Below are 57671 nucleotides of genomic sequence, written 5' to 3' on the forward strand. Positions count from 1 at the left end.
CGGACCTCGCCAGTACGGCGCACCTCATGAACCGGATCGGTGACCAGTTGGCCAGCCAGCTCAGCCTCGTCTCGCTCAACGGGACCCGGCGCCCCCCCCCCCCCCCCCCCCCCCCCCCGCGGGGGGGGGGGGCCCCCCCCCCCCCCCCCCCCCCCCCCCACCGCCTTGTCCGCATACGTTCGTCCCGCTGCGGGCCGCCGGGTGAACGGCGGCTCCCCAAACGGGAGATCGGGGGTGCACACGTGCGCATCGGACTGCTTACGGAGGGTGGCTATCCGTATGTGAGCGGTGATGCCAGGCTCTGGTGCGACCGACTCGTGCGTGGGCTGGAGCGACACGAGTTCGACGTCTACGCGCTCAGCCGTAGCGAGCACCAGGAGGACGAGGGCTGGGTGCCGCTGCCGCCGCAGGTCAGCCGCGTTCGGACGGCACCGCTGTGGACGGTCGAGGACGATGGTGTGGTCTACGGCCGCCGGGCGCGACGGCGCTTCGCAGAGGCGTACGGCGAACTGGTGTCGGTGGTCTGCTCGGCGGGGTCGCCCGAGGCGCGGGAAGCCTCCCAAGGCGGCTCCGGCGTTGAGGCGGACCGTTTCGGCAGCGCGCTCTACGGGCTTGCCGAGCTGGCCCGCGCAGAGGGCGGGCTGGTGGGCGCCCTGCGCTCGGAAGCCGCCGTCCGCACGCTGGAGCGCGCCTGTCGAGCGCCGGGCGCACTCGGCGCCGCGCGCGAGGCTCGCGTACCGGATCTGCTGACCGTCGTCGCACACCTCGAACGCGCGCTGCGCCCCCTCTCACTCGACTGGTACGAGGGTGACGGGCTCGGCTCGGTCGACCTCTGCCATGCCGCGGCCGGCGGCTCGGCTGCCCTGCCCGGTCTGCTGGCCGGTCGATTCCACGGGGTGCCGCTCCTGGTCACCGAATACGGCGTGCCCCTGCGCGCCCACTATCTCGGGGCCTCCGGCCGGACGCCGGTGCGCGCCCTGCTCGCGGCCTTCCACCGGCGACTGACCGCCGAGGTCTACCGGGGGGCCACCTGTCTCACCCCCGGCAACACTCACGCCCGACGCTGGCAGGAGCGCTGCGGCGCCGACCGCGCGAAGATCCGCACGGTCTATCCCGGTATGGAGGCGTCCCGCTTCGCCGAGGTGGGGGAGTCGCCGGAGAGCGCCGATCCGCACACGCTGGTGTGGGTCGGCCGCATCGAGCCGGCCAAGGACCTGATCACCCTGCTGCACGCCTTCGCCGAGATCCGGAGAGCGGAGCCGAAGGCCCGGCTCAGAATCGTCGGAGCGGCCGCGGGCGCCGAGGGGGCCGCGTACCTCGGTCACTGCAGGGCGCTGGCCACCCAGCTCTTCCCCCTCAAGGCCGACGGCGTCCATGCCGTCGGTGGTGATCCCGTCTCCTTCGAGGGGGTTGGCGACCCCGCTGTGCCCGACCTGGCGGAGGCATACGCCTCCGGCGCCGTAGTGGTCCTGTCGAGTGTCGTCGAGGGGTTCCCCATCAGCCTCGTCGAGGCCATGTTCTGCGGACGTCCCACGGTGTCCACGGACGCCGGCGCGGTCGTCGAGGTCATCGGCGGTACGGGACTCGTCGTGCCGCCCCGCAACCCGAAGGCGCTCGCGGAGGCGTGCGTGGCGCTCCTGCGTGAACCCGACCGCCGAGCGCGCCTCGGCGCGGCAGCCCGCGCCCGCGCCCTCGAACTGTTCACGGTCGAGCAGAACATCGCGGCATTTCATGACATCTACCTGGACGTCGTCTCCCACGCCCCGGCCCGCCAGACCGTCCTCGGTGAAACCGGGGAGCCCCTGCCCTTCGCCCCGGCGGCGGAGGCGCACGTTCCCGGCCGGTGGACCGAGCCCCGGGCGGTGACCGGCGTGGCAGGCGTGGCGGGTGTCGCGGGGGCGGCGGGCCTCGGCGGAGTCGTCGCCGGCCGTCCCCGCTGGGCGGTCGACACCCCCGTCCACGCCACGGAAACGCCTCCGGCAGCCACCGGCGAGCCGGTTCCCGCGGGGGAGGGAGCGCGATGAGCGAGCTGCGGTTGGACGGCCTCGAGACAGGGGGTGGGCCGGACGAGTACCGGGTGTCGAGTCCGTCGGAGCCGGGGGCACCGGCGCGGGCCGAGACGCCACCGGGGGCGCGGGCGTTCTCGCCCACGGACTCACCGGTCGTCCTCGACGTGGCACACCCCGAAGCCATGGCCGAAGCCGAGGCGGTGCCAGGACTCCCGGCACCGCCGCCCAAGCCCCAGGACGATCTCGTCACTCCGGAGGACGAAGACCGCATCGTCCCCGAGCCCGAGCCCGAGACCGAGCCCGCCTCGCGCCGCGGGGCAGTGGACCCCGTGAAGGCCCTGATGCAGCGCCACCGGGAGCTGTGCGAACGCGCCGTGGACCCGCTGGAGATCGCCGCCGGGCTTGAGGCGCACGGTGTCACCGACCGCACGGCCGCCCGCTTTCGGCACCGGGACGTCTTCTCGCTCGCGGAGGAGATGTATGCGCGCGTGCCCCGGAACGCTGAGACACCCCCGGAGCGCGAACCGATGCCCGACCCGCCCGGCCCGGGCGGCGGCTGGGCGGTGTTCGCCCTCCTCCCGGGCGCCCTGTGCGCGGCGGCCGTGGCCGGCGTACGGCTCACCCACGGTCAACCCCGCCTGGCGGTCGCAGCCGTCGGCGCCTTCACGGTCGCGCTCGGTCTGCGCGTCGCCCTCCGGCGCGGCCCGCTCCGGGTCCCGGTCGGTTCGACCGGCCGCGGTGGCACATGGGTCTGCTGGCTGATCGCGTACGCCCTCCTCGGGGACGGTCTGCTGGCCGCCGGTCTCGCCGGAGGCCCCCACGGACCGTGGCCCCTGGCCACCGCACCCCTCCTGGCACTCGCCCTGAGCTGCGCTCCCGCGCTGTGGTGCGCCCACCTCCTCTCCGTACGCGCCCGCCGCAAACTCGTCGCAAGCCGTGGCCTCGCCGACTTCGCCGACTCCGTTAAGCCCCTGCTTCTCGGAGTGCTCGCCCTGTACCTGATCGCCCTGGTCGTCCTGCTCGCCCTGTGCGGCCCGGTCCTGGGCGAACCGGCCGTCCACACGGGGGCGGTCGCCCTGGGCGCACTGCTACTGCTCGCCCGCCTCCTGACCGCGCACGGTTCCCCGCAGGCCCCGGCCGTCGTCCTGTGCACAGCGGCGCTGACCGAGGCATGCGCGTTGACCGCGGTCTTCGCGAGCCGCCTCCCCGGCTGCTCCGCCCTGGCCGTCCCCGTCCGGACGGTCACCGAGTCCTGGGGACCCGGCGCGGTGCCCGCCCTGGCCTGCGGCATCGCCGCACTCATCCTCCTCGTCCACGCCACCCGCGCCCTCACCCGGGCCTCGGCCCACGCCCGCCCCCCGGGGGCGCCCTGACCCCCACATCGCCCGGTCTTCGACACGGCGGGCACAGACCGCCGGCCGAAGACGAACCCCACGGTGCGCGGGACTCCCGTCGCGCGCACCCCCTCCCGCGGGGCCGACACCGCGGGCCCACCTCATCACCCACGGCATCACCCCCTAAGGAGAACGCCAGATGATCACCTCCCGAACCGGAGAATCCGCCCCGGGAGCCGCCCGATGAGGGTCCTGCTGATCGGAGCCAACGGATACCTCGGCCGATTCGTCGCCGAACGTCTCCTCGCCGACCCGGCCGTCCAGCTCACCGCGCTCGGGCGCGGGGACGACGCCGACGTACGGTTCGACCTCGCCACCGGAAGCCCCGGCGCGCTCACCCGCTTCCTGGACGCGGTCCACCCCGGAGTCGTCATCAACTGCGCCGGAGCCACCCGCGGCGGCGCCCGCGAACTCACCCGGCACAACACCGTCGCCGTCGCCACCGTCTGCGAGGCCCTCCGCCGCAGCGGCTGCGGAGCCCGCCTGGTGCAGATCGGCTGCGGCGCCGAGTACGGCCCCAGCCAGCCCGGCTCCTCCACTGCCGAGGACGCCGTGCCCCGCCCCGGGGGCCCGTACGGCGTGAGCAAACTCGCCGCCACCGAACTCGTCCTCGGCTCCGGACTGGACGCCGTGGTCCTCCGGGTGTTCTCACCCGCCGGGCCCGGCACCCCGGCCGGCTCGCCGCTCGGCCGCCTCGCCGAGGCCATGCGGCGCGCCATGCAGTCCGGCGACGGCGAACTCAAACTCGGCGGGCTCGGCGTCCAGCGCGACTTCGTCGACGTACGGGATGTCGCCCGGGCCGTCCACGCCGCCTCGCTCTCCGCCGCCCAGGGCGTGATCAACATCGGGTCCGGCCGGGCCGTGCGCCTCCGCGACGCCGCCGCCGTCCTCGCCCGCGTCGCCGGGTACGGCGGTGCCCTGCACGAACTCGACACCCCGCCCGGCCCCCTCCGCCCGACCGTCGGCCACCCCCGGCCCGAACCGGACCACACCCCACAGGTGGCCTACCCCTACCCGGACGGCTGCGGCAGCTGGCAGCAGGCCGATGTCCGCACCGCCCGCGACCGGCTCGGCTGGCGGCCCCGTATCAACCTCGAGGAGTCCCTCGCCGACATCTGGATGGAGGCGGCATGCCGTATCTGACCTCCGCCGCGTCCGGCACCGCCAGCACCGGCTTGAGCGCCGGCCTCGGCATCCCCGGCTATGCGCACCCGCTTGTCGCTCCGCTGGAATGGACCCGACTCACCCGCCCCGGAACTCCTCTCCACTGGGTCGTCCTGAACGTCTCCGACGGCCCCGGCACCCGCCCCGACCCGCTCTGCCTGGAAGCCGCGGGCCGGCTGCGCAACGCCGACGTCCGCGTCCTCGGCCACCTCGACGTGGCCCACGGCGCGCGCCCATACGCGGAGATCGTCGCCGACGCCCATCGCCACCTCGACTGGTATCAGGTCGACGGCTACCTCCTGGACCGCTGCCCCACCGAGCGCAGTGCCCTCCCCGAGATCAGCCGCACCGTCCTCACTCTCCGGGCGCTCCTCGGCGGAGGCCACATAGTCCTCGGCCACGGCGCTCATCCGCATCCCGGCTATGCCGGGAGCGCCGACCAACTGGTGACCTTCTCCGGGCCCTGGAGCGACTACCGCTGGTCGCAGGTGGCCGAATGGACCGCCGACCACCCTCCCGAGCGCTTCTGCCACCTCGTCCACGGCGTGCCCCGCGCCCACCTCGACGAGGCACTGCGCGTCGCCCGCTGGCAGGGCGCCGCCACGATCTACTTCACCGACCGCACGGACCGCGGCGGGCGAGCCGACCCCTGGGCGGCACTGCCCGGCTACTGGGACGAAATCGTCTCGCGGGTTGGAACGGGTGTCTCGGAATGAAAATGGGCGTGGCAGTGTTACGGGGAGAACAACCGTAGTGATTGACCGATCAACGGAGTCCCCGTGTCGCTGCCACCCCTGGTCGAGCCCGCTTCCGAGCTCACCGTAGATGAGGTCCGCAGGTACTCCCGCCACCTGATCATCCCCGACGTCGGGATGGACGGGCAGAAGCGGCTGAAGAACGCCAAGGTGCTCTGTGTGGGCGCCGGCGGCCTGGGCTCGCCGGCGCTGATGTACCTGGCCGCGGCGGGCGTCGGGACGCTCGGCATCGTGGAGTTCGACGAGGTCGACGAGTCGAACCTGCAGCGTCAGATCATCCACAGCCAGGCCGACATCGGCCGCTCCAAGGCGGAGTCCGCGCGCGACTCCGTCCTCGGCATCAACCCGTACGTGAACGTGATCCTTCACGAGGAGCGGCTCGAGGCCGACAACGTGATGGACATCTTCAGCCAGTACGACCTGATCGTCGACGGCACGGACAACTTCGCGACCCGCTACCTGGTCAACGACGCCTGCGTCCTGCTGAACAAGCCGTACGTCTGGGGTTCCATCTACCGCTTCGACGGCCAGGCCTCCGTCTTCTGGTCCGAGCACGGTCCCTGCTACCGCTGCCTCTACCCGGAGCCCCCGCCGCCGGGCATGGTCCCCTCCTGCGCCGAGGGCGGCGTCCTCGGCGTGCTGTGCGCGTCCATCGGCTCCATCCAGGTCACCGAGGCCATCAAGGTCCTCACCGGCACCGGTGAGCCGCTCGTCGGCCGACTGATGATCTACGACGCCCTCGAGATGCAGTACCGCCAGGTCAAGGTCCGCAAGGACCCGAACTGCGCGGTATGCGGCGAGAACCCCACCGTCACCGAGCTCATCGACTACGAAGCCTTCTGCGGCGTCGTCTCCGAGGAGGCCCAGGAGGCGGCCGCGGGCTCGACGATCACTCCCAAGCAGCTCAAGGAGTGGATCGACGACGGCGAGAACATCGACATCATCGACGTCCGCGAGGTCAACGAGTACGAGATCGTCTCGATCCCCGGTGCCCGGCTGATCCCGAAGAACGAGTTCCTCATGGGCTCCGCCCTGGAGAGCCTCCCGCAGGACAAGAAGATCGTCCTGCACTGCAAGACGGGTGTCCGCAGTGCGGAAGTCCTCGCCGTCCTCAAGTCGGCCGGCTTCTCCGACGCCGTCCACGTGGGCGGCGGTGTGATCGGCTGGGTCAACCAGATCGAGCCGGACAAGCCGGTCTACTAGTCCCGTCCCCGCCCTCGGCGGACCGACGCCTTCCACGGAGGGGCCTGGCACCACGGGTGCCGGGCCTTCTCCCACGGGCGCCGCGGTCACGTGCAGACCTTGCCGTCCTTCGGCACCGTCCCCGCCAGCAGATAGGCGTTCACGGTCGAGTCGACACAGCTGCTGCCGCTGCCGTACGCCCCATGGCCCTCGCCCTTCCAAGTGAGCACCACACCGACGTCCTCGCCCAGCTCCCGCGCCATCTTCTCGGCGCCCTCGTACGGCGTCGCCGGGTCCCCGGTGTTGCCCACCACGAGAACGGGATCGGCCCCCGGCGCGCTCACCTCCGGTGAGTCCGTCAGGCCGGGCACCGGCCAGTCGTGGCACCAGCCCGCGGTGTCCCAGCCCAGGAACTCGCCGAACACGGGCGAGATCCTCCGGAACTCGGGCAGCAGCTTCTTCGTCTCCTGCGGTGTCGGCCGCTGCTTCTGGTCCAAGCACGATATGACGCGTTGCGAGTGGGTCGTCGTGCCGTAGCGGCCCGAGGGGTCGCGCTCGTTGTAACCGTCGGCGAGGGCCAGCAGCTCCGTGCCGTCGCCGTCCTCGGCCGCTTCGAGAGCGCTCGTCAGGCCGGGCCACGCCTGCTCGCTGTACAGCGGCAGGACGATGCCGGTGATCGCCAGTGTCTGGGTGAGCTCCCGCCCGGACGCCGTCGGCAGAGGCTCCGCGTCGATCCGGTCCAGCAGGTCCGCGATCTTCCGCGTGCCCTGCTCCGGGTTCTGGCCCGTCGACGAGAGGTAGTTGTCGAGCGCGCGCTGGAAGCCCAGTGTCTGGTTCTTCGCGTGACCCACCGTGTCGGCGGTCGGATCGACGACCGCGTCGAGCACGAGGCGGCCGACGTTCTCGGGGAACAGGTGGGCGTAGACACCGCCGAGTTCGGTGCCGTAGGAGATGCCGAAGTAGTGCATCCTCCGGTCGCCCACCGCCCGGCGGATGAGGTCCATGTCACGGGCCGTGTCCGCGGTCGAGACATGGGACAGGAGCTTGCCCGCGGCCCGCTCGCAGCCCGTACCGAAGTCGGCGGCGTCCTCGAAGAAGGCCTTCTCCTCGGTGGTGTCGTCCGGCGTGGCGTCCACCGACTCGGCCGCCTGGATCTCCTTGTCGCTGCGGCAGCGCACCCCTTCGCTCCCGGCGACGCCGCGCGGGTCCCAGCTCACCAGGTCGTACCGCTTGTGCAACTCGCTCGTGACGCCGGCGTACGAGGGCATCATGGAGACGCCCGAGCCACCCGGTCCGCCGAAGTTGAACAGGAGCGAGCCGAGGCGTTCGCTCCTGGCGCCGGTCGCCTCGCTGCGGATCAGCGCGAGTCCGATCGTCTCTCCCTCCGGCTTCGACCAGTCCAGCGGGACCCGCAGCGTCGCGCACCGCCACTCGTCACCCGGCGCCGGACCCTCCGACGTCGCCTCGCAACGCCCCCAGTCGAGCTTCTGCGAGGGGAGTGCGGATGGGGGCGGAGCGCTTTCGCTCCTCCCTCCGTCCGTGCCTCCACTGCAGCCGGCGACCAGCAGCGCCGCCGAGGCCAGAGCCGCTCCCCGTAGCCATCGAGCCATGAGCACATCCCCCTTACGACACCATCAGCCGGATGTCGTGAATGGCAGTCATGCCATGGTATGCGGACTGCCCCCTCCGCGTCGGAGCCTGTGGATAACGCTCTGACCTGTGGTTTCAGGTGCAGACCGTGCCGGCTCTCGGGACCTTGCCCGCGAGCAGGTAGCCGTCAACGGCCGCCTTCACGCAGGCGTTGCCGCTGCCGTACGCACCGTGCCCCTGCCCCCTGTACGTCAGCTCGACACCGACCCCCGCCCCGAGCGCCTCCACCATGCGCCGCGCGCCCTCGTAGGGCGTCGCGGGATCGCCCGTGTTGCCGATCACGAGGATCGGCGCCGAGCCCGGCGCGCTCACGTCGGGATGGTCGGCCGCCCCGGCCACGGCCCAGTCGGTACAGGTGAGCATGGACCAGGCGAGCCACTCGCCGAAGACGGGGGAGGCGGCCCGGAACTCGTCCTGCTTCGCCTCCACGTCCCTGGTGGTGTACCGCGGTTTGTCGTCGGCGCAGTTGATGGCGATGTTCGCCGCGGCCAGGTTGCTGTATTCGCCGTTCTCGCTGCGCCCGTTCATCGAGTCGGCCAGCCGCATCAGCGGCTGCCCATCCCCGTCGTATGCCTGTTCGAGTCCATCGGTGAGGAGGGCCCAGAGGTCCTGGGAGTAGAGGGCCTGCGCGATCCCGGTGGTCGCGGCGGACTCCGTCAGGTCGCGGGGGAAGACGCCGGGGATCGGCTCGCGGTCGAGGTCTTCGAGGAGCGCCATGATGCGGTTCTCGACGTCCTGCGCGGTGTCGCCGACCGGGCACTCCTCCGCCTTCGACACACAGTCCTCGGCGAAGTTGTCGAGTGCCAGCTGGAAACCCCTGGCCTGGCCGAGCGTGCCTTGCTCCGGTGTCTGTGTCGGGTCGACGACCGCGTCGAACACGGCCCGGCCCACCCTCTCGGGGAACAGGTGGGCGTAGACGCCGCCGAGTTCGGTGCCGTAGGAGATGCCGAAGTAGTGCAGCTTGTCGTCGCCGAGGACCCGGCGCATCAGGTCCAGGTCACGTGCGGCGTCCGGGGTGCCGACGTGCGGAAGGGTCTTGCCGGAGTGGTCCTCGCAGGACGCGTTGAACGTCTTCGTGCTGTCCAGCAGTTCCTTCCGCTCGGACGCGTCGTCCGGTGTCTGGTCCTGTTGGAAGTACTCGTCGAGTTCCTCGTCGTCCTCGCACTCGACGCCCGCGCTGCGGCCCACTCCGCGCGGGTCGAAGCTGACCAGGTCGTAGCGCGTGCGCAGATCGGCGAAGTCCTCGGCGAAGGCGGGCAGGGACTTGACGCCCGAGCCCCCGGGACCGCCGAAGTTGAAGACGAGCGATCCGATCCGCCGCTTCCCGCCGCCACTCGACCGCACCCGGATCAGGGCGATGTCGATCGTGTCGCCCTTGGGATCGTCCCAGTCGAGGGGCGCTTTCATGGTCGCGCACTGCCAGGGGTCGCCGTCCGGCAGGGGTGAGGGGGCGGGCCCGCCGCCCTCCGACGCCGATGGTTCCGGGCAGTCCTTCCAGTCAGGTTTCTGCGTCGTCAGATCGTCGTCCCTGCCCTTGGCCTCGTCGCCGCAGCCCGCCGTGGACAAGGACAGCAGGACGGCGAGGGCGGTCAGGGCGACGGCGCGCAGCCGGAACGACGTGGGCATGCCTTCATCCTGAAGCCGCCCCGAGCGGCACGCTCGGGGCGCGGGCCGTGCGGGTGAGACGGGAAAGCCGCCTCCACGCGCGGGTGGAGGCGGCTTTCCCGTCTAGAGCGCGCCCTTGCGCGTCAACTGGTTGAAGGCCAGCCATCCGGGCAGCACGGGCAGCCACAGCGTCAGGAGCCGGAACAGCAGGACGGCGGGCGCCGCGACCTCCTTGGGCAGACCGACGGCGATGAGACCGACCGTCAAGGTGGCCTCCACCGCGCCCACACCGCCGGGAGTCGGTGCCGCGGAGCCCAGAGCGTTGCCCGCGAGGAAGACGACCGCGACGCTGGCGATGCTGATCGAGGCGTTCTCGTCGCCGAAGGCGCGGATCGAGGCGTCCAGGCACATCACGAAGCAGCCGGTGAGGAGCAGCATGCCGCCGATGCCGGTGATCAGCTTCTGCGGCCGCTGCAGCACATCGAGCATGCGCGGTACGACTCCGGCGAAGAGCGATCGCACGCGCGTGACGACGAACTTCCGCAGGAACGGGATCGACGTCACCACCAGGACGAGCACCGCGACCGTCAGCAGGCCGGCGATGACCGTGCGGGACGGCGACAGGGACGGCGTCTTCTCGGTTCCGGTGAGATAGCCGAAGGCGAGCAGCATGAGGATGTGACAGCCCAGCCCGAACAACTGGGAGGCGCCCACGCTGGCTACGGCGAGACCGGGCCGTACCCCCGCCCGCTGCAGGAAGCGCGTGTTGAGCGCCACGCCGCCCACCGCCGCCGGCGCGACGATCTTCACGAACGACCCGGCTACCTGCGCCGCCACCGTCCGGAGGAACGGCACCCGTTCCGGCACGAAGCCCAGCAGGCTCATCGCCGCCGCCACATAGCTCAGCGCGGAGAAGCACACCGCCGCGGCCACCCAGCCCCACTCGGCGTTCTTGATGAGCGGCCCGAACTCGATGTGGGTCAGCTGCGTCAACAGGAAGTACGCGCCGATGGCGCCCGCGATGAAACTGATCAGGGTGCGCGGCCGGACCCGTTCCAGCCGGGCCGGTTCGACGGGAGCCTGAGGCCGGATGAGCAGCACCTGATGGCGGATCTGGGTGAGCAGGTCCTCCTCGCGGGCCTCCTCCAGGGCCTCGTCGATCGCCCGCTTCTCCGCCCGCTGCTCGGCTCGTACCGCCTTCTTGTCGGTCTTGCCCGGCTCGGCGGCGGCCTCCCGGTGCTCCTCCGCGCGGGCCTGCTTGGCCAGCTGGGAGGCCTCCAGGACCGCCTCGCGCTCGCGCTCCGCCCGCTCCCTGGCCAGCCTGCGCAGGGTCGCGCGCGTGGAGCGTGAGAGTGCGATGGGTTGCAGCATCGGCAGACAGGCGGCCACCGCGTCGGGGCCGAGGACGCTCACCGCCGACGCCACCGCCCGCTCGGCGCCCACCCGCAGCCCCAGCGTGGTCAGCAGTTGGGAGACGTCCATGCGGAGCACCAGATCGCCGGCCGCGATCTCACCGACGCGCAGATCCGTCAGGATCACCATGCCGGAACGATCCACCAGGATCGCGTCACCCACGAGCCTGCGGTGCGCGATGCGCCGCGACTGCAGGGCCTTCACCTGGGCCCAGGTGTCGTGCAGCAGTTCGTCGGTGACCTCGTCGTCCGACAGGGAGTCCAGGGTGCGCCCGCCGGTGTGCTCGTAGACGAGCATCACGGCGTCCGGCCCCAGCTCGGAGGTCGCGATCAGCTTGGGGGCGTTGGCGCCGGCCGCGATGGCCGCGTAGGCGAGGAGTGCCTCCTGCTCCAGGGCCTGACGCAGGGACTGCAGACTGCGGCGCGTCGTGATGCCGCGCAGGGTGAGCCGCCGCCAGACGCGGTAGAAGAAGCCCTGTGCCTGCTGCTCCCGGTCGACGACGGTGACGTCGAGGGGTGGGCCGTCCTCCAGCGTCACGAAGTACCGGCGGCCCCGGTCGCCGCCTTCCGCGGTGTCCGAGGCCTCCTCGCGGGCGGCGCTCACCGGCTTGAAGCCGACCCGCCTGAGGCCCGCCATCAGGGTCCTGCCGGTGGGGCGCACATTCGGCGAGCCGACTGCGTAGAGCGTCCCGTAGGCGACCGTCCAGCCGATCAGTACCGTCAGGATGATCGAGAACGGCGTCGTGTAGCCGGCGACCAGCATGGAGAACGTGTCCAGCAGCAGCACGATCCACAGCACCGCGCGCCAGCGGGGTCTGCGGGACATGCCCACGGCTGTCATGTATGCGATGACCGGCGCGAGATAGCCGTGCACGGGGTCGGTGAGGGCGTGGATGTCACCGGGGGAGGGCTGGGTGAGCGCCTCCTGGATCGAGTCGGGGGCGGTGCGGGCGACCCACAGGTCCGTCGCCAGCGTCACCCCGTGCGCGAGGACCGCCGCGAGCACGCCGTCCGCGATGCGCAGCCCGTCCCGCTTGATCAGCCGCTCGATCGCGAAGGCGACCGGTACCAGCAGGATCGCGATGCTCGATCCGAGGCCCGCGAGCTTGATCACCAGGTCGGGTGCCTGCCCCGTCCCCTTGTTGATGTCCTGTTCGAGCCCGGCCGTGGTGCCGTGCGCGAACGCCGCGATCGCCAGCAGGACGATGATGCCGAGGATGCCGACCGACAGCCGCATGAGGTCCGAAGGACGGTGCACGCGCGCGGGGAGCAGCGGTTCGTCGCCCTCGACCGCTTCGGTATGCCCCTCGTCCGGGGCCTCGGTGGCCGGCCCGCCGTCCGGCGACGTGCCCTCGTGCCGGTCGTCGTGCGTCTCGGGGGAGGGCGATGTGTCCGAGGGTGCGGCGTTCGCCGGGTCCTTCCGTTCGCCGGTTCCGGCGCCTTGGCCGTCCCCGTCGGCGGTGTCCGGGCGCGACGAGGCGTCAGAGGTGCCCGCCGCGTCATCGGGGTGCACGCTCTGCTGCTTCATCGTCTCTTCTTGGTCTCGTATCACCAGTCACCGCCCGCACGATGGTGGCATGCCCGGCGGGCACACAGGGGCATCAGGGTGCAATGCGGGGGCGCACAGTCTGCCCGAAGACCGCCCTCGGAGCGAGGGACGCACGCGTCGGCCACCACGTCCCATTGTCGGTGGGGTGGTGCAGGATGGGCAGGATGAGCGAGGAGAGCCTTCCGGTGGACGCCCTGCCGGAGTACGCGGAGCGGGTCCTCGAGGCCGCCGAGCTGATCCCGCCCGGGCGGGTCATGACGTACGGGGATGTCGCCGAGTGGCTGGGGGAGGGCGGCCCGCGCCAGGTGGGCCGTGTGATGGCCCTCTACGGAGGCCCCGTCCCGTGGTGGCGGGTGGTCCGCGCGGACGGCCGGCTGCTCCCCGGCCACGAACTGAGAGCGCTGCGTCACTACCGCACGGAGGGGACGCCCCTGCGCGAGGCGAGCCGCGCCGCCGAAGGCCATGTGCCGCGTGTCGATATGAAACGGGCGCGGTGGGACGGCGGCGAACGCGCGGAAGATCACACCTGACGGCACTCCGCTACCGGCGGCCTTCGAGGCGGCCCCGTACGGGGGAAGCGGGGCACGTCGGTGACATGCCGTACGTTCGTGGGGCGAGGGACGCATGTGCCGCGTGGGCCGGGAGGGAACAAGGGGAAGCTCTGCTTCCGCACCACCCGTCGGCGTAGCGTCGGCTGCACGTGTCCCCCTCACCCCGCGGCCACCGCTCTCCACGAGCAGGGGCAGGGCAACCAGCACACCCACCAGGACCGGCGAACCACGTGAGCTCCTCTTCCTCCACCAGACGCCTGCCGCACACCCAGGTGCGGCGGGGGAGCCGTGGCGCTTACCGACTGGTGCGTACCCCACCGGTCCGATCGAATCCCCCTCATCTGGACGCCGAGCAGCGCGCCGTGGTTGACCACGAGACGGGCCCAATGCTCGTTCTCGCAGGTCCGGGCACCGGCAAGACGACCACGCTCGTCGAGTCCGTGGCGGCCCGCATCGCCCGCGGCGCCGACCCCGAGCGCGTCCTCGTGCTGACCTTCAGCCGCAAGGCGGCCGTCGAGTTGCGTGACCGCATGGCGCTGCGCATGGGCGCCGCGCGCGCCCCCCGGGCCACCACCTTCCACTCGTTCTGCTACGCGCTGGTCCGCGCCCATCAGGACAGCGACCTGTTCGCCGAGCCGCTGCGGCTGCTGTCCGGTCCCGAGCAGGACGTCGCCGTCCGAGAGCTGCTCGCCGGCCAGCCCGACCTGGAGCGCCTCGGTCTCGCGCATGTGCGCTGGCCGGACGAACTGCGTGCCTGCCTCACCACGCGCGGGTTCGCCGACGAGGTCCGCGCGGTCCTCGCCCGCAGCCGCGAACTGGGCCTGGCCCCCGCCGACCTGCGGGCGTTCGCCGACCGCATCGGCCGCCCCGACTGGCGCGCGGCCTCCGCCTTCCTCGCCGAGTACCTCGACGTCCTCGACCTGCAAGGGGTGCTCGACTACGCGGAACTGGTCCACCGAGCGGTCCTCCTCGCCGGCCGTCCCGGTGTCGCCGAGCACCTGGCGGGGCAGTACGACGCGGTTTACGTCGACGAGTACCAGGACACCGATCCGGCGCAGGTGCGGCTCTTGAGGTCCCTCGCGGGCGGTGGCCGCACGCTGGTGGCCTTCGGTGACCCCGACCAGTCGATCTACACGTTCCGGGGCGCCGACGTGAACGGCATCCTGGAGTTCCCGGCCGCGTTCCCGCGCGTGGACGGCCGCCAGGCCCCGGTCGCCGTCCTCGGGACCTCCCGCCGCTCGGGGGCCGCCCTGCTCGCGGCCACCCGACTGCTCACCCAGCGCATGCCGCTCACCCGCCTCCCGGCGGAGAAGGTACGGGCCCACCGTGAACTCCGACCCGAACGGGAGGGCGGCCGAGTCGAGGTCTACACGTACCCGACCCCGGGCACGGAACTGGACAACATCGCGGACGTCCTGCGCCGGGCCCATCTCGAGGACGGTGTCCCCTGGGGCGAGATGGCCGTCCTGGTTCGTGCGGGCGCCCGCACCATTCCCTCGATGCGGCGCGCCCTCACGGCCGCGGGGGTCCCCCTGGAGATCGACGGCGACGACCTGCCACTCCGCCACGAACCGGCCGTCCAGCCCCTCCTGACGGCCCTGCGGGCGGTCGCCCGGGCGGAGCTGGGGGAGACCGGCTCGACGGCCGCGGTGGAGCCGGTGGAGCCGGCGGTGCCCGAAGGGGCCGAGAGGCCGGAGGAGACCGGCACAGGCGGGACGCCGGACGGAGACGAGGGGGCCCGGGAAGCCGCTGCGCCGGAGGCGCCGGAAGGAGACGAGGGGGCCCTGGAAGCCGCCGCGCCGGAGGCGCCGGAAGCGGCGGGACGAGCCGATGAGCCGGAAGCGGCAGGGAGCCCGGGGGACGTGCCGGAGCCCGACGCGGGTGCGGTGACGGCGGCTGCCCGCGAGCCGTACGGCGGCACCGGGTCGCCCCCGTGCTGGCTGGACACCGAGACCGCGCTCACTCTCCTCGCCTCCCCCCTCGCGGGTATGGACACCGCCGATCTGCGGAGGCTGGGCCGTGCCCTGCGCGAGGAGGAACGGGCCGGCGGCAACCCCGTGCCGCCTCCCTCGGACGAACTGCTGGCCCGGGCCCTGGCCGAACCGGAGCGGCTGGTCGCGCACGACCCGGCGTACGCGCGGGGCGCGCAACGCCTCGGCGCGCTGCTGCGGAAGGCGCGGGAACGCCTCGCCGGCGGCGGTACGGCCGAGGAGGCGCTGTGGGACCTGTGGGACGGCACGCCGTGGCCCAGGCGTCTGGAGCGGGCCGCGCGGCGCGGCGGCGCCGCCGGACGCAACGCCGACCGGGACCTCGACGCCGTGTGCGCGCTCTTCGCCACCGCGGCACGCGCGGAGGAACGCAGCGGAGGCCTCGGCGCCCTCAACTTCCTGGCGGAGATCGAGGCCGAGGACATCGCCGCAGACACGCTCACCGGAAGGGCGGTGCGCCCCGACGCCGTACGCCTGATGACCGCGCACCGCTCCAAGGGCCTGCAATGGCGCCTGGTCGTCGTCGCGGGTGTCCAGGAAGGGCTCTGGCCGGACCTGCGGCGCCGGGGCTCGCTCCTGGAGGCGGACCGCATCGGCCGTGACGGTCTCGCCGAACCGCTCACCCCGGGAGCGCTGCTCGCCGAGGAGCGGCGACTGTTCTACGTGGCCGCCACACGCGCGCGTGAACGCCTCGTCGTCACCGCCGTGAAGGCCCCCGCCGACGACGGCGACCAGCCCTCCCGCTTTCTTACCGAGCTCGGCGTCGAACCCAAGGACGTCACCGGACGCCCCCGCCGCCCGCTCTCCGTGGCCGCCCTGGTGGCCGAACTGCGCGCCACGACGGTCGACCCGCGGGTGTCGGACGCACTGCGGGAGGCCGCGGCCCGGCGACTGGCCCGGCTGGCCGCCCTGAGCGACGAGGACGGCCGTCCCCTCGTGCCGTCGGCACACCCGTACCGCTGGTGGGGCATGTTCGAGCCCACCGAGAGCAAGGTCCCGCTCAGGAACCGCGACGAGCCCGTCGTGCTGTCCGGCAGTGCCCTCGGCCAACTCGCCAACACCTGCGCCCTGCAGTGGTTCCTGGGCCGCGAGGTGAAGGCCGACGCGCCCGCGACCGCCGCCCAGGGCTTCGGCAACGTCGTGCACGTCCTCGCGGACGAGGTCGCCTCCGGACGCACCCCCGCAGACCTCGACGTCCTCATGGAGCGCCTCGACTCCGTGTGGAACGCGCTCGCCTTCGACGCGCCCTGGAAGTCGGAACAGGAGAAGCAGCACGCGCGCGTGGCACTCGAACGCTTCCTGATGTGGCACGTCGACTCGAACGGGCTCCGCGCCGGACGCACCCCGGTGGCCAGCGAGCACGACTTCGACGTGACCCTCGAAGCGGGCGACTACGAGGTGCGCGTCCGAGGCTCCATGGACCGCGTCGAGACCGACGCCGAAGGCCGCGCCTACGTGGTCGACTTCAAGACCGGCAAACAGGCGCCGACCGCCGCCGAGGTCGAACGCCACCCCCAGCTCGCCGTCTACCAGCTCGCGGTCCGCGAGGGAGCCGTCGACGAGCCCTTCGGCGGCGCACGGCCCGAACCGGGCGGCGCCGAACTCGTCCAGCTGCGGCAGGGCGCCGCCCGGAAGAACGGCGGAGAGACCCTCCCCAAGGTGCAGGCACAGGGACCCCTGGAGGGTGACTGGATCGGCGGACTCCTCGCCAACGCCGCGGGGAAGGTCCTCGACGAGCGCTTCTCCCCGACCGCAGGACAACACTGTGCACACTGCGCTTTCCGGGCGTCCTGCAGCGCCCGCCCGGAGGGCCGCCACGTCGTCGAGTGACCGCGTGACCGACAGCACCACCCGCGCTGACCAGCGCTTATCCCCACCCGGACGGCGATCCGGCATCCGCTGTCAGTGTCCGACGCTAGCCTCTCTGGGGTGTCAGCCCCTATCAGTGATCCCGAGCAGCTCAAGGAGCTCCTGGGGATCCCGTTCACCCCGGAGCAGACGGCCTGCATCATCGCGCCGCCCGCCCCGCAGGTGATCGTGGCCGGAGCCGGCTCGGGCAAGACCACGGTCATGGCCGCGCGCGTGGTCTGGCTGGTCGGCACCGGACAGGTCGCCCCCGAACAGGTGCTCGGTCTGACCTTCACCAACAAGGCGGCCGGCGAACTCGCCGAGCGAGTGCGCAAAGCCCTGGTCAGGGCCGGCATCACCGACCCGGACGGGATCGACCCCGACAACCCCCCGGGCGAGCCCGTCATCTCCACGTACCACGCCTTCGCCGGCCGCCTCCTCACCGACCACGGACTGCGCATCGGCCTGGAGCCCACCGCCCGGCTCCTCGCCGACGCCACCCGGTACCAGCTCGCCGCACGTGTGCTCCGCGAGTCCCCGGGCCCGTACCCGGCGCTCACCCGCTCCTTCCCGGACCTCGTCAGCGACCTCCTCGCGCTCGACTCCGAACTGGCCGAACACCTCGTACGCCCCGACGAACTGCGCGCGTACGACGCCGAGCTGCTGCGCGACCTGGAGAGCGCCAAGCTCTCCAACGCGGAGCTCCGCAAGGTCCCCGAAGCGGCCGCCGCCCGACGTGAACTCGCGGAGCTGGTCGGCCGCTACCGAGCGGCCAAGCGCGAGCGGGACCTCCTCGACTTCGGCGACCAGATCGCCCTGTCGGCGCGCCTCGCCCGGCTGCCCGAGGTCGGCCGCCTCCTGCGGGACGAGTTCCGGGTGGTCCTGCTCGACGAGTACCAGGACACCTCCGTCGCCCAACGCGTCCTGCTCGCCGGCCTGTTCGGCGGCGGCACCGGCCACCCCGTGACCGCCGTCGGCGACCCCTGCCAGGCCATCTACGGCTGGCGCGGCGCCTCCGTCGCCAACCTCGACGACTTCCCCGAGCACTTCGCCCACCCCGACGGCCGCCCCGCCACCCGGCAGGCGCTCAGCGAGAACCGCCGCAGCGGCGGCCGCCTCCTCGACCTCGCCAACGGCCTCGCCGAGCCCCTGCGCGCCATGCACGCGGGCGTGGAGGCACTCAGGCCCGCCCCCGGAGCCGAGCGCGACGGCATGGTCCGCTGCGCCCTGCTGCCGACCCACGCCGAGGAACTCGACTGGATCGCCGACTCGATCGCCCACCTCGTGCGCACCGGCAAGGAGCCGGGCGAGATCGCGGTCCTGTGCCGTACGGCCACCGACTTCGCCGACATCCAGGGCGCGCTCGTCGCCCGCGACATCCCCGTCGAGGTCGTCGGTCTCTCCGGGCTGCTCCACCTCCCCGAGGTGGCCGACCTCGTCGCCGTCTGCGAGGTCCTCCAGGACCCCGGCGCCAACGCCTCCCTGGTGCGCCTGCTCACCGGCCCGCGCTGGCGCATCGGCCCCCGCGACCTCGCCCTCCTGGGACGCCGGGCCAGGCGTCTCGTGTCGCACGCGCGCGCGGGCGCCGACGACGATCCGGACCGCCGGCTCGCCGCCGCCGTCGAGGGCGTCGACCCGGCCGAGGTGATCTCGCTGGCCGACGCGCTCGACACATTCCTGGAGCTGCCGCTCGAAACCGACGGCGAGGACGACGGGCTGCCCTTCTCCCCGGACGCGCGCGTGCGCTTCGCCCGCCTCGCCGCCGAACTGCGCGACCTGCGCCGCTCGCTCGCCGACCCGCTCATGGACGTCCTGCACCGGGTGCTCGCCGTCACCGGCCTCGAAGTCGAACTCTCCGCCTCGCCGAACGCCCTGGCCGCCCGTCGCCGCGAGACGCTCTCCAACTTCCTCGACATCGCCGCCTCCTTCGCCGCCAACAGCGAGGGCGAGGCCACCCTGCTCGCCTTCCTCGGCTTCCTGCGCACGGCCGCCCAGTACGAGAAGGGCCTCGACAACGCCCTCCCGGGCGGCGAGAACACCGTCAAGGTGCTCACCGCCCACAAGTCCAAGGGCCTGGAGTGGGACGTCGTCGCCGTGCCCGGCCTCGTCACCGGTACCTTCCCCAGCACCCAGGGACGCGAGAAGTGGACCGCCCAGGGCAGGGTCCTGCCGCACGAACTGCGCGGCGACGCCGACACCCTTCCCGACGTCGAGGCATGGGACTCGCGAGGCCTGAAGGCCTTCCACGAGGCGATGAAGGACCACCAGCGCACCGAGGAACTCCGCCTCGGCTACGTGACGTTCACCCGCCCCCGCTCCCTGCTCCTCGGCTCGGGCCACTGGTGGGGCCCCTCCCAGAAACGCCCGCGCGGCCCCTCCGACTTCCTTGAAGCCCTGTACGACCACTGCGCCGCCGGGTTCGGCGAGATCGAGGTCTGGGCCGACGAACCAGAGGACGGCACCGAGAACCCCGCCCTGCACGAGGCATCCGCCGACCACGCCTGGCCGCTCCCCCTGGACGACACCGCCCTGGCCCGCCGCCGCGCGGCCGCCGAGACCGTACTGGCCCACCTGGAACGCGCCGCCCACCACGAGGACACCCCCCCGGGCAGCCTCGACGACCCGCACCCCTTCGAGGACCCGGACTGGCCTCCGCCCCCGGAGGACGACCACCCGGACGACCACCCGGACGACCTCCACGGCGACCTCCCCGACGAGGACGCCGCCGACTGGGATTCCTGGACGACGGACCGCCCGGCGCAGACGTCGCCGCCCGTCCACGGCGCACGCAGGCCAACGGTGCCGCACGCCCGCAGTCACCCTGCCGAGGACGCCCTCACCCCCGAAGAGGTCCGCACCATCGCCTCCTGGGACCGCGATCTGGACGCACTCACCGGAGAGCTCCTGCGCGCCCGCGCCAAGGTCACCGACGTCCCCCTGCCGACATCGCTGACCGCCTCGCAGCTGCTGCGCCTGGCCGCCGACCCCGATGGCTTCGCGCAGGAACTCGCACGCCCCATGCCGCGCCCCCCGCAGCCCGCCGCGCGCCGCGGCACCCGCTTCCACGCCTGGATCGAGGCCCGCTTCGAAGAACTGCGGCTGCCCATGCTGGAGCCCGAGGACCTGCCGGGCAGCGAAGCCGAGATCGCCGACGAACGGGATCTGGAGGCACTGAAAGAAGCCTTCGAACGCACTCCGTACGCAAACCGCACGCCGTACCGCGTGGAGGCGCCCTTCCAGCTGGGGATAGCCGGACGCGTCGTCCGCGGCCGCATCGACGCCGTCTACCGGGAGACCGCCCACGACGGGACGACGACATACGAGATCGTCGACTGGAAGACCAGTCGCGCCCGCACCGCCGACCCCCTCCAGCTCGCGATCTACCGCCTCGCCTGGGCCGAGCGACAGGGCGTGCCCCCGGAGTCCGTGGGGGCCGCGTTCCTTTACGTACGCACGGGTGACGTCGTGCGACCGGAGAACCTGCCCGACCGGCGGGCGCTGGAACGGCTGCTCCTGCAGGAGCCGGACTCCGGGGGCCCACCGTGGCCGGAAGAGGCTTCGGAGCCGTTCGGGGACGAACCGCCGGACGAGTACGCCGGTGCGGGCCGATAGTCTCGTGAGCATGAGCGAGACCCCGGACAGCGCCGTCCGTACGTACATCGAGAACCACCGTGCCGCCTTCCTCGACGACCTCGTGGAATGGCTGCGCATCCCGTCGGTGTCGGCGCAGCCCGAGCACGCGACGGACGTACGCCGCAGCGCCGACTGGCTGGCCGACAAGCTCCGGGAGACCGGCTTCCCCGTCGCCGAGATCTGGGAGACACCGGGCGCCCCCGCCGTCTTCGCCGAATGGCCCTCCGAGGACGCCGACGCCCCCACCGTCCTCGTCTACGGCCACCACGACGTGCAGCCCGCCGCCCGCGAGGACGGCTGGGACACCGAGCCGTTCGAGCCCGTGATCCGGGGAAACCGCCTCCACGCGCGCGGGGCGGCCGACGACAAGGGCCAGGTGTTCTTCCACACACTCGGCGTCCGCGCCCACCTCGCCGCCACCGGCCGCAGCACCCCCGCCGTCCACCTGAAGATGCTCATCGAGGGCGAGGAGGAGTCCGGCTCCCCGCACTTCCGGGCCCTCGTCGAGGAACATGCCGAGCGGCTCGCCGCCGACGCGGTGGTCGTCTCCGACACCGGAATGTGGTCCGAGGACACCCCCACCGTGTGCACCGGCATGCGCGGCCTCGCCGAGTGCGAGATCCGGCTGTACGGCCCCGACCAGGACATCCACTCCGGTTCCTTCGGCGGCGCCGTACCGAACCCGGCCACCGAGGTCGCCCGCCTGGTCGCCGCCCTGCACGACGAGCACGCGCGCGTGGCGATCCCCGGCTTCTACGACGGCATCGTCGAACTCACCGACCGCGAACGCGAACTCTTCGCCGAACTGCCCTTCGACGAGGAGCGATGGCTGCGCACGGCCAGGTCGACGGCGACGCACGGAGAGGCCGGGCACACCACCCTGGAGCGCCTCTGGGCCCGCCCGACCGCCGAGGTCAACGGCATCGGCGGAGGCTATCAGGGCGCCGGCAGCAAGACGATCATCCCGTCCTCGGCGATGGTGAAGCTGTCCTTCCGGCTGGTCGCGGGCCAGGACCCGGACCACATCGCGAAGGCCGTCACCGCCTGGGCCGCCGAACGCATCCCCGCCGGCATCCGCCACGAGATCACCTTCAGCGGGGCCACCCGCCCCTGCCTCACCCCTCTGGACCACCCCGCCCTGCAGTCCCTGGTGCGCGCCATGGGCCGCGCCTTCCAGCAGCCCGTCCGCCACACCCGCGAGGGCGGCTCCGGCCCCGCCGCCGACCTCCAGGAAGTCCTCGGCGCACCCGTGCTCTTCCTGGGCATCTCCGTCCCCTCGGACGGCTGGCACGCCCCCGACGAGAAGGTCGAACTGGACCTGCTGCTGAAGGGCGTCGAGACCAGCGCGTACCTCTGGAGCGAGCTGGCCGGGAACTCCCGCGAGGCACACTGAAGAAAACCCCCACACCCAGCGCATCCGCCCGCCGTACGCCCCGCCCGAACCGCCCGCCCGAACCCGACCGTTCCACCGGGGGAGTTGGAAGCACCCGTGACGACCTGGACCGACCACACCGCCGATCGACCCATCGCGCTCACCGCCCCCAGCGGCATCGACCGGGCGGCCCACCACCGCCTCGACGAGGCCTGGCTCGCGGCGGCCTGGAGCCACCCCACCACCCGCTGCTTCGTGGTCTCCGGCGGTCAGGTCCTCATCGACGAGACGCCGGACGGCACCACCGAGCTCGTCATGACCCCGTCCTTCGAGGCACCGCTCACCGAGGCGCACCGCTACTTCCTGGGCACCGACGCCGACGGTGTGAGCTACTTCGCACTGCAGAAGGACTCGCTCCCCGGGCGCATGGACCAGTCGGCCCGCCCGGCCGGCCTGCGCGAGGCGGGCATGCTGCTGTCGCCCCGCGACACCGGCCTCATGGTGCACGCGGTCGGCCTGGAGAACTGGCAGCGCACCCACCGCTTCTGCTCCCGCTGCGGCGAGCGCACGGTCATCGCGGCGGCCGGTCACATCCGCCGCTGCCCCGCCTGCGGCGCCGAGCACTACCCGCGGACCGACCCCGCGGTGATCATGGGCGTCACGGACGACGAGGACCGCCTCCTCCTCGGCCGTCAGGTCCACTGGCCCGAGGGCCGCTTCTCCACCCTCGCGGGCTTCGTGGAGCCCGGCGAGTCGATCGAGCAGGCCGTGCGCCGAGAGGTCCACGAGGAGGTCGGCATCACCGTCGGCCAGGTCGAGTACATCGCCAGCCAGCCATGGCCCTTCCCGTCCAGCCTCATGCTCGGCTTCATGGCCCGCGCCACCTCCACCGACGTCGACGTGGACGGCGACGAGATCCACGAGGCGCGCTGGTTCTCCCGGGAAGAGCTGCGGGCCGCGTTCGAGTCCGGGGAGGTGCTGGCTCCCTACGGCATCTCGATCGCGGCCCGGCTGATCGAACTCTGGTACGGCAAGCCCCTGCCGACCCGGGGCCACACCGGCTAGTGCGGTGACCCGGCGGGGGCGCGCGCGACTACGCGCCTATCTTCTGCTTGACCTGCGCCAGCGAGGGGTTGGTGAGGGTCGAGCCGTCGGGGAAGAGGACGGTGGGAACGGTCTGGTTCCCGCCGTTCGCCTTCTCCACGAACGCCGCGGACTCCGGGTCCTGCTCGATGTTGATCTCGGTGTACGTGATGCCCTCGCGGTCCATCTGGCTCTTCAGCCGGCGGCAGTAGCCGCACCACGTGGTGCTGTACATCGTCACAGTGCCCGCCATGTCCCTGGCGCTCCTTCACGGTATGAGGGGTGCTCGTAGCAGTGAGTGGAACGTACGCCACGAGCCCGCCATTCCCCAGGGCAGGGTGGCGTCCGCCACCACGTCCCACGCCCCGTCCGCCACCACGCCCGGCGTCCGGCGCCGGACGCCACGGGGATGACTGCCGCATTGGTACGACTGCGAGTGCCTGCCTGTGGACAACCGGCTCAGCCGTCTCCGGCGACCTGGCAGCATGGCCGTGTGACAGCAGCAACGCACTCCACCCTCTTCCCGCGTGTCCCCGACTCGGCCGACGCGGTGCTCGAAGGGCTCGACCCCGAGCAGCGCGCGGTGGCCACCGCCCTGCACGGGCCGGTGTGCGTCCTGGCGGGAGCCGGCACGGGCAAGACCCGCGCCATCACCCACCGCATCGCCTACGGCGTGCGGGCGGGGATACTCCAGCCCGCCAGCGTGCTCGCCGTCACCTTCACCAGTCGTGCCGCCGGGGAGATGCGCGGCCGCCTCCGTCAGCTCGGCGCCGCCGGGGTTCAGGCGCGCACCTTCCACTCCGCGGCCCTGCGCCAGCTCCAGTACTTCTGGCCGAAGGCCGTCGGCGGCGGGATGCCCAGGATCGTCGACCGCAAGATCCCCCTCGTCGCGGACGCGGCGGCCGCCTGCCGCATCCGTCTCGATCGCAACGAACTACGGGACGCCGCCGCCGAGATCGAGTGGTCCAAGGTCACCCAGACCGTCCCCGCCGACTACGCCGCCGCAGCCGCCAAGCACGGCCGGGACACGCCCCGCGACCCGGCCGAGATCGCCCAGATCTACGCCACCTACGAGGACCTCAAGCGCGAGCGCGCCGTCATCGACTTCGAGGACGTCCTGCTGCTCACGGTCGGCATCCTCCAGGACCGGCACGACATCGCCGAGCAGGTCCGTTCCCAGTACCAGCATTTCGTGGTCGACGAGTACCAGGACGTCAGCCCCCTCCAGCAACGCCTCCTGGAACTGTGGCTCGGCGACCGGGACGACCTCTGCGTCGTCGGGGACGCCAGCCAGACGATCTACTCGTTCACGGGCGCAACACCCGACCATCTGCTCGACTTCCGCCTCCGCCACCCCGGGGCCACCGTCGTCAAGCTCGTCCGCGACTACCGCTCCACACCACAGGTCGTCCACCTCGCCAACGGCCTCCTCTCCCAGGCCCGCGGCCGCGCCGCCGACCACCGCCTGGAGCTGATCTCCCAACGCCCGCCGGGCCCCGAACCCCGCTACACCGAGTACGCGGACGAGCCCGCCGAGGCGGAGGGCGCCGCCCGCCGCATCCGCGATCTCATCGGCTCCGGGGTCCCGGCGAGCGAGATCGCCATCCTGTTCCGCACGAACTCCCAGTCCGAGACCTACGAACAGGCTCTGGCGGACGCCGGCGTGCCCTACCAGTTGCGCGGTGCCGAGCGGTTCTTCGACCGCCCGGAGGTGCGCAAGGCGGGGTCCGCGCTGAGAGCCGCGGCCCGCTTCGGCGGCAACGACAGCCTCCTGGAGGACGCCGTCGACCTTCCCTCACAGGTCCGGGCCGTGCTGTCCGGCGAGGGCTGGACCGGCGAACCACCGGCGGGCTCCGGAGCGGTCCGGGAACGCTGGGAGTCACTGGCCGCCCTGGTGAACCTGGCGCAGGACTTCGCCGCCGCCAGGCCCGACGCCACCCTCGGCGACCTGGTGGCGGAACTGGACGAACGGGCCAATGCCCAGCACGCTCCGACCGTCCAGGGCGTCACCCTCGCCTCCCTGCACTCCGCGAAGGGCCTGGAATGGGACGCCGTGTTCCTGGTCGGTGTCGCCGAGGGCATGATGCCGATCACCTACGCCAGAACGGACGAGCAGATCGAGGAGGAGAGACGACTCCTCTATGTCGGCGTCACCCGCGCCCGGCAGCAGCTCTCCGTCTCCTGGGCCCTGTCCCGTTCGCCCGGCGGCCGCCCCAACCGGCGCCCCAGCCGGTTCCTCGACGGCCTGCGCCCCGGCTCGACCCCCACCGGGGGCCGCACCGGCGCCAGCGCCTCCGGAGGGGTCGAGCAGGGATCGCCGGGCCACCGAACCGGCGCCTCCGCGTTCGGCGGCGGGAGCGGACCGGTCGCGCGCCGTACCAGCCGGACCCCGGCCCGTTGCCGGGTCTGCGGCCGCAGCCTGCGCGAGGCGGGCGAGATGAAGCTGATGCGTTGCGAGGACTGCCCCTCCGACATGGACGAGGGCCTCTATGAGCGGCTCCGGGAGTGGCGGGCCGTCCAGGCCCGGCGGAGCGGGCAGCCCGACTTCTGCGTCTTCACCGACCGGACCCTGATGGCCATCGCGGAAGCGGGGCCGAGCACTCCGGTGGAACTGGGTCGCATCCCGGGTGTCATCGCCCGTAAGCTCCAGCGGTACGGCGCCGAGGTTCTCGACATCTGCGCAGGTCGGGAGCCCCTGGGTGAGGTCGAGAGTGACTGATACGAACTCGTCGAAAAAATAGTTTGCGCATGCCCCGGCAATCCCCATAGGTTCTTAGGCACGGGAACAGCGGCCTTCTCCAAGGCCCTGGTTTCGTGGTGTACTTCATATCCGTTGGATCGGTTCACGCCGGTCCCGTAGACGCCGAGAGGAGGCGAGTCCAGTGATCAGCATCAACACCAGCTTCATCAGCCCGGTCAAAATGACCGATCGCTCGGCCGTCTCCACGTGCATGCTCGGCGTCTCGAACCTGGGCACCGGTCTGTCCGCCATCCGTGGCGGCCGTCCGGCGTCCTCCGTGTCTCCTGCGGGCCTTCCTGTCCGCGAGCGCACTGAGCGACCGACCAAGGCACTGGAAGCAGCAGTAGAGGCACAGGCGCAGGCCTATGCCTTTGCGGCGGCCGGTGCCGGATTCCGGAAGCAGACGACGCAGCACCACCTGATGTGGGCCTTCCGTGGGCCTGAACCCTGGAGTGATCCAGCCTGATCGTCGATCAGGCCGGCGCCTTCAGGGCCGCGGAACCCCATCCGGGATCCGCGGCCCTTCTGTTTGTCCCCGATCGGGGGCTGCAGGACGAAGGGGCCTCGGGACAAGAAAAGAACCCGGTACCAGCCGCCACCCGGCCCACCCGGCCCACCCGGCCGGAACGACCAGACGAGGAAGACGAACCGTGCAACTCGAAGCGCACGCCCCGTCCGTACCGCCTTCCGAAACGATCCCCCCGCCCCGCCTCACGGAGGACTCCACCTTGACCCCGCTCACCGCGCTCACCGCGCTCGACGACGCCATCGAGAACCTGGGTGTACCCGTCCCCTGCCGCTCCTACGACCCGGAGGTCTTCTTCGCCGAGTCGCCGGCCGATGTCGAGTACGCCAAGTCTCTCTGCCGCACCTGCCCGCTGATGGAGGCCTGCCTCGCCGGCGCCAAGGAGCGGCGTGAGCCCTGGGGCGTCTGGGGTGGGGAGCTCTTCGTCCAGGGCGTCGTCGTTGCCCGCAAGCGGCCTCGTGGTCGCCCGCGCAAGAACCCGGTCACGGCATGAACATCACCGGAACGATCGACCGCCCCCTCACGCACGACCCCAAGAAGCAGGCCCCGATGAAGCCGTCCACGAGCGAGCCCGCAGGCTCCGCGATCCCAGACTTCACCACCACCGGCGCGAACGCCTCGCGTCAGAACAGGACCCGAGAAATGCATCTCATGCCAGAAGCCCTGGCTCGTGCGCATATGCACGAGCGCATGCACCATGCCGAGGAGGAGCGCCGGGCCATGCGCCTGGCGGTCGCCCGGCGGATGCAGCGCCGGGCGGAGCGCGCGTCGATGCGTGCCCGCCGTGCGCTCGCCATGGCGGTCATGCAGTAGCCGCCACGCGGTCACCGGCGTGAACCGGCCGAGACAGGCACGTCATCACCATCTCTGACGGTGGTTCCCCGCGGGGGCAGGTCCGAACGGACCGGCCCCCGCGCTGCGTTGCAGGCGTGGATCTGCCTGGCACGGAGTTATCGTCGCCCGGTGACGAGTCTTTCCGGGGGCAACGACGACAGCGGCTCCGCCTCAGGACACCAAACCCTCGTGTGCGCCCGCTGCGGGGCCGCCACCAAGGCTCCCCAGCCTCTGTGGACCTGTTCCGTGGAGAACGGCCGACGGCGCTACTTCTGCGAGACCTGCGCCCGGGAGAACCTCCGCGCGATCGAGGGCCGCTTGGACTCGGCCTGGTGGTGAGGCGGACGCAGCGGGGCCGGCCGGGCCAGGGATCGCAGCGTCGCCTCTGCCGCGGTGCGTCCCGCGGTGTCGGCGGAGCCGTGTCCTGACCTGCTCCGGAATGCTCCGCCGGGCCGCGGTGGCCGGCCGACGGCAGGCTCACGCCCCCGTGGCCGACTCGGGCTCCTCTTCCGTCGTGAAGCCCGGCAGCCACTCCTCCAGCTCGTCGCGCATACGGACCGTCGCGCCCAGCTGGCACAGCACGCCGATGGTGCTCAGGGTCACCCGGTGGATGAGCAGGTAGGACGGGGGAAGATTGAGCTGCTTGCCCAGCTGGTGGGCGGGGGAGCGGGGGTCGGCTATACGGGCGGCCTGGCTGCGCATCCAGCCTCGGGCGAAGGTGAACTCGTCGGCACGGGCCGGTTCGATGATGGGAAGCAGATAGTCGAGGACCGCGTCCGGGTCCAGGTCGATCGACTCCTTGACGAACCCCTCCGTGCACAGCATTTCGTAAACGGCCTCGGCGTCGCCCTCGATGGTCAGGCGCAGGGCGTCTCCGATCGGTGAGGGCAGGCCGCCCGGCAGTCGGTCCACCGTGCCGAAGTCGAGGACCCCGAGGCGCCAGCCGGCCTTCTCGTCCGGCAGGAGACGGAAGTTCCCGGGGTGGGGGTCGGCGTGCAGAAGACCGGTACGGGCGGGGCCCGAGAAGAGGAAGCGCGTCAGCAGCTGGCCCGCCCGGTCGCGCTGCTCCTGGGAGCCGTCGGTGATCACTTCCGAGAGGGGCGTGCCGTCCATCCACTCGGTCACGAGGACCTGGTCGCACTGGTGCACCACGGCCGGGACCACGACGTCCGGGTCGTCGGCGAACTCCTCCGCGTGCGCCTGCTGGGCCTGTGCCTCCAGGCCGTAGTCCAGCTCCTCGGAGACCCGGTCCCGCAGCTCGGTGATCAGGGGTTTGACGTCCATCCCGGGGATCAGCGGGCCCAGCAGTCGGGCGAACCGGCTGAGCTGCCCGAGGTCGGAGAGGAGGGCCTCACCGGCACCCGGATACTGCACCTTGACCGCGACCGCACGCCCGTCGTGCCACACCGCGCGGTGGACCTGGCCGATCGACGCCGCCGCCGCAGGCTTCTCCTCGAATTCGAGGAACAGCTCCTGCCAGTGCTCACCGATGCGCTCCCGCAGCACGGAGTGCACCGTGCTGGTCGGCATCGGCGGAGCCGCGTCCTGGAGCTTGGTCAGCGCGGCGCGGTACGGGCCCGCGACTTCCTCGGGGAGCGCCGACTCGAAGACGGACAGAGCCTGCCCGAACTTCATGGCGCCGCCCTTGAGCTCGCCCAGTACCTTGAACAGCTGCTCCGCGGTGCGTTGCTGGAGCTCACGGCCCACGAGCTCCGCCGACTCGCCGACGATCCGCTTGCCGAGGCCCCAGGTGGCCCGACCCGCGATGCCGAGCGGGAGCGCGGCGAGCTTGGCGGTCCGGGTGACCGCCTTCCGGGGAAGATCAGACATGCGCCCTCCAAGTCCCAGCAGGCCGTGCCGCGTACGCCATGCGGGACAACCTCGTTGACCGCTGATGCCTCGCCATTGTCTCGCGCCGTTCCCCGTCTTTTGGGGTGTGTTCCCCGTTACCTTTCTCGCTCGGGCCATTCTGCGCCGCCCCGCAGGGGCAATCGGGATGCGCCCACACCGGACGCGCGTGCCAGTCGAGCCCCGGTAGAGAGGACTCCCAGCGGGCACCCGCGCTGGACGGCGTCTGCCCGTCGAGGAAGGAGAGGGCGTGTCCCGCGGCCAGCGCCGCGACCGTCGTGGCAAGCGCCATGTCGCAGGCCTCGATCTGGCGTGGGCGACCGGAGCGCCACTGCGCGACCAGACGCGGCCAGGTCTCGTCGCGGTCCGTACGCCCGAGTTCCAGGCAGCCCGCGCAGCCCGTCTCACCGGGCAGGACCAGGGGGCCCACGACACCCGTGCCCTCCACGACGCCGGTGTGGAGATGGGGTGTCCCGGAGGCGATGAGCGGTTCCGTGACGGGGGGCCTGGGGGCCTGCACGTCGACGGGGTCGCGTGGGGCGAGGATCACCAGGGAGTGGCCGGGCTCGTCGCGGAGGCGGTGCGCCGGCGTGTCCTCGGCCGGGACCGCAGTGGACCGGGGTCCGCCGCGGCGCCGTGGCGGCCGGTCGGGGGCCGCGTGCCGAGCGGCCCGACGCGCCGCGACATCCCTGCGCTCGCCGATCGACTCGACCGGCAGACCGCCCGGCGCCACATCCCATGGCTCGACCCGACCGACGTCCCGCACATCGACCTCGCCGACGCCCGCCGCCGACAACAGGGAGGCGAGCACCGCGCCCACCCGGCCCGCGCCTCGCACCTGCACTCTCAGTGAGCGACGCGCGGCCAGGCGCCGCATGGCGTCGCCCGGTGCGGGGGTGACCAGAGAGAGCGTGGCGGCGTCGGGCCGCAGCCGGTCGAGGGCCGCGGGCTTGCCTCGCAGGGTGTCCGCGGCGGGACCGCCGCCCGTGGCGTCGTCCAGCAGGCCGGATGCGGCCAGCCGGTCGATCAGCCCGTCCACATGCCCCTCGGGCAGACCCATGGAGCGTCCCTCTTCGCGCAGGAGCGGCAGCCCCCGTGTGCCGTCGAGGAGGTCGAGGAAGCTGCCCGTCGCCGAGTCCATCGGCCCCAGGACCATGGCGTGCGCCGGTGCGAGGCCGAACTGCACGGTATTGAGATCCCGCCAACCGCGCCGGAGCGCGGGCTTCACCATCGGATGCATGATCGGCCCCCGTAGCCAGAAGAAGATCCCCGAGTGTCGACGGGGCGAGTGCCTGGTCCGCCGACGAGTGCCAGCATGCACGGACCGCGACGATGCGTGTCGAGAGTTGTCCACAGGCGACGGCATTCGTCGTACAAATCAGGCGCTCGGAGTGCGGATCGCCATCGAACCGTCCCGGAGGCGGGACTTCCCCCGTGTGCAGCGGGTAACGTCGGGGCGTGCCCGCCGACCCACTGCACCGCGCCGGAAAGCCACAGCGCAGCACGACGAGCCAGCCGCCAAGCGGCTCGGGGGCGAGCGCGATCGAGGTCCGCAGGAGCGCGCGACGGCGCAGAACGGTCTCCGCGTACCGAGAGGGCGATCGCACCGTCGTACTGATCCCCGCCCGGATGTCCGAGGCGGAGGAGCAACGCTGGGTGACCGTCATGCTCGACAAGCTGGCCGCGCAGGAAAGCAAACGGCTCCTCGGCGACACCGAGCTGGCCGAGCGCGCCGCCCGCCTGTCGGACCAGTACTTCGGCGGGCGTGCCCGGCCCGCCTCCGTCCGCTGGGTCACCAACCAGAACACCCGCTGGGGCTCCTGCACCCCCGCCGAGGGCAGCATCCGGCTGTCGCACCGCCTGCAGGGCATGCCCGAATACGTCGTCGACTACGTCCTTCTCCACGAACTCGCACATCTGCTCGTACCCGGTCACGGGCCGCGCTTCTGGCGGCTGCTCGACGCCTACCCGCGCACGGAACGTGCTCGCGGGTACCTCGAAGGGGTGGTCGCCGCCGACCGGCTGCCGCACCTCTCCGCGGCCGACGAGGAGTGACTCCGTCTCGGGACGACCCGGGGCGGACCTGCGGTCCCGCGTCCGGAACGCCCTCGCGCGGAGAGCGGCCCCACCCCCTGGACAACCGCTGACCTGCCCGAGCCCCCGGAAACGCCACCGCACGCGCGCATGGCGATGGGCCCTGCACGCGCGCGTGGGCGTTGCACCGGCAGGGTGGCTGGAAGACGCGCTTTTGTACCGGCTCTGTACCAGCCTCGTACGGCCTCGGGCTTTGCGGTTAGCCTGGCGCGACGCACTCGCAGGCGCACTCACTTTCGGGATGGGGGACGGTCGTTACGCATGGCCAGGGAATTCCAACGCGGCCACAAGGCCAAGATCAGTGACCTCACCGCGGGTACAGATCTGTACGTAGGCGTACAGATCTCCGCCCCCGGACTGACCTTCGACATCAGTTGCTTCGGTCTGGACGCCGACGAACGTCTCTCGGACGACCGTTACTTCGTCTTCTTCAACCAGCCGAAGAGCCCCGAGGAAGCCATCCAGCTCCTGGGCGCCCAGTCGGGTGACACGGAATCCTTCCGGGTCACGCTCGACAAGATCCCGCCACAGATCCAGAAGCTGTCGTTCACGGCGACGATCGACGGCAACGGCCAGATGTCGCAGATCTCCCCCGGATACATCCGCATCGTCGCGGGCGGCGAGGAGGTGGCCCGGTACCCGTTCGACGGCTCGGAGTTCTCCACCGAGCGCGCCGTGATGCTGGGTGACTTCTACCTGAAGGACGTCTGGCGGTTCGCGGCCGTCGGCCAGGGCTTCGACGGCGGCCTCGACGCGCTGCTGAAGAACTTCGGCGGCGAGGTCGCCGAGGAGGAGCCGCCCGCCGGGCCCCAGCAGCCGGACGTGGCCCCCGGCTTCGCCCCGCCCGCGTTCGGCGCCCCCGCCGCACCGGCCCCCTCCCAGGGATACGCACCTCCGTCGCCCTCCCCCGCCGTGCACGCCGCCCCGACCATCGCCGCGCCGCTCCACACGCCGCCCGGCGGCACCGTCCCGCCCCCGGCGGCACCGCCGAGTGCGCCCTTCACCCCTCCGGGCACTCCGTCCCAGGGCGGGCCCTTCACCCCGCCCGGCGCCCCGCCCCAAGCCGGGCCCTTCACTCCTCCGGGCGCTCCGCCGCAGGGCGGGCCCTTCACGCCGCCGCCCGGCGCGGCACCGCAGGGCGGCCCGTTCACGCCTCCGGGCGCCCCCGGGGCCTTTCCGGGCCAGGGGCAGCCGTTCGGCGGCGGATCACAGCTCGCCCCCGTGCCCCCGGATGCCGGACTCCGTGTCGTACTGACCAAGTACTCCGAGGCGCCCGTCGGTGACCGCTGGACCGAGCAGAACCCGCAGATGGTGCGGGCCACCCTCACCAAGGGCGCCAACATCCTGGCCAAGCAGGGCAGCATGGTCGCCTACCAGGGCGACATCGACTTCGCCCACAAGGGTTCCGGCCTGCTCGGCAAGCTGACGGGGCAGCTCACCGGACAGGGCATGGCCCTTATGCGCTGTTCCGGCGACGGCGAGGTGTTCCTCGCCGACGAGGGCAGCAGGCTCTTCGTCATCCGCCTCCAGAACGAGCAGCTCTACACCAGCGCGCGCGGCGTCCTTGCCTTCGACGAGGCCCTCGACACCGAGATCCGCCGTATCGAGGGCGCCGGTCTCCCCGGCGGCGGACTGTTCAGCATGCTCTTCTCCGGCACCGGAGCGGTGGTCGTCAAGACGCGCGGCGTCCCCGTGGTCCTGCCCGTCGGCCCGGCCACCTACGTCGACGGCAACGCCGTCATCGCCTGGTCCGCCGGTGCGCAGGCCGTCACCACGACCTCGCTGAGGCTGCGCCGCTCCGGGTACGCCCGGCAGACCCAGGAGGCGATCAACCTCCAGTTCCGCGGTGCCCCCGGCAACTTCGTCGTCGTCCAGCCCTTCGAGGTGTGAGGCAGAGCATGGACCTCCAGACACTCAACGCGCACCGCTCCGCGTCCACCGGCGTCCGGATGAGCGTGCACAGCTCCAAGACGCTCAAGGTCACCATGGTCACCGGTCAGGACCTCCTGGCCAAGGCCGGCTCGATGATCGCGTACGACGGCTTCGTGCAGTTCGACGCGGCACCCGCCTCGCTGCGCCGCAGCGCCGAGGAGATGGTCACCGGAGAGGGCGGCAAGCTGATGCTCTGCCGTGGCGACGGGGACCTCTACCTCGCCGACTACGGCGGTGACGTGCTCATCGTCCACCTGAACAACGAGGCGCTGTCCGTCAACGGCCCCACCCTGCTGGCCTGCGACGCCTCCCTCCAGCTGACCATCGAACCGGTCAAGGGCCTCGCCAAGCTCTCCGGCTCCGGCCTCACCAACCTGGTCATCCGGGGCACCGGGTGGGTCGCCCTGGTCAGCCGGGGCGTGCCGATCTCCCTCGACTGCGCCGAACGGGAGACGTACGTCGACCCGGACGCGCTGATCGCCTGGACCGACGGCCTCGACATGAAGGCCCGCCGCACCATCAAGGCCGGCGCGCTCATCGGTCGGGGCAGCGGGGAAGCCTTCCAGATCGGGTTCAAGGGGCAGGGCTTCGTGGTCGTCCAGCCCAGCGAGGACACCGGTGACCGTTTCAAGGTCCGTGGCTGACCGGGGCCGAGAGGAGAACAGCACACCATGCACAGCACACTCTTCGCGCACATCCCGGTGGAGCACACCGAGCGCTACACGCTGCAGAACCCGCAGCTGCTCAAGACGGACGTCACCATCGGCAGCAGCCCCGTCCTGGCCCGCCAGGGCGCCATGGTCGCCTTCGAGGGGCAGGTCGACTTCGACAGCCAGTACCGCAACCGCAACTGGCGCAACGCCGAGCGGATGACCGGTGAGCGCCTGGAACTCATGCGCTGCAAGGGCAACGGGATCGTGTATCTCGCCAACTTCGCGCAGTACCTGCACATCATGGACGTCGGCCGCGGCATCACCGTGGACTCCTCCGCCGTCCTGGCGTTCGACGGCTCCCTGAACGTCGGCATCGTCGCCGTGGACAGCGCCGTCGAGGTCGCGTCGGCGGGGGCGTACAACCTGGAGCTGTCGGGCGGCGGCAAGGTCGTCCTGATGACCTCGGGTGAGCCGCTGGCGCTCGAAGTGACCCCCGAGAAGAACATCTGTGTCGACTCGGACGCCGTCATCGCCTGGTCCACCTCGCTGCGCACCCAGCTCCAGGCGCCGACCTCGACGTCCGCCGTGTGGCGCCGTCGGGGCTCCACCGGCGAGGGCTGGGAGATGCACTTCTCCGGCAGCGGGCACGTCCTGGTGCAGCCGAGCGAGCTGCTGCCGCCACAGCACGTCCGTACGTCCGGGGTGCTCGGGCAGTTCGGCATGGGTGCGGGCGGACTGAGCGGCAACAACCTCGGGGGCAGTCGCAACTGACCCGCGTCGGCAGCGGAGACATGCGTAAGGGGCGACCGCCTGGCGGTCGCCCCTTACGGCTTGCTTCCCCCGGCGGGGGCCTTCCCGGAGCCCGGCGACTCCACTCCGCCGGTCGGCCGACACCACACGCAAGAGCGACGCGCACCATGCCCTCGCCTGTTGAGGACCAAGCCGTGCGCCCTGTGCACGGTCAGACGCCCGCCTCCGTGCGGGCAGAGCCGCGCCCGCCTCCCGTGCGGTCAGAGCGGTCGCGCCCGCCTCCCGTCCGGTCAGAGCCGTGCCTGCCCTTACGGTCAGAGCCGTGCGCGCGTCGCCTCCAGCAGTCGTACCACCGACTCGTCCGCCACGTCCGCCACCTCGGCGTAGGGAAACCAGCGCACGTCGAGGGACTCTTCGCTGACCAGGTGCTCGGCGTCCGGGGGCGCCAGTACCGCGTACTGGACGTCGTAGTGCCAGTGGCAGGGCGGCGGGATCGGGTGACGGTCCAGACGCACCGGTCCGCCCGGAAGCAGGGTCAGGCCGGTGACGCCGGACTCCTCCGTCGCCTCGCGCAGGGCGGCGGCCGCGAGGGTGGTGTCCTCGGGCTCGCAGTGGCCCCCCATCTGGAGCCACCTGCGCAGCTTCCTGTGGAGCGTGAGGAGGACCCGTCCGTGCTCGGGGTCGATCACCAGGCCGCTCGCCGTGATGTGCCCGGCGCCGCAGGCCTTCCAGATGCCGTCCGGGTGCTCGGCCAGATGGTCGAGGTAGGCCCGGCGCAGCTCCGGCTGGTCCTCGTAGCCCTTCAGTACGAGGACCGCGTCGTCGTGCAGGCTCACTCGGCGTCGTCGTCCTTCTTCTTCGTGTCCGGCCGCTCATCGGACTTCTTCAGGTCCGGCTTCTCAGCCGAACCGGAACCGGAACCGGACGCGGCCTCGCCGAGCATCTTGTCCAGTTCCGAGAAGTCCAGCTGCTCGCGGTGGACGAAGCCGTCGGGGTCGTCCAGGTCGGAGGCGTTCGGCAGCATGTCCGGGTGTGCCCACAGGGCGTCCCGGCCGTCGACGCCGCGCGCGTCCGTGAGTGAGGCCCACAGCCGGGAGGCGTCGCGCAGCCGGCGGGGACGCAGCTCCAGGCCGATCAGCGTGGCGAACGTCTGCTCGGCCGGGCCGCCCGTGGCGCGGCGGCGGCGCAGGGTCTCGCGCAGCGCGTCGGCGGAGGACAGGCGGGGCTTCGCGGCGGCGTGCACCACCGCGTCCACCCAGCCCTCCACGAGTGCCAGAGCCGTCTCCAGCCGGGCCAGGGCGGTCTTCTGCTCCGGCGTGTCCTCCGGCTGGAACATGCCCTGCTGAAGCGCCTGCTGCAGTTCCTCGGGGTTCTGCGGGTCGAACTGTCCGACCACGTCCTCCAGCTTGGCCGTGTCGACCTTGATGCCGCGCGCGTAGCCCTCGACCGCGCCGAACAGATGCGAGCGCAGCCACGGCACATGGGCGAAGAGCCGCTGGTGGGCGGCCTCGCGCAGCGCCAGATAGAGCCGCACCTCGTCCTGGGCGATGCCGAGGTCCCTGCCGAACGCCTCCACGTTGACCGGGAGCAGGGCGGCCTTCCCGGCCGGGCCGAGAGGCAGGCCGACGTCGGTCGAGCCGACGACCTCGCCCGCGAGCACGCCCACGGCCTGCCCGATCTGCTGGCCGAACATGGCTCCGCCCATCGACTTCATCATGCCGATCAGCGGGCCCGCCATGGCCTGCATCTCCTCCGGCAGGATGTCGCCCATGGCGCCGCCGACGCGCTCGGCCACCGGGTCGACGAGCTCCTTCCAGGCGGGCAGGGTCGCCTCCACCCACTCCGCGCGGCTCCACGCCACCGCGGATCCCGCACCGGACGGCAGGGACGTCACGTCGTCCAGCCACAGGTCGGCCAGGCGGACGGCCTCCTGGACGGCGGTGCGCTCGGCGGGGCCGACGCTGGAGTCCTTGGTGCCGTCGGCGGTGCCCTGGGAGACCGTCTGACGGGCGATCTGCTTCGCCATGTCCCAGTTCACCGGACCACCCTCGTACGAGAGCATCTGGCCCAGCTGCTGGAAGGCGGCGCCCAGGTCGGTGGGGTTCATGGAACCGAACATCGCGGCGAACGGATTGTCGGCACCGGAGCCGCCGGCACCGGGGAAGCCGAAGCCGAACGGGTTGGCAGGCCCCTGACCACCACCGCTCTGCTGGTCCTTCTTCTTGCCCTCGTCGCCGTCGTCCGGCTCCTCCGGCGGAAGGCCGAATCCGAATGGGGTGTCACTCACGGGATTCCTCGGCTGATAGGGCCGTCGGTTCCACCGACGGCACGGCTGCCCGAACACCACCCAGCGTAGACACCGTGGCGGGTTAGGGCCTCGATGCTCCGCCGACCGAAGGCCTGCGGCAGGATGGATGCACCTGGTACGCACGCGTCACCCGCGCTCGTACTGAAGACAACCGCTGGAGACGCCCGGTGAGTTCCCCAGATCCGCAGGTTCGCGCAGCGCGAAACCAACCAACCAGCTCCGCCGTGCGCGGACCCGTCGTCGCGGTCACCGGCGCCGCGTCCGGTGTGGGCGCGCTGCTCACCGAGCGGCTCGCCGAGTCCGACGAGGTCCGGCAGGTCATCGCCATCGACGAGCGGCGGGGGGAGTGCGCGGCCGCCCAGTGGCACATCCTCGACGTACGGGACCCGGCGATCGCCGATAAGCTGCGCGGCGCGGATGTCGTGGTGCACCTCGCGGTCGACCTCGACCTGGGCGCCGACCCGGCGGCACGCAGCGCGTACAACGTGCGGGGCACGCAGACCGTCCTCACCGCGGCCGCCGCGGCCGGGGTGCGCCGGGTCGTACTGTGCACGTCGGCCATGGTCTACGGGGCGCTGCCCGACAACGAGCTTCCACTCGCCGAGGACGCCGAACTGCGGGCGACCGCGGAGGCCACCGGGGTGGGCGACCTGCTGGAGATCGAGCGCCTCGCACGCCGGGCGCCGCGCGCCCATCCGGGCCTCAATGTCACCGTCGTACGGCCCGCAGTCCTGGTCGGCGGTACCGACACCGCGCTGACCAGGTACTTCGAGTCGCCTCGGCTGTTGGTGGTGGCCGGGTCGCGGCCCGCCTGGCAGTTCTGTCATGTCGAGGACCTCTGCGGGGCGCTGGAGTACGCCGTCCAGGAGAAGGTCGACGGGGAGCTGGCCGTGGGGTGCGAGGGCTGGCTGGAGCAGGAGGAGGTCGAGGAGCTCAGCGGGATCCGGCGCATGGAGCTGCCCTCCGCGGTGGCTCTGGGAGCCGCGGCCCGGCTGCACCGGATCGGGCTCACCCCCTCTCCGGCCGGGGACCTGGCGTACACGATGTACCCGTGGGTCGTCAGCGGGAGCCGGCTGCACGAGGCCGGGTGGCGGCCCCAGTGGACGAACGAGGAAGTGCTCGCGGAGCTGCTGGAGGAGGTGGCCGGGCGCCACACCGTGGCCGGGCGCAGGCTCGGGCGGAAGGACGCCACGGCGGCGGGCGCCGCGGGCGCGACGGTCGCGCTGCTGGGCACGGCGGCTCTGGTGCGGCGGGCTCGGAAGGCCCGACGGCGGCTGTGACGGCACCGAAGGGAGGACGGTGCGCACTCCGGGACGGCGGTGCGATCCGCGGGACGCGACAAGGCTCTGCGGGAGGCGGACGAGCACGCACGCGCGTGCCCGCTGGGCCGACCGTGTGGGACCGGAGGGCGGTGGGGCACGATGGAGGTATGGCAGCGATGAACGATCACCCCGGTGAGCAGGGGGCCGACGAGCCCGTCAAGCTGATCGGAATCCGGGAGACCGCCCTCTCCGTGGACGAGGTCTTCCGCGCCGTCGGGGACGACGCCGCCGGGGGGACCGCTCTGTTCGTGGGGACGGTGCGGAACCACGACGGGGGAGCCGATGTCGACGAGCTGGGCTATTCGTGTCATCCGACCGCCGAGGCGGAGATGCGGCGGATCGCGGAGAAGGTGGTCGCCGACTATCCGGTGCGGGCGCTCGCGGCCGTGCACCGCGTGGGAAGTCTGAAGGTCGGGGATCTCGCGGTGGTCGTCGCCGTGTCGTGCCCGCACCGCGGTGAGGCCTTCGAGGCGTGCCGCAAGCTCATCGACGACCTGAAGCACGAGGTGCCGATCTGGAAACACCAGAGGTTCTCCGACGGGACGGAGGAGTGGGTCGGGGCCTGCTGAGCATCCACCGGCGGGTCTCGCGGCACCCGGGTCAGAAGCCCCGGAAAACCGCGGGGCGTGACCGTGAGGACCCCGCTCCCGTTCCGGTTGCGTAACCCGCCCCCCAGCGTGAGCGTTGACGGAGCGGACGGATAATCTGCTGATCAGTCAGTTGCGGTCGCGTCAATGGGGTTGGGAGGTCGGCATGGCGGCTCTCGCCTGGTTGCTGATTCCACTTGTGGCTGCGATCGGTGCCGGACTATGGGGCGGCTGGGCCAGCCGAAACCGCAGGAGCGTCGAGGACGGCACCGAGCTCGCCGGCTACACACGGTTCCGTGAGGCCATGGAGAGGTCCCGCACCGGCGGTTGACGCCACCGCTCGGCACCGCTCACCGTCGCCCCGGACAGCGGCCCCGACAGTGCACTTACAGGCCTGTCCCGTACTGTCGTTCCATGCCACGCCGCACCGCGACGATGCTCGCTTCCACCCTGATGCTGATCGCGATCCTGTGCGCGGGAGTGCTCATTCCCGTGCCCTACTCGGAGATGTCACCGGGGCCGACGGTGAACACGCTGGGGAAGCACGACGGCGAGCCGGTGCTGCAGATCTCGGGGCACAAGACGTACCCGACGGCCGGGCATCTGAACATGACCACCGTGCGGGTCACGAGCGCCGACTACAAGATGAATCTCGTCGAGGCCGTCTACGGCTGGCTGGCACACGACAACAAGGTCGTCCCCCACGACACGCTGTACCCGGACGGCAAGACCGAGGAGCAGTCCACCCAGGAGAACGCCGAGGAGTTCAGCCAGTCCCAGGAGAGCGCCAAGGTCGCCGCCCTGAAGCAGCTGGACATCCCGGTGAAGTCCTGGGTGATCGTCTCCACCGTCGTCAAGGGCTCCCCGGCCGAGGGCAAGTTGCACGCCGGTGACGTGATCAAGTCCGTCGACGGTACGGCGATCAAGGCACCCGAGGACGTCGCCGAACAGGTCACCAAGCACAAACCGGGCGAGACCGTCGACTTCGTCATCGTGCCCGCCAAGGCACAGGCCGCCGCCGAGAAGAAGAACACCACGGCGACCGAGACCCAGAAGGTCACGATCACCACGGCCGAGTCCGACGACTCGGGCGAGGAGCGGGCGATCGTCGGCATCTCCGCCGGGACCGACCACACGTTCCCGTTCACCATCGACATCAAGCTTGCCGACGTCGGCGGCCCGAGTGCCGGACTGATGTTCGCCCTCGGCATCTACGACAAGCTGACGCCGGGGAAGCTGACCGGCGGCAAGTTCGTGGCCGGCACCGGCACGATCGACGACAACGGCAAGGTCGGCCCCATCGGCGGCATCGAGATGAAGACGGTCGGCGCGCGCGCCAAGGGCGCCCAGTACTTCCTGACGCCCAAGGACAACTGCGCGGCGGCCGCAAGTGACACCCCTGACGGACTCACCCTCGTCAGGGTCGACACCATCGAGGACGCCCTCGGCGCCCTGAAGGACATCCGCTCCGGAAACACGTCCGACCTGCCGAAGTGCACCACCGAGGGCTGACGGCCGCGGGCCTCGCCGCCGCAGGTGGCCTGCCGGCCGGCGTCCCACGCGCGCGTGGGGGTGCCCTTGGAATCAGGGCACCCCCACCGCCGGACCGAAGAGGACCCGCCGCACGAGCCAGGCCGCGCGACGGGCTCCGGAGATCAGTCCGCGAATGTCGCCGACAGCGCCTCGGCCAGCCCCGGCACCAGCTCGGGGCCCGTGAGGACCTCGGTCGGGGAGTCCTTCTCACGCAGCCGCAGCGCGGAGTCGCGGGAGCCGTCCCGCAGGACCGCGACCGTCATACGGACCTCCTGACGCTCCGGGTGGGAGGCGACCCACTCGGTGAGACGGGCACCGTCGAGGTGGTCCGGGACCGATGCCTCGACGGACGGCGGCAGCATCAGCCGCTCCACGGTCAGCGCGCAGCCGACCACCGCGTCGGGCCAGGCGATGGTGCCGAGGAACTCGTCCAGCGCCTTGCCGGTGGGGATCTCTTCCTGCTCGATCGGGGTGAGACCGCTGGTCTCGGACGCGTCCTCCAGACCGAGCTGGGCCGCGAGCGCGGGCTCCTGGGCCTTCAGGCGCGCGGTGTCTACGAGGGCGAAGAGGCGAGCGGGCTGGTCCCAGCCGAGGCCCGAGGCGTACTCGTCGATCTCGAGTACGGCCCGGGTGAGCGGGTTCGCTGCCATGGGAGTGTTGGACATGGTCACAATCCTGCCTCGTTCGTTATCCGAAGCGGGAACCGAGTAAAGCGTGAGTAAGTTGCAATAGGTGAGGCTCCTACGACCAGGGGCCCGCTGAAGGGTCCGTAGACGCGGCCCCGACATGTCGACAGCGATTTTCGAGGTGCACACCTTGGCTTTCCAGATGCCGGACCGCGGCGGAGGCCCGACGGGGCCGCGGATCAGAGTCGGCCGACCGTCCCGGCGTGTCCGGACCCTGCTCATGACGCTGGGCGTCCTTGCCGCCCTCGGCATGGCGTTCGTCATGTTCGCGGGGTTCTGGACGGACTGGCTCTGGTACCGGTCGGTGAACTACTCATCCGTCTTCACCACCACCCTGTGGACGAAGATCGGGCTCTTCTCCGTCTTCTGCCTGCTGATGGCGGCGTCGGTCGGCTTCAACATCTGGCTGGCGCACCGGCTGCGGCCGCCGCTGAGCGCCATGTCGATGGAGCAGCAGAGCCTCGACCGGTACCGCATGGGCATCGCGCCCTACAAGAAGTGGCTGCTCCTCGGGATCACCGCCCTGGTCGGCCTGATCGCCGGCGCATCCGCCTCAGGGCAGTGGCGAACGTGGCTGATGTGGGTCAACGGTGTGCCCTTCGGCAAGAAGGACCCCCAGTTCAACCTGGACGTCGCCTTCTACGCCTTCGACCTGCCCTGGTACCGCTTCCTGCTCGGCTTCGGCTTCGCCGCCGCCGTGCTCTCGGTGATCGCCGCCGCGCTCACGCACTACCTGTACGGCGGCCTGCGGGTCACCTCCCCGGGCGCGCGGGCCACGGCCGCGGCCACCGGGCACCTCTCGGTGCTCCTCGGCATCTTCGTCGCCCTGAAGGCCGTCGCGTACTGGCTCGACCGGTACGGCCTCGCGGTGAAGTCCAGCGACTTCAAGGCGACGGGCAACTGGACGGGTCTGCGGTACGTCGACGCGAACGCGTATCTGCCGGCCAAGACGATCCTCTTCTGCATCGCCGTCATCTGCGCCCTGCTCTTCTTCGCCACGATCTGGCGGCGCACCTGGCAACTGCCCGTCATCGGCTTCGGCCTGATGGTGCTCTCCGCGATCCTCATCGGCGGGCTGTACCCGGCGATCGTGCAGAAGTTCCAGGTCCAGCCGAACGAGCAGGCCAAGGAGGCGCCGTACGTCGAGAAGAACCTGGAGGCGACCCGTCAGGCCTACGGCATCGACGGAACCGAGGTCCAGGAGTACGCGGGCACGAGCACCACGTCGGACAAGAGCAAGCTCCGTGAGGACGCCGAGACCACGGCCAGCATCCGCCTGCTCGACCCGAACATCGTCTCGCCGACGTTCCAGCAGCTCCAGCAGATGAGGAACTACTACGCGTTCCCCGCGAACCTGGACGTCGACCGCTACAGCGGCAAGGACGGCGCGGAGCAGGACACGGTCATCGGTCTGCGTGAGCTGAACCTCGCGGGCATCCCCAAGAACAACTGGATCAACGACCACTTCCGCTACACCCATGGCTTCGGCGTCGTCGCGGCCAAGGGCACCGAGGCCACCTCCGGCGGCCGCCCGGTCTTCACGGAGTCCGACCTGCCGTCCAAGGGCGACCTCGGCGAGTACCAGCAGCGGATCTACTACGGCGAGAAGACCACCCAGTACTCCATCGTCGGCGGTCCCCAGGCGGAGATCGACTACTCCGACGACAGCGGTGAGAAGACCACCAGGTACAAGGGTGACAGCGGAGTCAACCTCTCCAACCCGGTCAACCGGGCGGCGTACGCGGCGGCGTTCAGCGAGCCGCAGATCCTCTACTCCGGTGCCATCGGCGAGGGTTCGCGGATCCTGTACAACCGCACGCCCAAGGAGCGCGTCGAGGCGGTCGCGCCCTGGCTGACCATCGACGGTGACGCCTACCCGGCCGTCATCGACGGAAAGATCCAGTGGATCGTCGACGCGTACACGACGACGAACGGCTATCCGTACGCCTCCCGCACCACGCTGGGAGACACGACGGCCGACTCGCTGACCGCGGACAACAGCCAGCGGGCGGTGGTCGCCCAGCAGAACCAGGTCAACTACATCCGCAACTCGGTGAAGGCGACCGTCGACGCCTACACGGGCGAGGTCAAGCTCTACCAGTGGGACACCCAGGACCCGGTCCTGAAGACCTGGATGAAGGCGTTCCCGGACACGGTGGAGCCGAAGACGGGGATCTCCAAGTCGCTGGAAGCCCATCTGCGGTACCCGCAGGACCTCTTCAAGGTCCAGCGTGAACTGCTGACCCGCTACCACGTCAAGGACGCCGACACCTTCCTCAGCGGCAGCGAGGTGTGGCAGGTCCCGGACGACCCGACCAACACGTCGGGCAGCGCGGTGCCGCCGTACTACCTGAGCATGAAGATGCCCGGCCAGCAGGAGCAGGCGTTCTCGCTGACCACGACGTTCACGCCGAACGGCAGGGACAACCTCAGCGGCTTCATGGCGGTCAACGCCGAGGCGGGCGCCAAGGACTACGGCAAGATCAGAATCCTGAAGGTACCCACGAGCGAGGCCATCGACGGACCCAAACAGGTCCAGAGCCAGTTCAACTCCCAGCAGGACATCGCCGAGACCATCAGCCTGCTCAAGCGCGGTGACTCGGAGGTCGAGTACGGCAACCTCCTGACGGTCCCGCTCGACGGCGGACTGCTCTACGTGGAGCCCGTCTATGTGCGAGGCGGCGGTCTCAAGTACCCGCTGCTGCGCAAGGTCCTCGTCACCTACGGCGGCAACACGGCCTTCGAGGACACCCTCGACGCCGCGCTCAACAAGGTGTTCGAGACAGCGGGTTCGACGCCCAAGCCACCGGAGGACGACGGCGACGAGGGCACCGACGAGCCGCCGAAGACCGGCGACCCGACGGTCCAACAGGCCCTGCAGGATGCCCAGAAGGCGTTCGACGAAGGCCAGCAGGCGCTCAAGGACGGCGACTGGGAGGCGTACGGACGCGCCCAGCAGGACCTCGAGGACGCGCTGAAGCGGGCCGAGGAGGCGCAGTCCAAGGCCGACGGGGCCGGCGGCACCGGAGGCAGCGAGAACGGCGACAAGACCGACAAGGACGACGACAAGGGCTCCGGGAGCCCGTGATGCAGAGCTCCACCCCGCGCCGTGGTACGGTTGCCCAGCAACGGCGCGGGGTGGAGCAGCTCGGTAGCTCGCTGGGCTCATAACCCAGAGGTCGCAGGTTCAAATCCTGTCCCCGCTACTGAAGTTGAAGGCCCGGATCCTCCAAAGGATCCGGGCCTTCGACGTGTTGCCTGGGGGTATACGGAGATCTGTGTTTGACTTGTCGTTCTGTGGGCATGTCGACAAAACGCTGTAGTGACCTCAATGGCTGCGGTATACCAGGTGTGCCCAGGTTGCAGGTGGTGCGACGATGGACGTTATGGGGGACAAGGCAACTCTGTTGGAGACAGGGCGGTTTGCGCAGCCTGCGGGCTTTGCGCCCTCTGCCGACCTCGTGCTGCCCGCGGAGTCCGAGCCGTCGGGGGAGTCCGTCCTGACCACCGAACCCGAGACGGCCACCGGCCACCCGCGCCCGGCGGGCGACTCCGCGCCGCCCGCGGACCCGGACGAGGCGGGGGAAGCCGTCGAGGAGGCGCGTCAGCGGCTCGCCGCCGACGCCGGCGACTCCGAGGCCATGAGCGTCCTCGGAGCCATGCTGCTGCGCCGTGGTGACCTCGACGGAGCCGAGCCGTACCTGCGGGCCGCCACCGCCGCCGGTGACCGAGCGGCCGCCAACAACCTGGGTGTTCTGCTCCACCAGCGCGGATACCCCGACGAAGCCGCCGGATGGTGGCGGATCGCCGCCGTCGCCGGCTCCGCGGCCGCCGCCCATGCGCTGGGACGGCACCACCGAGAGCGCGGCGACGAGCCTGCCGCCGAGTACTGGCTGCGCCAGTCCGCGGAACAAGGACACGCCCTCGGCGCCTACGCCCTGGCCGACCTGCTCGAACACCGCGGTGACGCCGCCTCCGAGAACTGGATGCGCGTCGCCGCCGAGCGCGGGCACCGCGAGGCCGCGTACCGGCTCGCCCGGACGCTGGACCACCGCGCCGAGCGGGAGGAGCGCGCGGTCGTCCGCGAGGGCCGCAGGGTCGCCCGCGCCGCGCTCGAGATCGGCGGCGCCAGCCGCGAGGCCGCACGGGACGGGCGCGACGGCGCCCGCGGGAGCCGGGGAGGCGTCGTACGGGACGGGCGAGACGGTGCACGGCAAGGGCGCTCCGCCGTGCGAGCGCAGGAGCCGGGCGCCGACAACGGTGTCAGGCCCAGCGCCGCCGAGGAGGCCGAGCAGTGGTACCGCCAGGCCGCCGCGCGCGGGCACCGGCGGGCCGCGCTGCACCTCGGCGCCATCCTGGAGCGGCGCGGCGAGCTCAAGGAGGCCGGGCGCTGGTACCTGACCTCCGCCAAGGACGGCGAGCCCCGGGCCGCGTGCGCGCTCGGGTTCCTGCTGCGTGACGCGGGCGACACCGAGAGCGCGGCCGTGTGGTGGCTGCGGGCCGCCCAGGACGGCGACGGCAACGCGGCGAACGCCCTGGGTGCGCTGCACGCCCAGCGTGGTGAGACCCAGACCGCCGAGCGGTGGTACCGGGCGGCGATGGACGCCGGTGACGTCAACGGCGCGTACAACCTCGGGCTGCTCTGCGCCGAGCAGGGACGTACCGCGCAGGCCGAGCAGTGGTACCGGCGGGCCGCGTACGCCGGGCACCGGGAGGCGGCGAACGCGCTGGCCGTCCTGCTGCTTCAGGTCGGTGACGCGGCCGGTGCCGAGCCGTGGTTCTCCAAGGCCGCCGAGGCCGGCAGTGTGGACGCCGCGTTCAACCTCGGAATCCTCCACGCAGGGCGGGGCGACGATGCGACCGCGCTCGTCTGGTACGAGCGAGCGGCCGCCGCAGGGCACACCGAGGCGGCGCTCCAGGTCGCCATCGCCCGCCTGCGGGAGGGGGACGAGCGGGCCGCGGAGCGGCATCTGCGATGTGCCGCCGGCGGGGGCAGCGCGGAGGCCGCGTACCGGCTCGCAGCCGTGCTCGACGCGCGCCGGCCGCCCGCGCCCGCGCATGAGCTGGGGGAGCCGGTGCGGGAGAAGAACGAGTGCGAGGAGTGGTACGAGAGGGCCGCGTCGCAGGGGCATCGGCGGGCGCAGGTACGCGTCGGGATGCTGGCCGCGGGCCGGGGGGACGTCGTCGAGGCGGCGCGGTGGTACCGGCTCGCCGCCGAGGCCGGTTCGCGGAACGGGGCGTTCAACCTGGGGTTGCTGCTGGCGCGTGAGGGGAGCGAACCTGAGGCCGCCGTGTGGTGGGCTCGGGCCGCCGATGCGGGGCACGGACGGGCGGCGTTGCGGCTCGCCCTGGTCTATGCGCGTCGGGGTGAGCTGGTCGAGGGGAAGCGGTGGGCCGACCGGGCGGTGGCGCTCGGGCCGGCGGAAGTGACGGACCGGGCGGGGCGCTTGCGGGACGCGTTGCGGCAGGAGCTGTCGGCGTAGTCGCTCACATGGCGGGCAGGCGGTGCCGCGCGGGCCGACGCTCCGCCTCGGTAGGCCCCCTCCTGCTGGTGCTGGTGCTGGTGCTGGTGCTGGTGCTGGTGCTGGTGCTGGTGCTGGTGCTGGTGCTGGTGCTGGTCGCGGATGGGGTGCGCCGGCGGGTGCGCACGGGGTGCCCCGGCCGCTGCGCCCCGACCTCCCCCAGGCCCTCGGCTGTGTTCGAGCCGGGGGCGGGCGCCGCTGCCTCGGCGGTGAAGCGATTTGCGCTGGTGGGTGGGGGCACGTAAGGTTGCGTTTACCGACGCGGGGTGGAGCAGCTCGGTAGCTCGCTGGGCTCATAACCCAGAGGTCGCAGGTTCAAATCCTGTCCCCGCTACTGAAAGCCGAAGGCCCGGGACCGACAAGGTTCCGGGCCTTCGGTGTGTGGTCCCGGCGCCAGTATGAGGATGTGGCGGCCGCAGGCACTGGCCGCAGCACGGCGAAGCCCTCGGCTGGAATGACCGCCGGGGGCTTTGTGTGCCGGTGTGACGCCGGTTACGCCGTCGCGCAGTTCGGGCAGACGCCTCGGTAGGTCACCTCGACGTCGGAGACGGTGAAGCCGAAGCGCTCCGAGGCGGGCAGGTCCGCGAGGGGGTTGCCGGTGGGGTGGACGTCGCGGATCGTGCCGCACCGGGCGCAGACCAAGTGGTGGTGCGGGCGGTGCGCGTTGGGGTCGTACCGCTTGGCGCGCTTGTCCGTGGCGACTTCGAGCACCTCGCCCAGGGAGACCAGCTCACCCAGGGTGTTGTAGACGGTGGCCCGGGAGATCTCCGGCAACCTGGCGACTGCCCGCGCGTGCACCTCGTCGGCCGTCAGATGGACGTGCTCGCCGTCGAGGACCTCGGCCACGACACGCCGCTGCGCGGTCATTCGCCATCCGCGTCCGCGCAGCCGCTCCAGAAGGTCACTCATACGGGTCAGGGTAACAGCAAAGGGGACACATTCCGAACAGGTGTGACTTTGGAACATACATTGACTTGGACTTAGTCCAATGTAGGATCGATATGGAAAAGTGGTGCTGACCTCGGCCGGAGAGCGGCCGACTGGCACCGCCCCGACCTCGGCAAGTGCCTGGTGGTCGCTGTCCAGGCCCTGTGCGGCCGGCCAGGGTTGGACCGCTTGCCGTCGGGACGGGCCGGGACTCCTTGGGGTCCCGGCCCGATCAGGGTCATGCCGTCGCGTGCTGTCGCGCCGGGACCCAGCAGCGGATGATGTCGCGGACCGAGACGATGCCGACGGGCGCGGCCTCGTCGAGCACGATCAGATGCCGGAAGCCGCCGTGGGTCATGGCGCGGGCGGCCTCCTCCAGGGTCCAGGACGGCGTGGCGAACACGACGTCGTTGGTGGTGTGGGCGTGGGCGCGCTCGATGTCCGGGCTCTGGCCCAGACCGACGGAGTTGAGGACGTCGCGTTCGGTGAGGATGCCGAGTCCGCCGGCGTCGGGGTCGAGGACCACGGCCGCGCCTACTCGGCGTGCGGACATCAGGGCTGCGGCCTGGCGGAGTGTGTGGTCGGGGCCGATGGTGAGAACCACCGTGCTCATGGCGTCGCGGACGAGCATGGAGTGCGGTCACCTCCTGGGGAACCCATGGCAGTTCGTCATGTCCGGCGCGTCGGCGCGCCTGTTGAGTGCTGCACAAGTTCACAAGTAGGGGGACTGTCAGCTTCGCAGGCAAAGAGAGGGTCAACAAGGGGGCGCGCGTGGTCAGTTCAGGGGCGCCGGGATCACTCCACCGTCGCCCGCGCCTCGATGACACCGGTGCCGCTGCGGCTGATCTCGTGACCGACCGTGGCTTGGGTGCCCGGCTCCCCGGCCGTGGGCTCAGGGCCGGGCGTGTCAGTACCGCTGGTTCAGATAGCCCAGCAGTTCGTCGTGGAGCAAGCCGTTCGAGGCTGCCGCGTTGCCGCTGTGCGGGCCGGGGCGGCCGTCGAGGCCGGTGAAGGAGCCACCGGCCTCGGTGACGATGATCGCGTTGGCGGCCATGTCCCACAGGGACAGCTCGGGTTCCGCGCAGAGGTCGACCGAGCCCTCGGCCACCATCATGTAGGGCCAGAAGTCGCCGTACGCGCGCGTGCGCCAGACCTCTCGGGTGAGGTCGAGGAAGCCGTTCAGGGTGCCGCGGTCCTCCCAGCCACTGAGGGAGGAGTAGGCGAAGGAGGCGTCCGACAGCTTCGAGACACGGGAGGCGTGCAGGCGGGAGGACGAGCTGAGGCTGCGGCCGGTGAAGGCGCCGTGGCCCTTGGCGGCCCACCAGCGGCGGCCGAGGGCGGGTGCGGAGACCACGCCGACGACGGGCTGGTAGCCGCCCTCGCCCGCTTCCATCAGAGAGATCAGGGTGGCCCAGACCGGCACGCCGCGGACGTAGTTCTTGGTGCCGTCGATCGGGTCGATGACCCAGCGGCGGGGGCCGGTGCCCTCGACGCCGTACTCCTCGCCGAGGATCGCGTCCCGGGGGCGGGAGCGCTGGAGGTGGCCGCGGATGAGTTCCTCGGCGGCTTTGTCGGCCTCGCTCACCGGGGTCATGTCGGGCTTCGTCTCCACCTTGAGGTCGAGGGCCTTGAAGCGGGACATGGTGCTCGCGTCGGCGGCGTCCGCGAGGACGTGGGCGAAGCGGAGGTCGTCGAGGTAGTCGGCCATGCTGCGAACGGTATCTGCCGAGGTCGGTGCGGGGCTACAGGGGACCCGGGATGGGGGCGCCCGGAGGGGAGCGGGCGCCCGGGGTGGTGCGAGGTGCCGCTGTCTGGGTACCTGACGCCGACGACACCCTTCGGGCGTTCCGCAGGCCCGCGCAGGTTGGCCGGAGTGCGCCCGTCGGCGCTGTCACGAACCCTTGACAGTGGGTTGATGCGCGTCAAACCTGAGGGCCGGAGTCGCCCGCTCGTATCAGGGAGGCGATGATGCCTGCAGCGCGGGAATCCTTGCTGGACGCCGCTTACCGGGCGCTGGTACGCCGCCCGTGGTCCACCGTGCGGATGGTGGACGTGGCGGCGGTGGCCGGAGTGTCACGTCAGACGCTCTACAACGAGTTCGGCAGCAAGGAAGGGCTCGCCCGGGCCCTGGTCCGCAGGGAGGCGGACGGCTATCTCGCAGGCGTCGAGCGGGCGTTGGCCACCCCCGTGGAGAGCCGGGAGCGGCTGGCCGCCACAGCCGAGTGGACCGTGGCGGTGTCCCGGAGCAACGTGCTCGTACGAGCCATGCTCACCGGCTGCTGGAGCGAGCGCCTGCCCGCGCTCACGCTCTCGGCGGTGCCCTCGTCCTCCGTGGTGCCCGCGCAGCGCCGCGCCGACGGGCCGTTGCCAGCGCCCTCCGACCTCGTGGCGCTCGTGCGCGACCGGGCCGTCGCCGTGCTGTCACCGCCGGGAACCCCCAGGTCGGACACGGTGGAGCTGGCCCGCGCCTGCGAACTCGCCGTCCGGCTCGCCCTGTCCTGTGTCGCGGCGCCCCCGGGGGAGGGCGGGGTCACCGATCTGGTGCGGACCGCGCTGCCGCGCCAGTTGAGCAGGCCCCCGGGCTAGCCGGAGCGCCCGTACCGGCCGGTGCGCCGGACCGTCCTCGCCCGGCCGCGCGTCGCACCGTTCTGCCCCGGCCGCCTAGTGCGCCGAACCCGACAGCTGGAGTCCGACGACGCCCACGATGACGAGGGTGATCGAGACGATCTTCAGGGTGGACACCACGTCGCCGAGGAAGATCATTCCGTAGATCGCCGTGCCTGCCGCGCCGATGCCCGTCCAGACCGCATAGGCCGGGCCGACGTCGAGCTTCTTCAGGGAGAGGGTCAGCAGGCCGAAGCTGCCGAGGGCGAAGATGCAGAAGGCGATGGTGGGCCAGAGTCTGGTGAATCCGTGCGAGAGCTTCAGACAGACGGCGAAGCCGGTCTCGAGCAGGCCCGCCACGACAACCAGCAGCCACGCCATGTCTCGTCCTCCCGTGTCCCCATGTACCGTGACCGCTTTGTCTGATCTCGCCTGACCTCGTATGGCCTCATGGATCTCGTCTGATCTCGTCAGGTCTCGTCAGGTCTGGATCCGACTTGGTGCGATTATGCACTTACCGGGTGGACGGGGGCGCAAACAACGCGGAGGTCAGTCGCCTTCCCGTCGTTCACGCGTCGAGAGCAGTCTGCGCAGGGAGTACAGCCGCGCCGGGTCCGCGTGCCCGTCGGCGACCCACTGGTCCAGCGCGCAGTCCGGCTCGTCGTGGCTGCACGCCCGCGGGCAGCCCCCGGTGCCCGACTCCAGGTCGGGGAAGGCGTGGATGACCCGCGTCGGATCGATGTGGGCGAGACCGAAGGAGCGTACGCCGGGGGTGTCCACCACCCAGCCGCCGTCGGAGTCCGCGAGGGGGAGGGCCAGTGCCGAGGTCGTGGTGTGCCGGCCGCGGCCCGTCACCGCGTTGACATGGCCCGTCGTCCGGCGCCGGTCCTCGGGGACGAGCGCGTTGACCAGGGTCGTCTTGCCCACGCCCGAGTGGCCCACGAACGCCGTGATCTTGCCGTCGAGGTGTTCGCGCACCCGGTCGGCCGCGGCGCCCTGCTCCAGCTCCTCACGGCTCGTCACCACGAAGGGGATGTCCAGGGCCCCGTACAGCTCCAGGAGCTTGTCGGGTGAGGCGAGGTCCGACTTGGTCAGAACGAGCAGGGGTTCGAGGCCGCCGTCGTACGCCGCGACCAGACAGCGGTCGATCAGCCGGGGGCGGGGCTCGGGGTCGGCGAGGGCGGTGACGATGGCGAGCTGGTCGGCGTTGGCCACGACGACGCGCTCGTACGGATCGTCGTCGTCGGCCGTGCGGCGCAGCACCGATGTGCGGTCGGCGATGCGGACGATACGGGCGAGGGAGTCCTTCTTGCCGGAGAGGTCTCCGACGAGGGCGACGGTGTCGCCGACGACCGCGGCCTTGCGGCCCAGTTCACGGGCCTTCATCGCGATCACGATCCGGTCCTCGACAAGACAGGTCAGCCGGCCCCGGTCGACGGTGAGCACCATGCCGTCGGCGGCGTCCTCGTGCTTCGGGCGGATGTTCGTGCGGGGGCGGTTGCCCTTGCGGTTGGGACGGGTCCGGATGTCGTCCTCGTCGGTGTGCTTGCCGTAACGGCGCATGATCGTGGTCCGCCTGTCAGTTCCCGAGCATCCCGGCCCACAGTTCGGGGAAGTCGGGCAGCGTCTTGGCCGTCGTCGCCACGTTCTCGATCTGTACGCCCTTCACCGCCAGGCCGATGATCGCACCGGCGGTGGCCATGCGGTGGTCGTCGTAGGTGTGGAAGACCCCACCGTGCAGCGGGCGCGGGCGGATGTGGAGGCCGTCGGCGGTCTCGGTGACGTCGCCGCCGAGCTCGTTGATCTCCTTGGTGAGCGCGGCCAGACGGTCCGTCTCGTGGAGCCGGAGGTGGGCGACGCCGCGCAGGGTCGACGGGGAGTCGGCGAGGGCGGCGACCGCCGCGATACCGGGGGTCAGTTCGCCCACCTCGCCGAGGTCCACGTCGATGCCGTGGATCGCGCCGGAGCCGGTGAACACCAGCCCGTACTCGGTGAGTTCGCAGGAGCCGCCCATTTCGGTGAAGATCTCGCGGAGCTGGTCGCCGGGCTGGGTGGTGCGTGCGGGCCAGTCGGGGATCACGACCTTGCCGCCGGTCACCAGGGCCGCCGCGAGGAACGGCTGGGCGTTGGACAGGTCCGGTTCGATCGTCAGATCACGGCCGAGCAGCGCGCCCGGTGTGACCCGCCAGACGTTGGGTTCGCCGCCCGACTCCGGGGTGTCCACCTGGGCGCCGACCGAGCGCAGCATGTCGACGGTCATCCGGATGTGCGGCATGGAGGGCAGGGTGGAGCCGATGTGACGGACCTCCACGCCCTGGTTGAAGCGCGGCGCGGACAGCAGCAGCGCGCTCACGAACTGCGAGGAGGACGAGGCGTCGATCTCCACCGGGCCGCCGTCCAGGGCGCCGCTGCCGTGGACCGTCAGCGGCAGCGCACCGCGGCCGTCGTCGTCGATCCGGGCGCCGAGCGCCCGCAGTCCGTCGATCACGCCGTTCAGGGGGCGCTCGTAGGACCTCGGGTCGCCGTCGAAGCGGATGGGGCCGTCGGCGAGGGCGGCCACCGGGGGCAGGAATCGCATGACCGTGCCCGCGTTGCCGACGTCGACCGTGGCCGGGCCGCGCAGGCCCGCGGGGAGGACCCGCCAGGCCTCGCCGGACACCGCTGAGCCGCTCGTGGCGGAGGAGCTGGACGACACCGTCTCCTCGATGCCGACACCCATCGCACGCAGGGCGGCCGCCATCAGCAGGGTGTCACGGGAGCGGAGGGGGCGGCGCAGCCAGCCCGGCTCGCTGGCGAGGGAGGCCAGGACGAGGGCGCGGTTGGTGACGGACTTGGACCCGGGCACGTGGACCGTCGCGTCGACGGCTCCGCTCGCGTGCGGGGCGGGCCAGAGGGCGGGCTGTGCGTTCAGGGCCATGGGCCCACTTTAGTGGGGGTTCGCTCCGCCGGGCTCAGCCGGATGACGTGCGTCGCTTGTCGGGTGCGCGCCCGTTGTGGCTGATCGCGCGGTATGGCCGCCTGGTGATCGGCGTCGGCGGGAGGCGGGGTCGCGGTAACTGCTCACGTGGTGCCGTCCGGGGGCCCGGGACGCACCCCGACGGGCGTCGCACCGCACGCCGGTCACAGCCCCAGGAGCCACCTGCCGCCGCCCAGCAGCGCACACACCGACACCACGTGGAACATCAGCAGCCACACCGTCGCCGGCACATGCGTCAGGCGGGAGAGCTGGTCCGCGTCGGAATCGCCCGCTCCGCCCCGGCGTCGCTTGGCCTGGAGTTCGAAGGCGGGGCGCACACCGCCCAGGAGGAGGAACCACACCACCGCGTACGCGAAGGCCGCCTGGACCTGGGGGCCCGCGAGCCAGGAGACGACGACGAACGTGCCGCCGGTGAGCACGACGGTAAGGGCGCCGTAGGCGTTCCGGATCATGATCAACATGGCCACCAGGAGGATCGTGGCGAGCCAGAGGAGCAGCGTGATGCGGCCGGAGCCGAGGAGGGCGGCGCCGCCGAGGCCGAGGAGCGGGGGAGCGGTGTAGCCGGCGGCCGCGGTGAGGATCATGCCGAGACCCGTGGGCTTGCCACGGCTGACGGTGAGGCCGCTGGTGTCGGAGTGGAGGCGTATGCCGGTCAGGGTGCGGCCGGTGAGCAGGGCCACCAGGCCGTGGCCGCCCTCGTGCGCGATGGTGATGGCGTTGCGCGAGAGCCGCCAGACACCGTGCGGGACGACCGCGGCGAGCGCGGCCACCGCGGTGGCTATGACGACCCAGGTGTCGGGGTCGGGCTGGATGCCGAAGACCTCGTCCCACAGGCTGGCCAGCGAGGTGGCTGCGGTGCTTTCCATGGTCGGTGGTGGCTCCTCCGGGTCGCGTCGGATCTGGAAGTGTGGCACTCAGGGGCGGACGTATGTCAGACGCCGGGGTGACGGGGATCGTTCCTGAGGTCGGACGGGCAGGTCGCAGGGGGGAGCGGTGGGGTGCCCGGCAGGCGCTCGGCCGCCGCCGTCGCTCGCCCGACGGACCCGGCACCGGGTGACGCCGGCTCGTCCCGCAACCCGCCGACGGTCTGCCACCCTTGGAGGTGTCCGGTTGCAAGGGCCGGTGTTTGCGCAGGTCGGAGGGGTGGTTCCAGATGTGCGGGCGGTACGCGTCGAGTCGCAGGCCGGAGGATCTCGCGGGAGTCTTCGAGATCGAGAAGTGGGAGCCGGAGGAGACCCTGGAGCCCGACTACAACGTGGCCCCCACCAAGGAGGTCTACGCGGTTCTCGACCGCCCCCTCAAGGACACCGACGACAAGCGGCCGGTCCGCCAGCTGCGCAGGCTGAAGTGGGGGCTCGTCCCGTCCTGGTCCAAGAACCCCGAGGGCGCCGCCCGGATGATCAACGCCCGCGCGGAGACCGTCCACGAGAAGCCCTCGTACCGCCGCGCCTTCGCGTCCCGGCGCTGCATCCTGCCCGCCGACGGCTACTACGAATGGGTCACCGGCAAGCACGAGCGGGATCTGGAGGTCGAGGGCAGGAAGAAGCGGCCGCGCAAGCAGCCGTACTTCGTGCTCCCCGCCGACGGGTCCGTCTTCGCCATGGCCGGGCTGTACGAGTTCTGGCGGGACAAGACCCTGCCCGACGACCATCCCCGGGCCTGGTGGGTCACCTGCTCGGTGATCACGACGGAGGCCGAGACGACCCCGCTGGCCGTGGCGCCGGCGGAGGGCCCGTACACGCTGGCGGAAATCCATCCCCGGATGCCGCTGATGCTCACACCCGACCGCTGGGACGGCTGGCTGGACCCGGCCCGTACGGACCCCGACGACCTGCGCGGCCTGCTGGAGCCGCCGCCCGCCGGGCTGATGCGCGCCTACCCCGTCTCCACGGCCGTCAGCAACGTCCGCAACAACACCCCGGAGCTGCTGAAGGAGCTGGAGGGCCCCGAGGAGGGCACACTCTTCTGACGTGAACGGGATCAGAGAAGAGATCGACACCGAGGCCGGCACGGCCCGTGTCACCTGGCACGAGGCCCGGGACGCCCGATGGGTCGTCGCCGTCGGCCATGGTGCGGGCGGCGGTGTCGAGGCACGCGACCTCCAGGCCCTCGCCGCGGTCCTCCCGGCGCACGGGGTGACCGTCGCGCTCGTCGAGCAGCCCTGGCGGGTGGCCGGCAGGAAGCTCGCGCCCGCCCCGAAGACCCTGGACGTCGGCTGGCGGGGACTGTGGCCCGCGCTGGTGAAGCCGGCACTGCCCGTGATCGCGGGCGGCCGCAGCGCCGGGGCCCGGGTGGCCTGCCGTACGGCGACGGAGCTGGGCGCGGCGGCCGTGCTCGCGCTGAGTTTCCCGCTGCACCCGCCGGGCAAGCCGGAGAAGTCCCGCGCAGTCGAGCTGCTCGACGCCGGGGTGCCGACGCTCGTCGTCCAGGGCGGGAACGATCCGTTCGGGAGGCCGGAGGAGTTCCCGCAGGGACCCCACACACTCGTCGAGGTGCCGTACGGCGATCACGGCTTCGCCGTACCGAAGCGGGCGCCCCTCGACCAGGAGGCGGCACTGAAGGTGATCACCGACGGTGTCGTGGAGTGGATCGGGTCGCTGGGCCCCACGTACTGAGGCGGCCCGCCGAGGCGAGTGGAATGTGTCACTCGGTAAGGAGTCGGTGGGAGAGCGGGAATGCCGCGTGACAGTCCTCTGTTGTCCGGATCAGACAGCGCGAGACCGTGCTGACCGTCGTACGAGAGGAAGTCCGCCGCATGGGTTCGACCATCTGCCCGACCCGCAGCAGCCGCGCTGACCTGGACTGGACGGTGCTGCACGCGGCGAAGAGCGCCTCAGTTCGGGCGGCGGCGGGTGCGGATCGTCGTCTATCCTCCGAATCTGGTGGTACCGGTTTCGGCACCGCACAGACACTGGAGGAGGTGGGTCCGGTCACTGGGACCGACGCAGGGACCGAACGGGGCCAGGCGGAGCAGCCCGAGGGCACGGAGACCGCCGCGGACCGCAACGCTCGTTTCGAGCGGGACGCGCTGGAGTTCCTCGACCAGATGTACTCGGCCGCGCTGCGCATGACGCGCAACCCGGCCGACGCCGAGGATCTGGTGCAGGAGACCTATGCGAAGGCGTACGCGTCCTTCCATCAGTTCCGCGAGGGCACCAACCTGAAGGCCTGGCTGTACCGCATCCTCACGAACACCTTCATCAACTCGTACCGCAAGAAGCAGCGTGAACCTCAGCGCAGTGCGGCCGAGGAGATCGAGGACTGGCAGCTGGCGCGCGCCGAGTCGCACATGTCGACGGGGCTGCGCTCGGCCGAGTCGCAGGCGCTCGACCACCTGCCCGACTCGGACGTGAAGCAAGCGCTGCAGGCGATTCCCGAGGAATTCCGCATCGCCGTGTACCTCGCCGATGTCGAGGGCTTTGCGTACAAGGAGATCGCCGACATCATGGGGACACCCATCGGTACGGTGATGTCCCGGCTGCACCGGGGCCGCCGTCAACTGCGCGGCATGCTCGAGGACTACGCCCGTGACCGCGGGCTGGTCCCGGCCGGCGCCGGAGAGTCGAACGAAGCGAAAGGCTCGGGCTCATGAGCTGCGGAGAGCCGCACGAGACGGATTGCAGCGAGATCCTCGATCATCTCTACGAGTTCCTCGACCGTGAGATGCCCGACGCCGACTGCACCAAGTTCGAGCACCACTTCGAGGAGTGCTCGCCGTGCCTGGAGAAGTACGGTCTCGAACAGGCCGTCAAGAAGCTCGTCAAGCGGTGCTGCGGGCAGGACGACGTGCCGACCGATCTGCGGGCCAAGGTGATGGGGCGGATCGAGCTGATCCGCTCCGGGCAGACCGTCCCCGAGCACGAGGTGACGGCCGCTCCGACGACTCCGCAGGAGTCCTGAGCACCAGCGCCGATCCAGAACTCAGCCCGTTCCGGGCGCGGCCGTCCGGCCGCCTCCGGAGCGGGCTCAGTCGTGTCCGGCCGGGTCGTCGGCCTCGCGACGCTCGGCGTCAGCCGCCGCATGGCCGACCGGTCCGCGTCCGGCGCACTCCGCGAGGTGGCCATCCGCCGCGGAACCGGCCACATCGCCGTCGTCGGCCCGTACGCGGACCGGTCGACCCGGTGCGGGCCGGCACCGTCGGTCTCCCGGCGGCCCAGCAGCGCCGTATCGCGCTGCCGGGCGGCGCGGTCGTACTGCAGACCGGGGTGGACGCCGAGGTCGCCGTGGTGGTGGAGGGCCAGGCCGATCCGTACCGTGAGCAGCCGGTCGGCGCGCGGATCGTCCGGGTGGTGCACGCATACGAGGAGAAGACACGGGAAGCAGGGCCCGGGAGGAACGCTCAGGGCACTGGAGGAGCTGCGGCTCGCGACGGCACGCGACTTCAGCCCGAGGTGGTCGAATCGCTCGCCAGGGTGGTCGTACGAGACGGTCTGACCTTGCCCGTCGTGGGGTAACCCATGGGTAATGAGCGGCTCTCCTTCCGTCCGTGGTTGGATGCGAGGGAGAGGGTGTACCGGGGGCGACGGCCGGCCCACTCCACGGAATCGGCAGGCGGGAACCGTAACTGGCAGGCGGGAATCGTGAGGATCTTCGGCAAGGGACGGCATCGGCCCTCCGCCTCGTGGCGGCAGGC

The 57671-nt window shown here is 71.6% G+C and carries 47 protein-coding genes, 2 tRNA genes and 1 pseudogene (1 of these 50 running past the window's edge); 34 read left to right on the forward strand and 16 right to left on the reverse strand.

Going from position 1 to position 57671, the window contains the following annotated elements; genetic code table 11:
* Window positions 1-242 precede the first annotated feature (242 nt).
* The 5 genes from AC067N_RS34605 to moeZ all read left to right on the forward strand — a co-directional run bounded on the left by AC067N_RS34605 (window position 243) and on the right by moeZ (window position 6525).
* Window positions 243-2024, forward strand: a complete 1782-nt coding sequence (locus AC067N_RS34605) for a DUF3492 domain-containing protein (RefSeq protein ID WP_478682902.1) — start codon at window positions 243-245, stop codon at window positions 2022-2024.
* Window positions 2021-3382, forward strand: coding sequence for a hypothetical protein (locus AC067N_RS34610; RefSeq protein ID WP_478682903.1), 1362 nt, complete (start codon window positions 2021-2023; stop codon window positions 3380-3382). Before AC067N_RS34605 ends, AC067N_RS34610 begins: the two co-directional genes overlap by 4 nt.
* Window positions 3383-3586: 204 nt before the next feature.
* Window positions 3587-4546: an NAD-dependent epimerase/dehydratase family protein gene (locus AC067N_RS34615; RefSeq protein ID WP_478682904.1), complete on the forward strand. Its 960-nt coding sequence runs from the start codon at window positions 3587-3589 to the stop codon at window positions 4544-4546.
* A complete protein-coding gene (locus AC067N_RS34620) occupies window positions 4534-5283 on the forward strand; it encodes a spherulation-specific family 4 protein (protein ID WP_478682905.1) in 750 nt (249 codons plus the stop codon). The genes AC067N_RS34615 and AC067N_RS34620 overlap by 13 nt, the downstream gene beginning before the upstream one ends.
* 63 nt (window positions 5284-5346) lie before the next feature.
* Window positions 5347-6525 carry an adenylyltransferase/sulfurtransferase MoeZ gene (gene moeZ, locus AC067N_RS34625; RefSeq protein ID WP_478682906.1) on the forward strand — a complete coding sequence of 393 codons (1179 nt, stop codon included), beginning with the start codon at window positions 5347-5349 and terminating at the stop codon, window positions 6523-6525.
* 86 nt (window positions 6526-6611) lie between these two features.
* Here the strand turns inward: moeZ and AC067N_RS34630 are convergent, their stop codons facing one another.
* The 3 genes from AC067N_RS34630 to AC067N_RS34640 form a co-directional block, all read right to left on the reverse strand.
* Window positions 6612-8114: an alpha/beta hydrolase gene (locus tag AC067N_RS34630; protein WP_478682907.1), complete on the reverse strand. Its 1503-nt coding sequence runs from the start codon at window positions 8112-8114 to the stop codon at window positions 6612-6614.
* 115 nt (window positions 8115-8229) lie between these two features.
* The gene (locus tag AC067N_RS34635) at window positions 8230-9780 is read right to left on the reverse strand and encodes an alpha/beta fold hydrolase (RefSeq protein WP_478682908.1); all 1551 of its coding nucleotides are present in this window, start codon (window positions 9778-9780) and stop codon (window positions 8230-8232) included.
* A 102-nt stretch (window positions 9781-9882) separates the two neighbouring features.
* On the reverse strand, window positions 9883-12699 hold the full coding sequence (locus AC067N_RS34640) for a lysylphosphatidylglycerol synthase transmembrane domain-containing protein (protein WP_478682909.1): 2817 nt from the start codon (window positions 12697-12699) through the stop codon (window positions 9883-9885).
* Window positions 12700-12884: 185 nt separating this feature from the next.
* On the opposite strand from AC067N_RS34640, the gene AC067N_RS34645 reads away from it, so the two are divergent.
* The 5 genes from AC067N_RS34645 (at window position 12885) to nudC (ending at window position 23177) form a co-directional block, all read left to right on the forward strand.
* Window positions 12885-13250, forward strand: coding sequence for an MGMT family protein (locus tag AC067N_RS34645; RefSeq protein WP_478682910.1), 366 nt, complete (start codon window positions 12885-12887; stop codon window positions 13248-13250).
* Between the two features lie 251 nt (window positions 13251-13501).
* Window positions 13502-17089 carry an ATP-dependent helicase gene (locus tag AC067N_RS34650; RefSeq protein WP_478682911.1) on the forward strand — a complete coding sequence of 1196 codons (3588 nt, stop codon included), beginning with the start codon at window positions 13502-13504 and terminating at the stop codon, window positions 17087-17089.
* Window positions 17090-17188: 99 nt separating this feature from the next.
* Window positions 17189-20719: a UvrD-helicase domain-containing protein gene (locus AC067N_RS34655; RefSeq protein WP_478682912.1), complete on the forward strand. Its 3531-nt coding sequence runs from the start codon at window positions 17189-17191 to the stop codon at window positions 20717-20719.
* Window positions 20720-20729: 10 nt separating this feature from the next.
* Complete coding sequence (locus tag AC067N_RS34660) at window positions 20730-22133, forward strand: dipeptidase (protein WP_478682913.1); 1404 nt, start codon at window positions 20730-20732, stop codon at window positions 22131-22133.
* 96 nt (window positions 22134-22229) lie between these two features.
* Window positions 22230-23177: an NAD(+) diphosphatase gene (gene nudC, locus AC067N_RS34665; protein ID WP_478682914.1), complete on the forward strand. Its 948-nt coding sequence runs from the start codon at window positions 22230-22232 to the stop codon at window positions 23175-23177.
* Window positions 23178-23205: 28 nt separating this feature from the next.
* Here nudC and AC067N_RS34670 read toward each other — a convergent pair whose 3' ends face one another.
* The gene (locus tag AC067N_RS34670) at window positions 23206-23448 is read right to left on the reverse strand and encodes a mycoredoxin (RefSeq protein WP_055519018.1); all 243 of its coding nucleotides are present in this window, start codon (window positions 23446-23448) and stop codon (window positions 23206-23208) included.
* A 156-nt stretch (window positions 23449-23604) separates the two neighbouring features.
* On the opposite strand from AC067N_RS34670, the gene AC067N_RS34675 reads away from it, so the two are divergent.
* From AC067N_RS34675 to AC067N_RS34695, 5 genes are all read left to right on the forward strand, one after another.
* Window positions 23605-25914: an ATP-dependent DNA helicase UvrD2 gene (locus AC067N_RS34675; protein WP_478682915.1), complete on the forward strand. Its 2310-nt coding sequence runs from the start codon at window positions 23605-23607 to the stop codon at window positions 25912-25914.
* A gap of 163 nt (window positions 25915-26077) precedes the next feature.
* Complete coding sequence (locus tag AC067N_RS34680) at window positions 26078-26401, forward strand: hypothetical protein (protein ID WP_478682916.1); 324 nt, start codon at window positions 26078-26080, stop codon at window positions 26399-26401.
* A 184-nt stretch (window positions 26402-26585) separates the two neighbouring features.
* Complete coding sequence (locus AC067N_RS34685; RefSeq protein WP_055538974.1) at window positions 26586-26954, forward strand: WhiB family transcriptional regulator; 369 nt, start codon at window positions 26586-26588, stop codon at window positions 26952-26954.
* Entirely contained in the window at window positions 26951-27274 is a 324-nt protein-coding gene (locus AC067N_RS34690) for a hypothetical protein (protein WP_478682917.1), read from the forward strand. The genes AC067N_RS34685 and AC067N_RS34690 overlap by 4 nt, the downstream gene beginning before the upstream one ends.
* 150 nt (window positions 27275-27424) lie before the next feature.
* Window positions 27425-27634, forward strand: a complete 210-nt coding sequence (locus AC067N_RS34695) for a hypothetical protein (protein WP_478682918.1) — start codon at window positions 27425-27427, stop codon at window positions 27632-27634.
* A 138-nt stretch (window positions 27635-27772) separates the two neighbouring features.
* On the opposite strand, the gene AC067N_RS34700 is transcribed toward AC067N_RS34695, so the two are convergent.
* Together AC067N_RS34700 and AC067N_RS34705 are read right to left on the reverse strand one after the other, a co-directional pair.
* Window positions 27773-29125 carry an ABC1 kinase family protein gene (locus AC067N_RS34700; protein ID WP_478682919.1) on the reverse strand — a complete coding sequence of 451 codons (1353 nt, stop codon included), beginning with the start codon at window positions 29123-29125 and terminating at the stop codon, window positions 27773-27775.
* Complete coding sequence (locus tag AC067N_RS34705) at window positions 29118-30383, reverse strand: TOMM precursor leader peptide-binding protein (protein ID WP_478682920.1); 1266 nt, start codon at window positions 30381-30383, stop codon at window positions 29118-29120. Before AC067N_RS34705 ends, AC067N_RS34700 begins: the two co-directional genes overlap by 8 nt.
* A gap of 218 nt (window positions 30384-30601) precedes the next feature.
* Here AC067N_RS34705 and AC067N_RS34710 point away from each other — a divergent pair, with 218 nt between their 5' ends.
* The 4 genes from AC067N_RS34710 to AC067N_RS34725 all read left to right on the forward strand — a co-directional run bounded on the left by AC067N_RS34710 (window position 30602) and on the right by AC067N_RS34725 (window position 34593).
* Window positions 30602-31198 carry a M48 metallopeptidase family protein gene (locus AC067N_RS34710; protein WP_478682921.1) on the forward strand — a complete coding sequence of 199 codons (597 nt, stop codon included), beginning with the start codon at window positions 30602-30604 and terminating at the stop codon, window positions 31196-31198.
* Window positions 31199-31498: 300 nt separating this feature from the next.
* A complete protein-coding gene (locus AC067N_RS34715; RefSeq protein ID WP_478682922.1) occupies window positions 31499-33127 on the forward strand; it encodes a TerD family protein in 1629 nt (542 codons plus the stop codon).
* 8 nt (window positions 33128-33135) lie between these two features.
* Window positions 33136-33813, forward strand: a complete 678-nt coding sequence (locus tag AC067N_RS34720) for an AIM24 family protein (RefSeq protein ID WP_478682923.1) — start codon at window positions 33136-33138, stop codon at window positions 33811-33813.
* Between the two features lie 27 nt (window positions 33814-33840).
* Complete coding sequence (locus tag AC067N_RS34725) at window positions 33841-34593, forward strand: AIM24 family protein (RefSeq protein WP_478682924.1); 753 nt, start codon at window positions 33841-33843, stop codon at window positions 34591-34593.
* A gap of 293 nt (window positions 34594-34886) precedes the next feature.
* Here AC067N_RS34725 and AC067N_RS34730 read toward each other — a convergent pair whose 3' ends face one another.
* The gene (locus AC067N_RS34730; protein WP_478682925.1) at window positions 34887-35408 is read right to left on the reverse strand and encodes an NUDIX hydrolase; all 522 of its coding nucleotides are present in this window, start codon (window positions 35406-35408) and stop codon (window positions 34887-34889) included.
* Window positions 35405-36859: a zinc-dependent metalloprotease gene (locus AC067N_RS34735; protein ID WP_478682926.1), complete on the reverse strand. Its 1455-nt coding sequence runs from the start codon at window positions 36857-36859 to the stop codon at window positions 35405-35407. The genes AC067N_RS34730 and AC067N_RS34735 overlap by 4 nt, the downstream gene beginning before the upstream one ends.
* Before the next feature lie 188 nt (window positions 36860-37047).
* Between AC067N_RS34735 and AC067N_RS34740 the strand changes: the two genes are divergently transcribed.
* The 3 genes from AC067N_RS34740 (at window position 37048) to AC067N_RS34750 (ending at window position 40301) form a co-directional block, all read left to right on the forward strand.
* Window positions 37048-38160, forward strand: coding sequence for an SDR family oxidoreductase (locus AC067N_RS34740; RefSeq protein ID WP_478682927.1), 1113 nt, complete (start codon window positions 37048-37050; stop codon window positions 38158-38160).
* 149 nt (window positions 38161-38309) lie between these two features.
* Window positions 38310-38771 carry a molybdenum cofactor biosynthesis protein MoaE gene (locus AC067N_RS34745; protein ID WP_478682928.1) on the forward strand — a complete coding sequence of 154 codons (462 nt, stop codon included), beginning with the start codon at window positions 38310-38312 and terminating at the stop codon, window positions 38769-38771.
* A 432-nt stretch (window positions 38772-39203) separates the two neighbouring features.
* Entirely contained in the window at window positions 39204-40301 is a 1098-nt protein-coding gene (locus AC067N_RS34750) for a YlbL family protein (protein WP_478682929.1), read from the forward strand.
* A gap of 143 nt (window positions 40302-40444) precedes the next feature.
* Here AC067N_RS34750 and AC067N_RS34755 read toward each other — a convergent pair whose 3' ends face one another.
* Window positions 40445-40987, reverse strand: coding sequence for a PPA1309 family protein (locus AC067N_RS34755; protein ID WP_478682930.1), 543 nt, complete (start codon window positions 40985-40987; stop codon window positions 40445-40447).
* A gap of 163 nt (window positions 40988-41150) precedes the next feature.
* Between AC067N_RS34755 and AC067N_RS34760 the strand changes: the two genes are divergently transcribed.
* From AC067N_RS34760 to AC067N_RS34780, 5 genes are all read left to right on the forward strand, one after another.
* Complete coding sequence (locus tag AC067N_RS34760; protein WP_478682986.1) at window positions 41151-44096, forward strand: UPF0182 family membrane protein; 2946 nt, start codon at window positions 41151-41153, stop codon at window positions 44094-44096.
* Between the two features lie 44 nt (window positions 44097-44140).
* Window positions 44141-44214, forward strand: a tRNA-Met gene (locus AC067N_RS34765).
* A 171-nt stretch (window positions 44215-44385) separates the two neighbouring features.
* Window positions 44386-46491 (forward strand): tetratricopeptide repeat protein, encoded by a 2106-nt coding sequence (locus tag AC067N_RS34770; RefSeq protein ID WP_478682931.1) that lies wholly within the window; start codon window positions 44386-44388, stop codon window positions 46489-46491.
* Window positions 46492-46559: 68 nt separating this feature from the next.
* Window positions 46560-46775: a hypothetical protein gene (locus AC067N_RS34775; protein WP_478682932.1), complete on the forward strand. Its 216-nt coding sequence runs from the start codon at window positions 46560-46562 to the stop codon at window positions 46773-46775.
* Between the two features lie 15 nt (window positions 46776-46790).
* A tRNA-Met gene (locus tag AC067N_RS34780) sits at window positions 46791-46864 on the forward strand.
* A 158-nt stretch (window positions 46865-47022) separates the two neighbouring features.
* On the opposite strand, the gene AC067N_RS34785 is transcribed toward AC067N_RS34780, so the two are convergent.
* From AC067N_RS34785 to hisN, 3 genes are all read right to left on the reverse strand, one after another.
* Window positions 47023-47439 carry a Fur family transcriptional regulator gene (locus AC067N_RS34785; protein WP_478682933.1) on the reverse strand — a complete coding sequence of 139 codons (417 nt, stop codon included), beginning with the start codon at window positions 47437-47439 and terminating at the stop codon, window positions 47023-47025.
* A 256-nt stretch (window positions 47440-47695) separates the two neighbouring features.
* Entirely contained in the window at window positions 47696-48088 is a 393-nt protein-coding gene (locus tag AC067N_RS34790; protein ID WP_478682934.1) for a CBS domain-containing protein, read from the reverse strand.
* Window positions 48089-48364: 276 nt separating this feature from the next.
* Window positions 48365-49165 (reverse strand): histidinol-phosphatase, encoded by an 801-nt coding sequence (gene hisN / locus AC067N_RS34795; protein ID WP_478682935.1) that lies wholly within the window; start codon window positions 49163-49165, stop codon window positions 48365-48367.
* 257 nt (window positions 49166-49422) lie between these two features.
* On the opposite strand from hisN, the gene AC067N_RS34800 reads away from it, so the two are divergent.
* Window positions 49423-50043, forward strand: coding sequence for a TetR/AcrR family transcriptional regulator (locus AC067N_RS34800; protein ID WP_478682936.1), 621 nt, complete (start codon window positions 49423-49425; stop codon window positions 50041-50043).
* A 75-nt stretch (window positions 50044-50118) separates the two neighbouring features.
* Here AC067N_RS34800 and AC067N_RS34805 read toward each other — a convergent pair whose 3' ends face one another.
* The 4 genes from AC067N_RS34805 to AC067N_RS34820 form a co-directional block, all read right to left on the reverse strand.
* Entirely contained in the window at window positions 50119-50442 is a 324-nt protein-coding gene (locus AC067N_RS34805) for a DMT family transporter (RefSeq protein ID WP_478682937.1), read from the reverse strand.
* Between the two features lie 168 nt (window positions 50443-50610).
* The gene (gene rsgA, locus AC067N_RS34810) at window positions 50611-51624 is read right to left on the reverse strand and encodes a ribosome small subunit-dependent GTPase A (protein WP_478682938.1); all 1014 of its coding nucleotides are present in this window, start codon (window positions 51622-51624) and stop codon (window positions 50611-50613) included.
* A 16-nt stretch (window positions 51625-51640) separates the two neighbouring features.
* On the reverse strand, window positions 51641-52978 hold the full coding sequence (gene aroA / locus AC067N_RS34815) for a 3-phosphoshikimate 1-carboxyvinyltransferase (protein ID WP_478682939.1): 1338 nt from the start codon (window positions 52976-52978) through the stop codon (window positions 51641-51643).
* 203 nt (window positions 52979-53181) lie between these two features.
* A complete protein-coding gene (locus AC067N_RS34820) occupies window positions 53182-53904 on the reverse strand; it encodes a M50 family metallopeptidase (protein ID WP_478682940.1) in 723 nt (240 codons plus the stop codon).
* 287 nt (window positions 53905-54191) lie between these two features.
* Here AC067N_RS34820 and AC067N_RS34825 point away from each other — a divergent pair, with 287 nt between their 5' ends.
* The 6 genes and pseudogenes from AC067N_RS34825 to AC067N_RS34850 form a co-directional block, all read left to right on the forward strand.
* Complete coding sequence (locus AC067N_RS34825) at window positions 54192-55007, forward strand: SOS response-associated peptidase (protein WP_478682987.1); 816 nt, start codon at window positions 54192-54194, stop codon at window positions 55005-55007.
* A gap of 10 nt (window positions 55008-55017) precedes the next feature.
* Window positions 55018-55653, forward strand: coding sequence for an alpha/beta hydrolase family protein (locus AC067N_RS34830; protein ID WP_478682988.1), 636 nt, complete (start codon window positions 55018-55020; stop codon window positions 55651-55653).
* Window positions 55654-55958: 305 nt separating this feature from the next.
* Window positions 55959-56630, forward strand: coding sequence for an RNA polymerase sigma factor SigR (gene sigR, locus AC067N_RS34835; RefSeq protein ID WP_478682989.1), 672 nt, complete (start codon window positions 55959-55961; stop codon window positions 56628-56630).
* On the forward strand, window positions 56627-56938 hold the full coding sequence (rsrA, locus tag AC067N_RS34840) for a mycothiol system anti-sigma-R factor (RefSeq protein ID WP_478682941.1): 312 nt from the start codon (window positions 56627-56629) through the stop codon (window positions 56936-56938). Before sigR ends, rsrA begins: the two co-directional genes overlap by 4 nt.
* Window positions 56939-57150: 212 nt before the next feature.
* Window positions 57151-57492: pseudogene (locus AC067N_RS34845) on the forward strand (metal-dependent phosphohydrolase); the annotation flags it as partial.
* 126 nt (window positions 57493-57618) lie between these two features.
* On the forward strand, window positions 57619-57671 hold the beginning of the coding sequence (locus AC067N_RS34850) for a tetratricopeptide repeat protein (protein WP_478682942.1). It continues 952 nt past the right edge of the window; the window shows 53 of its 1005 coding nt (coding positions 1-53); it begins with the start codon at window positions 57619-57621; its stop codon lies off the right edge, out of view.

Source organism: Streptomyces sp. NPDC042364, from assembly GCF_056437585.1.

Coding starts and splice junctions, on each gene's coding strand:
- AC067N_RS34610 (WP_478682903.1), top strand. CDS start 2,021: ATGAGCGAGCTGCGGTTGGACGGCCTCGAGACAGGGGGTGGGCCGGAC.
- AC067N_RS34615 (WP_478682904.1), top strand. CDS start 3,587: ATGAGGGTCCTGCTGATCGGAGCCAACGGATACCTCGGCCGATTCGTC.
- AC067N_RS34620 (WP_478682905.1), top strand. CDS start 4,534: ATGCCGTATCTGACCTCCGCCGCGTCCGGCACCGCCAGCACCGGCTTG.
- AC067N_RS34630 (WP_478682907.1), bottom strand. CDS start 8,114: ATGGCTCGATGGCTACGGGGAGCGGCTCTGGCCTCGGCGGCGCTGCTG.
- AC067N_RS34635 (WP_478682908.1), bottom strand. CDS start 9,780: ATGCCCACGTCGTTCCGGCTGCGCGCCGTCGCCCTGACCGCCCTCGCC.
- AC067N_RS34640 (WP_478682909.1), bottom strand. CDS start 12,699: ATGAAGCAGCAGAGCGTGCACCCCGATGACGCGGCGGGCACCTCTGAC.
- AC067N_RS34645 (WP_478682910.1), top strand. CDS start 12,885: ATGAGCGAGGAGAGCCTTCCGGTGGACGCCCTGCCGGAGTACGCGGAG.
- AC067N_RS34660 (WP_478682913.1), top strand. CDS start 20,730: ATGAGCGAGACCCCGGACAGCGCCGTCCGTACGTACATCGAGAACCAC.
- AC067N_RS34670 (WP_055519018.1), bottom strand. CDS start 23,448: ATGGCGGGCACTGTGACGATGTACAGCACCACGTGGTGCGGCTACTGC.
- AC067N_RS34675 (WP_478682915.1), top strand. CDS start 23,605: ATGACTGCCGCATTGGTACGACTGCGAGTGCCTGCCTGTGGACAACCG.
- AC067N_RS34690 (WP_478682917.1), top strand. CDS start 26,951: ATGAACATCACCGGAACGATCGACCGCCCCCTCACGCACGACCCCAAG.
- AC067N_RS34700 (WP_478682919.1), bottom strand. CDS start 29,125: ATGTCTGATCTTCCCCGGAAGGCGGTCACCCGGACCGCCAAGCTCGCC.
- AC067N_RS34705 (WP_478682920.1), bottom strand. CDS start 30,383: ATGCATCCGATGGTGAAGCCCGCGCTCCGGCGCGGTTGGCGGGATCTC.
- AC067N_RS34715 (WP_478682922.1), top strand. CDS start 31,499: ATGGCCAGGGAATTCCAACGCGGCCACAAGGCCAAGATCAGTGACCTC.
- AC067N_RS34720 (WP_478682923.1), top strand. CDS start 33,136: ATGGACCTCCAGACACTCAACGCGCACCGCTCCGCGTCCACCGGCGTC.
- AC067N_RS34725 (WP_478682924.1), top strand. CDS start 33,841: ATGCACAGCACACTCTTCGCGCACATCCCGGTGGAGCACACCGAGCGC.
- AC067N_RS34745 (WP_478682928.1), top strand. CDS start 38,310: ATGGCAGCGATGAACGATCACCCCGGTGAGCAGGGGGCCGACGAGCCC.
- AC067N_RS34750 (WP_478682929.1), top strand. CDS start 39,204: ATGCCACGCCGCACCGCGACGATGCTCGCTTCCACCCTGATGCTGATC.
- AC067N_RS34755 (WP_478682930.1), bottom strand. CDS start 40,987: ATGTCCAACACTCCCATGGCAGCGAACCCGCTCACCCGGGCCGTACTC.
- AC067N_RS34760 (WP_478682986.1), top strand. CDS start 41,151: ATGCCGGACCGCGGCGGAGGCCCGACGGGGCCGCGGATCAGAGTCGGC.
- AC067N_RS34770 (WP_478682931.1), top strand. CDS start 44,386: ATGGACGTTATGGGGGACAAGGCAACTCTGTTGGAGACAGGGCGGTTT.
- AC067N_RS34785 (WP_478682933.1), bottom strand. CDS start 47,439: ATGAGTGACCTTCTGGAGCGGCTGCGCGGACGCGGATGGCGAATGACC.
- AC067N_RS34790 (WP_478682934.1), bottom strand. CDS start 48,088: ATGCTCGTCCGCGACGCCATGAGCACGGTGGTTCTCACCATCGGCCCC.
- hisN (WP_478682935.1), bottom strand. CDS start 49,165: ATGGCCGACTACCTCGACGACCTCCGCTTCGCCCACGTCCTCGCGGAC.
- AC067N_RS34800 (WP_478682936.1), top strand. CDS start 49,423: ATGATGCCTGCAGCGCGGGAATCCTTGCTGGACGCCGCTTACCGGGCG.
- AC067N_RS34805 (WP_478682937.1), bottom strand. CDS start 50,442: ATGGCGTGGCTGCTGGTTGTCGTGGCGGGCCTGCTCGAGACCGGCTTC.
- rsgA (WP_478682938.1), bottom strand. CDS start 51,624: ATGCGCCGTTACGGCAAGCACACCGACGAGGACGACATCCGGACCCGT.
- aroA (WP_478682939.1), bottom strand. CDS start 52,978: ATGGCCCTGAACGCACAGCCCGCCCTCTGGCCCGCCCCGCACGCGAGC.
- AC067N_RS34820 (WP_478682940.1), bottom strand. CDS start 53,904: ATGGAAAGCACCGCAGCCACCTCGCTGGCCAGCCTGTGGGACGAGGTC.
- AC067N_RS34825 (WP_478682987.1), top strand. CDS start 54,192: ATGTGCGGGCGGTACGCGTCGAGTCGCAGGCCGGAGGATCTCGCGGGA.
- rsrA (WP_478682941.1), top strand. CDS start 56,627: ATGAGCTGCGGAGAGCCGCACGAGACGGATTGCAGCGAGATCCTCGAT.